42 protein-coding genes, 1 tRNA gene and 1 pseudogene are annotated in these 54,576 nt (G+C 44.6%); 21 read left to right on the top strand and 23 right to left on the bottom strand.

Going from position 1 to position 54,576, the window contains the following annotated elements; genetic code table 11:
• The 4 genes from folK to mazG all read right to left on the bottom strand — a co-directional run.
• On the bottom strand, positions 1-477 hold a 477-nt coding region (folK, locus tag RTR63_RS04395), incomplete at its 3' end, for a 2-amino-4-hydroxy-6-hydroxymethyldihydropteridine diphosphokinase (protein WP_312522874.1).
• Entirely contained in the window at positions 474-2,675 is a 2,202-nt protein-coding gene (gene pcnB / locus RTR63_RS04400) for a polynucleotide adenylyltransferase PcnB (protein WP_312522875.1), read from the bottom strand. The genes pcnB and folK, both read right to left, overlap by 4 nt.
• Positions 2,676-2,911: 236 nt before the next feature.
• Positions 2,912-3,295, bottom strand: a complete 384-nt coding sequence (locus RTR63_RS04405) for a ComEA family DNA-binding protein (RefSeq protein ID WP_138019421.1) — start codon at positions 3,293-3,295, stop codon at positions 2,912-2,914.
• 200 nt (positions 3,296-3,495) lie between these two features.
• Complete coding sequence (gene mazG / locus RTR63_RS04410) at positions 3,496-4,320, bottom strand: nucleoside triphosphate pyrophosphohydrolase (RefSeq protein ID WP_312522877.1); 825 nt, start codon at positions 4,318-4,320, stop codon at positions 3,496-3,498.
• Between the two features lie 329 nt (positions 4,321-4,649).
• Here mazG and RTR63_RS04415 point away from each other — a divergent pair, with 329 nt between their 5' ends.
• Together RTR63_RS04415 and RTR63_RS04420 are read left to right on the top strand one after the other, a co-directional pair.
• Positions 4,650-5,849, top strand: coding sequence for a nucleotide sugar dehydrogenase (locus tag RTR63_RS04415; protein WP_312522878.1), 1,200 nt, complete (start codon positions 4,650-4,652; stop codon positions 5,847-5,849).
• A gap of 83 nt (positions 5,850-5,932) precedes the next feature.
• Positions 5,933-7,387 (top strand): phosphohexomutase domain-containing protein, encoded by a 1,455-nt coding sequence (locus tag RTR63_RS04420; protein WP_312522879.1) that lies wholly within the window; start codon positions 5,933-5,935, stop codon positions 7,385-7,387.
• Positions 7,388-7,505: 118 nt separating this feature from the next.
• On the opposite strand, the gene RTR63_RS04425 is transcribed toward RTR63_RS04420, so the two are convergent.
• On the bottom strand, positions 7,506-8,129 hold the full coding sequence (locus RTR63_RS04425) for a thiol:disulfide interchange protein DsbA/DsbL (RefSeq protein WP_040403627.1): 624 nt from the start codon (positions 8,127-8,129) through the stop codon (positions 7,506-7,508).
• Between the two features lie 509 nt (positions 8,130-8,638).
• Between RTR63_RS04425 and ubiG the strand changes: the two genes are divergently transcribed.
• From ubiG to RTR63_RS04445, 4 genes are all read left to right on the top strand, one after another.
• Complete coding sequence (gene ubiG / locus RTR63_RS04430) at positions 8,639-9,373, top strand: bifunctional 2-polyprenyl-6-hydroxyphenol methylase/3-demethylubiquinol 3-O-methyltransferase UbiG (RefSeq protein ID WP_007116237.1); 735 nt, start codon at positions 8,639-8,641, stop codon at positions 9,371-9,373.
• A 40-nt stretch (positions 9,374-9,413) separates the two neighbouring features.
• Positions 9,414-10,136 carry an HAD family hydrolase gene (locus RTR63_RS04435; protein ID WP_100274291.1) on the top strand — a complete coding sequence of 241 codons (723 nt, stop codon included), beginning with the start codon at positions 9,414-9,416 and terminating at the stop codon, positions 10,134-10,136.
• A 100-nt stretch (positions 10,137-10,236) separates the two neighbouring features.
• Entirely contained in the window at positions 10,237-11,007 is a 771-nt protein-coding gene (locus RTR63_RS04440) for a YciK family oxidoreductase (protein WP_062333231.1), read from the top strand.
• Positions 11,008-11,099: 92 nt separating this feature from the next.
• Positions 11,100-11,366, top strand: a complete 267-nt coding sequence (locus RTR63_RS04445; protein WP_050325275.1) for a DksA/TraR family C4-type zinc finger protein — start codon at positions 11,100-11,102, stop codon at positions 11,364-11,366.
• Between the two features lie 38 nt (positions 11,367-11,404).
• Here RTR63_RS04445 and RTR63_RS04450 read toward each other — a convergent pair whose 3' ends face one another.
• The 3 genes from RTR63_RS04450 to RTR63_RS04460 all read right to left on the bottom strand — a co-directional run bounded on the left by RTR63_RS04450 (position 11,405) and on the right by RTR63_RS04460 (position 17,534).
• Positions 11,405-13,063: a phospholipase D family protein gene (locus tag RTR63_RS04450; protein WP_312522882.1), complete on the bottom strand. Its 1,659-nt coding sequence runs from the start codon at positions 13,061-13,063 to the stop codon at positions 11,405-11,407.
• Positions 13,064-13,101: 38 nt separating this feature from the next.
• The gene (locus RTR63_RS04455) at positions 13,102-14,007 is read right to left on the bottom strand and encodes a crotonase/enoyl-CoA hydratase family protein (protein ID WP_312522884.1); all 906 of its coding nucleotides are present in this window, start codon (positions 14,005-14,007) and stop codon (positions 13,102-13,104) included.
• A gap of 191 nt (positions 14,008-14,198) precedes the next feature.
• Complete coding sequence (locus RTR63_RS04460; protein ID WP_312522886.1) at positions 14,199-17,534, bottom strand: ATP-binding protein; 3,336 nt, start codon at positions 17,532-17,534, stop codon at positions 14,199-14,201.
• A gap of 378 nt (positions 17,535-17,912) precedes the next feature.
• On the opposite strand from RTR63_RS04460, the gene cysM reads away from it, so the two are divergent.
• From cysM to RTR63_RS04475, 3 genes are read left to right on the top strand one after another with little or no spacing between them, the layout of a single operon-like run.
• A complete protein-coding gene (gene cysM, locus RTR63_RS04465) occupies positions 17,913-18,836 on the top strand; it encodes a cysteine synthase CysM (RefSeq protein WP_282850222.1) in 924 nt (307 codons plus the stop codon).
• A 39-nt stretch (positions 18,837-18,875) separates the two neighbouring features.
• The gene (locus tag RTR63_RS04470) at positions 18,876-19,754 is read left to right on the top strand and encodes a 3'-5' exonuclease (protein WP_312522889.1); all 879 of its coding nucleotides are present in this window, start codon (positions 18,876-18,878) and stop codon (positions 19,752-19,754) included.
• Positions 19,751-20,455, top strand: a complete 705-nt coding sequence (locus RTR63_RS04475; RefSeq protein WP_312522891.1) for a fumarylacetoacetate hydrolase family protein — start codon at positions 19,751-19,753, stop codon at positions 20,453-20,455. The genes RTR63_RS04470 and RTR63_RS04475 overlap by 4 nt, the downstream gene beginning before the upstream one ends.
• Before the next feature lie 81 nt (positions 20,456-20,536).
• Here RTR63_RS04475 and RTR63_RS04480 read toward each other — a convergent pair whose 3' ends face one another.
• Positions 20,537-23,503 (bottom strand): insulinase family protein, encoded by a 2,967-nt coding sequence (locus tag RTR63_RS04480; RefSeq protein WP_312522893.1) that lies wholly within the window; start codon positions 23,501-23,503, stop codon positions 20,537-20,539.
• Between the two features lie 246 nt (positions 23,504-23,749).
• Here RTR63_RS04480 and RTR63_RS04485 point away from each other — a divergent pair, with 246 nt between their 5' ends.
• Together RTR63_RS04485 and RTR63_RS04490 are read left to right on the top strand one after the other, a co-directional pair.
• Positions 23,750-24,289: a DinB family protein gene (locus tag RTR63_RS04485; protein WP_096489519.1), complete on the top strand. Its 540-nt coding sequence runs from the start codon at positions 23,750-23,752 to the stop codon at positions 24,287-24,289.
• A 38-nt stretch (positions 24,290-24,327) separates the two neighbouring features.
• Positions 24,328-25,341 (top strand): adenosine kinase, encoded by a 1,014-nt coding sequence (locus RTR63_RS04490; protein WP_312522896.1) that lies wholly within the window; start codon positions 24,328-24,330, stop codon positions 25,339-25,341.
• Between the two features lie 96 nt (positions 25,342-25,437).
• Here RTR63_RS04490 and RTR63_RS04495 read toward each other — a convergent pair whose 3' ends face one another.
• From RTR63_RS04495 to RTR63_RS04550, 12 genes are all read right to left on the bottom strand, one after another.
• Positions 25,438-26,613 (bottom strand): isovaleryl-CoA dehydrogenase, encoded by a 1,176-nt coding sequence (locus tag RTR63_RS04495; RefSeq protein WP_312522897.1) that lies wholly within the window; start codon positions 26,611-26,613, stop codon positions 25,438-25,440.
• A 16-nt stretch (positions 26,614-26,629) separates the two neighbouring features.
• The gene (locus RTR63_RS04500) at positions 26,630-27,562 is read right to left on the bottom strand and encodes a hydroxymethylglutaryl-CoA lyase (RefSeq protein WP_312522898.1); all 933 of its coding nucleotides are present in this window, start codon (positions 27,560-27,562) and stop codon (positions 26,630-26,632) included.
• Positions 27,559-29,643: an acetyl/propionyl/methylcrotonyl-CoA carboxylase subunit alpha gene (locus RTR63_RS04505; protein WP_312522918.1), complete on the bottom strand. Its 2,085-nt coding sequence runs from the start codon at positions 29,641-29,643 to the stop codon at positions 27,559-27,561. Before RTR63_RS04505 ends, RTR63_RS04500 begins: the two co-directional genes overlap by 4 nt.
• Positions 29,644-29,693: 50 nt before the next feature.
• The gene (locus tag RTR63_RS04510) at positions 29,694-30,455 is read right to left on the bottom strand and encodes a hypothetical protein (RefSeq protein WP_312115970.1); all 762 of its coding nucleotides are present in this window, start codon (positions 30,453-30,455) and stop codon (positions 29,694-29,696) included.
• A 31-nt stretch (positions 30,456-30,486) separates the two neighbouring features.
• Complete coding sequence (locus RTR63_RS04515) at positions 30,487-31,284, bottom strand: enoyl-CoA hydratase/isomerase family protein (RefSeq protein WP_312522899.1); 798 nt, start codon at positions 31,282-31,284, stop codon at positions 30,487-30,489.
• Between the two features lie 102 nt (positions 31,285-31,386).
• Positions 31,387-33,003, bottom strand: coding sequence for a carboxyl transferase domain-containing protein (locus tag RTR63_RS04520; protein ID WP_312522901.1), 1,617 nt, complete (start codon positions 33,001-33,003; stop codon positions 31,387-31,389).
• Between the two features lie 88 nt (positions 33,004-33,091).
• Entirely contained in the window at positions 33,092-34,828 is a 1,737-nt protein-coding gene (locus RTR63_RS04525) for an AMP-binding protein (protein ID WP_312522902.1), read from the bottom strand.
• A gap of 442 nt (positions 34,829-35,270) precedes the next feature.
• Positions 35,271-35,663: a hypothetical protein gene (locus RTR63_RS04530; RefSeq protein WP_309575698.1), complete on the bottom strand. Its 393-nt coding sequence runs from the start codon at positions 35,661-35,663 to the stop codon at positions 35,271-35,273.
• 32 nt (positions 35,664-35,695) lie between these two features.
• Entirely contained in the window at positions 35,696-36,061 is a 366-nt protein-coding gene (locus RTR63_RS04535; protein WP_076775523.1) for a SirB2 family protein, read from the bottom strand.
• 89 nt (positions 36,062-36,150) lie between these two features.
• Positions 36,151-36,486 (bottom strand): BolA family protein, encoded by a 336-nt coding sequence (locus RTR63_RS04540; RefSeq protein WP_284034896.1) that lies wholly within the window; start codon positions 36,484-36,486, stop codon positions 36,151-36,153.
• Between the two features lie 203 nt (positions 36,487-36,689).
• Positions 36,690-37,145: a DUF441 domain-containing protein gene (locus tag RTR63_RS04545; protein WP_007116215.1), complete on the bottom strand. Its 456-nt coding sequence runs from the start codon at positions 37,143-37,145 to the stop codon at positions 36,690-36,692.
• Positions 37,146-37,422: 277 nt separating this feature from the next.
• Positions 37,423-38,247: a M48 family metallopeptidase gene (locus RTR63_RS04550; protein ID WP_312522905.1), complete on the bottom strand. Its 825-nt coding sequence runs from the start codon at positions 38,245-38,247 to the stop codon at positions 37,423-37,425.
• 367 nt (positions 38,248-38,614) lie between these two features.
• Here RTR63_RS04550 and RTR63_RS04555 point away from each other — a divergent pair.
• Positions 38,615-38,690: transfer RNA gene (locus RTR63_RS04555), tRNA-Gly, on the top strand.
• A 276-nt stretch (positions 38,691-38,966) separates the two neighbouring features.
• On the opposite strand, the pseudogene RTR63_RS11795 reads toward RTR63_RS04555, so the two are convergent.
• Both RTR63_RS11795 and RTR63_RS11800 read right to left on the bottom strand, forming a co-directional pair.
• Positions 38,967-39,176, bottom strand: a pseudogene (locus RTR63_RS11795) (transposase); the annotation flags it as partial.
• Positions 39,169-39,333, bottom strand: coding sequence for a hypothetical protein (locus RTR63_RS11800; RefSeq protein ID WP_409034785.1), 165 nt, complete (start codon positions 39,331-39,333; stop codon positions 39,169-39,171). The pseudogene RTR63_RS11795 and the gene RTR63_RS11800, both read right to left, overlap by 8 nt.
• Positions 39,334-39,795: 462 nt before the next feature.
• Here RTR63_RS11800 and RTR63_RS04565 point away from each other — a divergent pair, with 462 nt between their 5' ends.
• From RTR63_RS04565 to RTR63_RS04605, 9 genes are all read left to right on the top strand, one after another.
• Positions 39,796-43,071: a helicase-related protein gene (locus RTR63_RS04565; RefSeq protein WP_312522906.1), complete on the top strand. Its 3,276-nt coding sequence runs from the start codon at positions 39,796-39,798 to the stop codon at positions 43,069-43,071.
• 131 nt (positions 43,072-43,202) lie between these two features.
• Positions 43,203-43,928 carry a DUF4391 domain-containing protein gene (locus tag RTR63_RS04570; protein WP_312522907.1) on the top strand — a complete coding sequence of 242 codons (726 nt, stop codon included), beginning with the start codon at positions 43,203-43,205 and terminating at the stop codon, positions 43,926-43,928.
• Between the two features lie 11 nt (positions 43,929-43,939).
• Positions 43,940-44,749, top strand: a complete 810-nt coding sequence (locus tag RTR63_RS04575) for a hypothetical protein (protein ID WP_312522909.1) — start codon at positions 43,940-43,942, stop codon at positions 44,747-44,749.
• Between the two features lie 33 nt (positions 44,750-44,782).
• On the top strand, positions 44,783-46,807 hold the full coding sequence (locus RTR63_RS04580; protein ID WP_312522910.1) for a site-specific DNA-methyltransferase: 2,025 nt from the start codon (positions 44,783-44,785) through the stop codon (positions 46,805-46,807).
• Positions 46,808-46,825: 18 nt separating this feature from the next.
• Entirely contained in the window at positions 46,826-50,122 is a 3,297-nt protein-coding gene (locus RTR63_RS04585) for a type III restriction-modification system endonuclease (protein ID WP_312522911.1), read from the top strand.
• A 53-nt stretch (positions 50,123-50,175) separates the two neighbouring features.
• Positions 50,176-51,648: a DUF3375 domain-containing protein gene (locus RTR63_RS04590; RefSeq protein ID WP_076775510.1), complete on the top strand. Its 1,473-nt coding sequence runs from the start codon at positions 50,176-50,178 to the stop codon at positions 51,646-51,648.
• A gap of 33 nt (positions 51,649-51,681) precedes the next feature.
• On the top strand, positions 51,682-52,674 hold the full coding sequence (locus RTR63_RS04595; RefSeq protein ID WP_312522912.1) for a DUF4194 domain-containing protein: 993 nt from the start codon (positions 51,682-51,684) through the stop codon (positions 52,672-52,674).
• A 225-nt stretch (positions 52,675-52,899) separates the two neighbouring features.
• Positions 52,900-54,312, top strand: a complete 1,413-nt coding sequence (locus RTR63_RS04600; protein ID WP_312522914.1) for an SbcC/MukB-like Walker B domain-containing protein — start codon at positions 52,900-52,902, stop codon at positions 54,310-54,312.
• 9 nt (positions 54,313-54,321) lie between these two features.
• The coding region (locus RTR63_RS04605) for a DUF3322 domain-containing protein (protein ID WP_312522916.1) at positions 54,322-54,576 on the top strand (255 nt) is incomplete at its 3' end.

Genomic DNA, 54,576 nt, shown 5'->3' on the forward strand with positions numbered 1-54,576 from the left:
TTCCAAGCCCTGCCACTGTTGACTGGTCGGTAAGTCTGCCAATTTTTGCCCATTGACCATAAGGGTCGGGTCAAGCTCCAACATCGGAATCAGCACAAAATTACGCGCAAATAAGCCCTCATGTGGCACTGTTAAACGCGCATTGTTGATGGTGTCATCACCATACAACAATACATCCACATCCAAACTACGCTCACCCCAGTGGCGCAAACGCGTGCGCTTGGCAGCGCTCTCCAAACTTTGGCAAAAATCCAACAGGGCTAAGGGTGCCAAATCGGTATCAACTTTTACCACTGCATTAAAAAAATCGGGCTGGTCGGTGACTCCAAAGGCTTTGGATTGATACAGTGATGATGCTGTAACATTGGCAAAGTGCGGTGATGCGTAAAACGCCACAATAGCATTGGCAATATGCTGCTTTGGCGTACCAAGCGCGTTTGCGATATTGCCACCCAAACCGATATAGCACGTAATCATGGTTGATGACCGTCGATTTTGACCGCGCGTTTGCGGGTGCGTTTTGGCGCTGCCGGTGCCTCGTCCTTAGTCACCGCTTCTGCTAAGACTTTGCTATCAGCAACCGCTTTTTTACGCGTCCGTGGCGCTCGCTTTGGCTTTGGCTGTACCACGCCATTGTCAATCATTGATTCATTGGGTGCCGAACGCTTGACGGTGTCAGTGCCAATGCTAATATCAGTATCGTTATCGGTATGAGTCACCGCCTGATTATCAATGCTTTGTTTGACGGGTGTTGGGCTGACAGATTCGCCAAGCAAATCATTAGCGGATGTTGTGATATCCGCTTGCTGGCGTTGCTCCAAAATCGACCAGTTTGAGCTGGGGGTGCGTCGCGCACGTTTGGCAGGTACACTCGCTGCCGATAAATAGGCTTTGTCGCGTTTGCGTGAGCGACTTAGTTGTGAACTATTTGGGCGTGCACTTGTCTCAGTATAAGCTGATGCTAAAGCAGAAACTGGCGGCTGATAAGGGTGGTCATCGTCTTTTTGCGCTGTGATTGGCGCTACGATAAGTGACTTAGCCGGTGCTGAGTTGGTGTGACTGGCAAGCGATAACTGCTGCAGTTGGGCTTTTTCAAGTTGCTGCTGCTGCGTTAGTTTGTGTGCTTTGGTAGATAGCGCCGTATCTTGTACCAGTTCACGTTCGATTTGGCTGCTTGCTGCAAACGGCAAACGACGTCGTTGGCGGCGGCGCTGTCCATGACTAAAATCGCTACCCATGTCTGCCTCATTATCACGCAACACATCGCTAGTTTGGTAAGCAACGCTGTCGTCCTCAAAACTGGTTTGATTGACAATATTCGCAAAGCGCAAACGTACCGATTCAAGGTCGAACTCATCAATCGCTTGTTGCTGCTGTTTGGCACCTAGGGTTTGAAACCACGCCCACCAATGTCCCATGCCATTGGTGCTTTCATCATCCAACGTAATCGCTGCGCCATGTTGTTTGGCAAGTGCTTGGTTTTTGGCTTCCACTTGCTCACGCATCATCAAAAAGTCATAGGCAGCCCGAAAACGCGGATTTTCAAACAGCTTTTGTAGATTTTTTTTGCGCGGCTGGGCAAGTCTTGGCTGCATGAGCCAAATATCTTTAATAAACTGCTCGGCAAACTTGGGCATGGCTGTGTGCTGGCGCTGCTTGTCCAACACTTTATTGGCGGCTTGGTTTTGCGCGTCGCTAAACGGTGTGTTCTTTTTAAACTTATCCAATAGATACAGATAGTTTTCCCACAAAATAGTCGCATAAAAGAACGCAGGGTTAATGCTTTTACCACTACCTATGCGCCTATCGGTATTTATGGTGACTTGGTTGAGTAGTGGTGTCACGCTTGTAGGTGGATAAAACAACAATTGAGAAAACGCACCATAATCAAATAGCAGTGGTAACATCGGCACCAAATAGCCGCCTGTGAACATTTTTTGCGTTTCATCGTATAAGCGGTGAGGGGATACTTGCGCCAATAATGCCCAGTTTTGCGCGTTGAATTGTTGGTTTAAGGCGTTATCAAAATCAAACTGCAATTTTGCTTTAAAACGCAGCGCTCGTAGCAGACGTACAGGGTCTTCTTCCACCCGTTTTTGGGTGTCGCCGAGCAGACGAATGGTGCGGTTTTCAACATCTTTTAGCCCACCACAAAAATCATAAACGATATCGTCAAATGGCTGATAGTACAGGGCATTGATACTAAAGTCGCGGCGCACCACATCTTGATAGATATCACCCCACACATTGTCACGCATAATCATGCCGTCTTCGGTGAGATGATTGTTGTCCTTAGGCGGCGCGCGAAAGGTGGCAACTTCAATCATATCGCGACCAGAATACACATGACACAGCTGAAAACGCCGTCCGATGATGCGGCAGCGTTTACCAAATACTTCTTTGATTTGGTTGGGGGTGGCGTTGGTCACAGCATCAAAGTCTTTGGGCTTTAAGCCTAACAAGGCATCACGCACCCCACCGCCGACGATGTAGGCTTCAAAACCCGCCTGCGTCAGTGTGCTAATCACTTCTTTGATGGAGTTGGGTAAATCAGCTTTGTTTAAGCCCAGTTTTTTGGCATCCCGGCGAGCCGACTTTCTATCTAAAACATAATCGGTTGCGGTATTGCCAGCAGCGGTTGCCGTGCTAGGTGATTTGCGAGTTTTTTTTGCCATGTATAGTAACCAAAATCCATGAAAACGGCAGAAATTTATTAGCGGTTAGTGTACCAAATTTCTGCCTAACTAGGGATATTAATTCACGGTTACAAAAAATCCAGTGAGCAAAAAGTATTGTTGAATGATTGATTATTGGTAGTGCGTTAGCGGTATAGGATGAGACGGTTTGCTTGCTAGTACAGCGTGTATAAAATAAGAATAGGCTTGTGATGATTGCCAATGCTTTGCTATCACTATTGGGTGGTGATGCGGTGGCGATTTTTATCGACAGTCGCTTTGCCGATACCTTTGACGTTGGCTAGGTCATCTGCCGTGGTAAACGGTGCCATCATTTGCCGGTATAAAATAATTTGCTGGGCTTTTTTGGCGCCGATACCATCAAGCTGTGTAAGCTGTGCTTCACTGGCGGTATTGATATTAATCACTTTGGGTGAATTGGCAAGGAGATTTGCAGAGGGTTTTGTGGTCCCACCGTTAGTACCAGTCAAATTTGTCACGGCCAAAAAAGCCTGCTCGGGCGTCAAGGTTGGGGTACATACTTGCGCCTGTGCGGGCACTGCCCATAGTGCTAGAAATAAAATGGCAAAAGTTGAGCCAACTAATAATCGAAAAATCATTGCTTTAACGGTCAAATCCCTGTTAACTCAGTATACCTTGCCCAGACTTTTGGAACAATCAATCTTGGGCAATAAAAAAGCCAAACTTAGTACAAACTTAGCTAAAAAGCTGTTTTAGCAAAAAAATGTACACGGCATGTAAACAGGGTATTAGCTGTCAATAATACTAGACCCTAAAACCTAGCCCGTGCTTAAACCCCTCATGCAAATTTTTCATGCTGTTTTGCCAAATCCCACAAGTTATCCATTTCCTCTAAGCTAGCAGTTTCAGGGGTTTTACCCATTTTGGCGAGCTCATCTTCAATAAAGCCAAAACGAGAGCGAAATTTATGCACGGTCGTCAAAGTCGCTTTTTCGCTATCAATGCCCAGTTTGCGGGCAATATTGACTAGGGCAAAAAAACAATCGCCCAGTTCTTTTTCTAGCAGCGCTTTTTGCTCAGGCGTCGGTTTTTGACCATCGATTGGTAAGATTTCTTTGAGTTCTGCCACTTCTTCATCCAATTTGTCCACCGCACCCGACACCACATCCCAATCAAAACCGACTTTATTGGCAGTTTTTTGTAGTTGTTGCGCTTGCATTAACGCTGAGCCTGCCTTGACCGCATCAAGGGTGCGGCGATGTTTTACCAGTTTACCCCGTTTGGCTTTTTCGGCATTTTCCAAGGCTTTGATTTCATCCCAGCGTTTTTTGACATCTTCATCGGTTTTTAGATTTTCTTTGTCAAACACATGCGGGTGACGGCGAATGAGTTTTTGTTGTAAGGTGAAAATCACCTCACTGATATCAAACTGCTGCTGCTCTTGGTATAGACAAGCGTGAAAAACCACTTGTAGCAGCACATCGCCAAGTTCACCCTTGATGTCGTCAATGTCGCCTGATTGAATGGCTTCGATAAGCTCATAGGTTTCTTCTAGGGCGTAGGGAATGAGGCTATCGTTGGTTTGTTTTTTATCCCAAGGGCAGTCTTGGCGCAGTCGTGCCATTAAGGCAATGAGGTCAGCAAAATTGGAAGTCGGTTGCATCGTTATCTCTGAAGGGTGATTGATAGTAAATGATGAAAAATTCACAATATAACATTGACCTAGCTATTTTAGCGCATTTGACATGGCAATCTAAGCCCATTGGTAAGTATTTGCCTTGACAGTCTAGATGCCTAAAATACAGAGCCTTCAAATACAGATACCTAAAACACAGATGCCCCGAAATAATCGTTGTCATTGCTATGCCATTTTGTCAAACTATAGTGATATTGGCAAAAACTTACCTAATTTAAAAATAAAAGAGATATCAAGGCTAAAAATACGCGACGGTTTCGCTAATTTTTGCTGCGATTTGTAAGGTTCCATCACCCATGATTACAACTATCTTTGTCATTGGGGCAGGCTATGTCGGTCTGTCCAATGCGGTACTTTTAGCCCAGCCTAAACTTGCTAACCAAGTCACCTTGGTTGATATCGACGCCCAAAAGATTGCCCAATTACAACAGCAAGAGTCGCCGATTGACGATGCGTTGATTGCGCAGTTCTTGGCAACCCAGTCACTGAATTTAGCGGCGCAGTTGGTAAGTGAGGCGGATTTTTCAACCGCAGATTTAGTGATTATTGCCACACCGACCAACTACGATGTCGCCACTGGCAAATTCGATACCTCATCGGTAGAGGCCAGTATCCAAACGGTACGCGCTCACAACGCACAAGTGCCGATTGTGATCAAATCGACTGTGCCGATTGGATTTACCCGTGACATGCAGGCAAAATTTGATACGCGTATTTTGTTTATGCCGGAGTTTTTGCGGGAAGGCAAAGCGTTATATGATAACCTGCATCCGTCACGTATTATCGTTGGCTGTGATATAAACCATGTGCCAGCGCTGCAAGATGTTTGCCACCAATTAATAACCCAATACCAAACTGCCAGCGAACAAACCCACACTCCAAGCCAAATCATGCCGCCCACCGAGGCGGAGGCGGTCAAACTATTTGCCAATAGCTACCTTGCCACACGTATTGCATTTTTTAACGAGTTAGATAGCTTTGCCGAAAGCATGGGGCTTGATAGTGAGTCGATTATCACCGGTGTGAGCTTAGACCCGCGGATTGGCATGCATTACAACAACCCATCATTTGGGTATGGTGGCTATTGTCTACCCAAAGATACTCAACAGCTCAAAGCCAATTATGAAGGGATTCCTGCCAATGTGATTCATGCGGTGGTGGATGCCAACAATACCCGCAAACGCTTTGTTGCCCGTCAAATTATCGCCAAGCAGCCTAATACCGTGGGTGTGTACCGCTTGAGCATGAAAAAAGATGCCGATAACTTTAGAGATTCTGCAATTTTGGACATTATTGAACTGCTCAAACAACATGCCATTGATGTAAAAATCTATGAGCCCAGTCTGTCGTCACCGCAGTTTATGGATTGTCCCGTAGTCAATGATTTAGCGAGTTTTTTGGAAACGAGCGATGTGATTGTCGCGAACCGATTACATCCCGAATTAGCGCACGTCAAGACAAAAGTGTATAGCCGCGATGTGTTTGGTGATAGTTGATCATTGCTAGTGAATAACTGATTGTGAATAATTAACAGTTAATTGAATGACATTCTTAATTCTTAATCCCATGAGCCACGTATATGAATGATTTTTCTCCCATCACAATTTCGTCTTTTAAAGCCTATGACATCCGCGGCGAACTCGGTAACAACCTTGACGAGAACATCGCCTACCGTATCGGACGTGCTTTCGCCCAATTTTTAAGTGAACCGCTATCAAATCAGCAAAAATCAGCGATTGTGATTGGCTGTGACATTCGGCCCAGTAGTGAAGCCCTTAAAAAAGCCACCATTCAAGGTATATTAGATGCAGGCATCGATGTGATTGATTTGGGCATGACAGGCACTGAAGAGGTGTATTTTGCCACCAGCCACTATGGCGCGATTGGTGGTATTGAAGTAACCGCCAGTCACAACCCCATCAATTATAACGGGCTAAAATTGGTGCGTGAACAGTCAAAACCCATTAGCGCGGATACCGGCTTGGCAGACATTCAACAAATCGCAGAAAAAGGCGCGTTCAAAGCGGCAGCCAGTAAAGGCGAGTATCAGTTAAAAGAAGACAAAACCGCCTATATCGACCACCTGATAAGCTATATTGACGTCAACGCGTTACGACCTTTGACAGTGGTTGTTAACTGTGGTAATGGTAGTGCTGCGCCAACGATTGATTTGCTTGAGCAGCGTCTACAAGCTGCCAACGCGCCTATTAATTTTATCAAAATCAATCATGCGCCTGACGGCAGTTTTCCCAATGGTATTCCCAACCCCATGATTATTGCCAACCGTAAAGTGACGGCAGACACGCTGTTGGCAGAGAAAGCGGACTTAGCGATTGCGTTTGATGGCGATTTTGACCGCTGTTTTTTCTTTGATGAAAACGCCCGATTTTTGGAGGGCACTTATGTAGTGGGGGTGCTTGCCAAAGCTTTCTTGGATAAAAATCCTGCCGAGGCGATTGTCTATGACCCGCGCAATATCTTAAATACCGAAAGCGTCATCGCGGCGGCCGGTGGCAAAGCGACCATCAGTAAGTCAGGGCATTCTTTTATCAAACAAGTCATGCGTGAAAACAACGCAGTGTATGGCGGTGAGATGTCTGCGCATCATTATTTTCGCGATTTTAACTACTGCGATAGTGGCATGATTCCTTGGTTATTGGTGATTGAGCTGCTATCAAAATCAGGTAAAACAGAGGCGCCAAAAAAACTGTCGCAACTGGTTGATGAGATGATTGCCGCTTTTCCTATCTCAGGTGAGATTAACTTTAAATTAGACGGTATCACTGCGCCTGCGGTGTTGGCAAAACTTGAAGAAATCTACCAACAATTTGATAGCCAAACGGCGACCCTTGATAAACTCGATGGCTTGTCGGTCAATTTTCCACGCTGGCGCTTTAATGTCCGCGCTTCCAACACTGAGCCACTGATTCGTCTCAATGTCGAAGCAAGCGGTGATAAAATGCTATTGGATGAAAAAACCAAACAGCTAGAAAATTGGATTGTGGCACAAGGCGGCACGCCAGCCGACCACTAGGTTTTATTAACTACCATAAAAAAGCCGTTTCAACGTTAATTCATTGAAACGGCTTTTTACTATTTAAGCTAAAACCATCTGGGCTAAAACTATTAATCTTCAGCAAATGGCTGTCGGATTATTTACCACCACGTTCCGCACGGGCTTTATTGATGAGATAGTTAACTACTTGTGGCACTTTACCATCCTCACCCTCCACAACGTATTTTCCATCAACGACAACCGCAGGCACCCCTGACAGTTGGAAGCGCTGCGCCGCATCTTTTGAACGCGCGATACGGGTATTCACCGCAAAAGAATTGTACATGCTGTTAAATTTATTGATATCCACGCCTTTTGATGCGTACCATTGACCGATAGAGGCTTGGTCAAACAATTTTTGGCGGTCTTTTTGAATGGCGTCAAACATCGCTTGGTGGGTTTTGCCTTGATAACCTAATAACTGTGCGGCATAAAAACCGCGCGCGTTTTGTTCCCACACAGGGTTCATCGCAGCTGGCGTCTGCATAAACACCACATCAGCTGGCAATTTTTTTGACCACTGTGCCATGTAAGGTTCTAATTTGTAGCAGTGTGGGCAACCATACCAAAAAAATTCACGAACAATGATTTTATTGCCTTCAATTTTCTCTGGGTTTGCAAGCACCTTATAGTCTTGACCCGCTACAAAATCTGCAGCTTGGGTTGATAAACTGGTCAAGCCGATTGCAGCGGCGATTGCGGTCATTGCTAATTTTTTCATGGTTGCCTCATTAACAGTCAAATCATAGGGTCTAGCACGGCTCATATCTTATAGTATGTTATAGAAAATCGCTTGCTAGCAGGGCTCAAAATACAAAAATATCTGCGCGTTATACTATCATAAATTAAGGATGTGCCTAAGTGTAATACTTTGTAAACTAAAAAAAACTACACTGGTGAAAAAAATAAGCAATATGTTAATTAAATTTTCTAAATAAAAAAGCATACTTTTTTAAGTTTAATTTATCAGTCATATTTAAAGTTGGAAGGTTATGAGATTATGCAGCAATAAGCTATTTTACCCCACAAATTTATCCTACAATTTTACGCTATCAGCCTGCCACATAAATTCTACAGCGAATGGGCTAAAAACTGTTAGAATAAGGCTATTTTTGATAGCCATTGTGGTTAGCAAGCAACCGCATTTCAAAAAACGCGATAACACGCTATTAAAGTAAAAAGTATCGAATTAAAAAAATAGCGAAGTAAAAATCAAACGGAACTATCATCATGACACAACCGAACCTACAGCAAAACGTCGACTTACAAGAAGTACAAAAATTCACCGACCTTGCCAATGAATGGTGGGACAAATCAGGCGCGTTTGCCACCTTGCACCAAATCAATCCGCTACGCTTAAACTGGATTGAACAGCAAACCATCGCCCGCCAGCAATCAGGCTTAACAGGCAAAAAAGTGTTAGATGTCGGCTGTGGTGGTGGTATTTTGTCGCATAGCATGGCAGTGCGAGGCGCCACGGTGACGGGTATTGATTTGGGAGAAGCCAACATCAAGGCAGCACAAATCCATGCCGAGCAAACTAGCCAAGCGATTGATTTTGCTTGTGTTGCTGTAGAAGATTTTGCCAAAGCGCACGCTGGTGAGTTTGATGTGGTGACTTGTATGGAAATGCTCGAGCACGTGCCAGACCCGCAGTCCATTATCAATGCTTGTTTTACTTTGCTCAAACCCAATGGCGTATTGGTACTATCGACCATCAATCGCAACCCAAAATCCTACCTGTTTGCGGTGATTGGCGCTGAATACTTATTACGCTTGTTGCCACGCGGCACACATGATTATGAAAAATTCATCACCCCAGCCGAGCTAGATCGATTTGCCCAGCGTGCAGGCTGCAAACGTCAAGATTTAATTGGTTTACATTACAATCCACTTATCAAGCACTATTGGCTGGCACAAAATGTTGACGTTAACTACATGATGGCGGTATATAAGCCTCAGTAGTTGGCTTTACTTAAATATTAATCGTTGATTTGAGCAAAAAATGACTGAAAAATGCCAAGCCGTATTGTTTGACCTTGATGGTACCTTGATTGATACGGCACCTGATTTTATCCGGATTATTAAGGTGATGTGCGCCAAACACCAGCACCCAGCGCCCAGTGATACCGCCATTCGCGAGCAAGTTTCTGCAGGCGCCAGAGCGATGGTCAAGCTAATGTTTGGCGAGCTTGCCGATGTGACTGAGGATGACCCAACCTTGTTGGCTTATCGGCAAGAGTTTTTGGACACCTATGAGGCCGATATCTGTGTCGATAGCCGCTTGTTTGATGGGCTTGATTCGCTGCTAAAAAACTTGGAATCACGTGGTATTGTATGGGGCATTGTCACCAATAAGCCGCGTTATTTGGCGGAAAATTTGTTAGAGAAACTTGAGCTAACTGAGCGCTGTGCGGTACTGGTATGCCCTGATGATGTCAAACATACCAAACCTGACCCAGAGCCCATGTATTTGGCAGTAGCGCGGTTGAACGAACAACTCGGGCGTCAGCTACAGCCTGAAAATTGTGTGTATGTCGGTGACCATATCCGTGACATTCAAGCGGGCAATGCGGCGAATATGCGCACGATTTTGGCAGCTTATGGCTACATTCCCCCTGAAGACCAAGCGGATTTGGGCAGTTGGGGTGCAGATAACATAATCCATAGCGTCGCTGAATTGACCGCTTTGCTGGGCGATTGGACGGATGCTTTAGCGGACACTTGAACAAGCGACTAGGCGCTTGATGCATAGACAAGGTGTTAACAATTTGCCCGATTTTTAGGGAATTTTTTAGCGAGCTTTTGAGAAAAATTTTGAGGAAACTATGACTTTAGCAACCCATGATGATATCCGTAACTTTATCCCACCTGCCGATTGTCTAAAAGGTAAAAATATTTTGGTCACAGGGGCAGGTGATGGCATCGGTAAAGCAGCAGCGCTAAGCTATGCAAAATATGGCGCGACCGTGCTACTACTCGGCAAAACCGCGAGCAAGCTTGAAGCTGTATATGACCTAATTGAAGCAGAAGGCGGTGCACAGCCTGCCATGTTACTGATGAATCTAGAGAGCGCAAGCTACACAGAAATGCAGCAATTGGCGATTTTGATTGAGCGTGAAGTCGGGCATTTAGACGGTGTTTTACACAATGCAGGGTTGCTCGGTGTATTGACCCCACTTGAAATGTATGACCCGATTATTTTTGAGCAAGTGATGAAAGTCAATTTTAATGCCACCTTTACCCTTACCCAAGCTTTGCTACCGCTACTCAAATCTGCGCAAAGTGGCTCAGTGGTGTTTACCTCTAGTAGTGTCGGCAGCCGTCCACGCGCGTTTTGGGGGGCGTATGCGCTGTCAAAATTGGCGGTAGAGGGGATGAGCGATATTTTCACCCAAGAAACCCAAAAAACCACCACCCTGCGCTTTAACTGCATCAATCCCGGTGCCACGCGTACCCAAATGCGGGCTGCTGCCTATCCGAGCGAAAACCCCAACACCTTGCTTGCGCCCGAAGACTTGATGAGTGCGTATGTTGCCTTGATGAGTGATGAAGCGGCAGGTATCAAAGGTCAGGTGATTGATTTACAGCCACAATAAAATGGCGCGATAACGGCTTTAATACGCTATTGAAATTTGACAAAACCACTACCATATTATTATGGTTAACTTATTAAAATCTAAGGAAAAATATGGCAAGTGGTTGGGCTGCGGATGGCGCAGAAAACGAGCAAATTGAAGCGACTATTAATGACGCGATTGAGCGAGCAAAACGGGCATTGCCACAGGGTGAGAGCCTAACTCATTGCGAGGAGTGCGATGCCCCAATCCCCGAAGCACGGCGTCTTGCGATGCCAGGGGTGCACTTGTGCGTGCGTTGTCAACAATCGCTAGAACAGCATCAGCAAAAAGTTGAGCTATTTAATCGCCGTGGGAGTAAGGATAGCCAATTGCGCTAAGCGTATTGGCGAATGCTGTAGTTCATAACAATGACAGCTTATAAAAATTTTTCAAGCGGCAGGTGCGATAGCATCCATACTAGCGTACGCTGCCAAGCCTTGGTTTGTGGCTCTTCATCATACGTGACGATTTGACCGTTTTCGAGCGTTGACCACTGAATATTGTCATCTTTGAGCGACAAGGTGTAGCTGGTTGTTGGCAAGGCCTGCAAAAATTCATTGCGGATTTTGTTGGCAAGTACAGGGTGGGCGATGGCAACGCCAAGTTCGGTATTGGTCAAGGCTGAACGCGGATCAAAGTTGAATGAGCCGATATACACCTTTTCACCATCGCTTTCAAACGTTTTGGCATGCAAGCTGGTTGCAGAGCTTCCCGTCAAGTAGGAATCACGCAGGTTGTCTTTGATGGCATTGGGCTTTAATTCATATAGCTTGACCCCAGCTTTGAGTAAGTCTTTGCGGTGTTTGGCATAGCCAGAATGTACGAGCTTGACATCGGTGGCGCTCATGGCATTGGTCAAAATATTCACCGCTACGCCTTTTTTTGCAAGGTTGATAAAATAGTCTTTGCCTTGCTCCGTGGGTACAAAATACGCAGAGATTAAATTGAGTTCACGGCTGATTTTACCTAAGCTTTGGTTGATGTCTAACCCTTGGGTATTGGCTTTGCTGCCCAGTTTGTCAGGATTGTCCGTCAATAGCTGGACGTTTGCCCAGTAGAGCGGCAGTTTTCGTTGTTTGATTTGGTTGACAAAGTCGATTGCCACCAAGCGCTTTAGATAGTCGTTTTTCAGCTTTAGCACAGGGTCGAGTTGTTGCGACGCAGGTTTATCGGCTTTTTGGGTTTTTGGGGTGAACACTTGGTTTAGGGCGGATGCCTCAGGTTTTTCGACCAAATCGGTGATAGGAAAAGCCAGTTTATGGTTCCAATATTGGTCAAATGCTTGTGACATTTGCGGCACAATATGCCCAACCATCAGCACATCTAGGTCAGAAAATACCATCTCTTGGTTTAAAGAAAAATACTCATCCCCGATATTACGCCCGCCTGTGATGGTGATTTGGCTATCAGCGGTGATAGATTTGTTGTGCATACGATGATTGAGCCGCTCAAAATCGCCCACAAACCCTAGCCAGCGCCACGAGCGAAAACGATTGGGGTTCATCAATCTCACTTCAATATTGGGGTGTTCATTGAGTACCCACAGCGTTGGGTCGAGACCACGGGTATTGTTGTCATCTATCAATAATCGCACGCGCACACCGCGCTCTGCCGCTTCTTTGATGGCTTGGAACATCAGATTGCCAGTGATGTCGTTATTCCAAATATAATACTGCACATCTAGCGTTTTCTCTGCGGTGCTAATGAGCAGCATACGTGCGGCAAACGCATCCATACCATCTGGCAAGGGATAAACGCCCGTTTTTTGTGGATTGCTTTTAACCAATTCTGCGATGCCATCGGCCATGCTTTGCGAGCCAAATTGGCGAAAACGGCTGGAGGGCTCATCAGGTGGCATATCGGTTGCCACCGTTTTTTGATTGTCTTTGGTAATGACAGCGGTTTGATACGTGCTGGATTTGCCCGAGTTGGCAGGCAGACGACCCCACCAGGCGATAAAAAACAAAATCGCCATAGCTACCAAAAATAGGCTGGCTAAAAAAATAAGACGACGTTTGAACAGGGGTCTTAGCATGATGGCACTCACCAAGGTCAATTAAGCCATGGGTTAAATTAGTTAAATTGACGCTCAATAAATTTGACGGTTTCATCCTTGGCTTTTTTGACGGCAAGCTTGCGGTTTTGTCCCAGCAGTAATTTGATTTGCCACAGTTTTTCTTGATACAAGGTTGTTGCAGGCGTGTGATACATGGCATTGATGATGCGTTTGCTCGCCAAGACGGCATCGGGGGAGCGATTACTTAATTCTGTGACCAAATTCTTCGCAACTGCCATTGGCGTGTCGCTTAGATGGCTGACCACACCGTAGTCAAAGGCCTGCTGCCCATCAAAAATCCGTGCCGTCATCGCTAACTCCTTTACGATGTCGGCGCGTAGCACCCCCATCGCAGACTGGGTCAGTCCCATATCCGCTACCAGTCCCCATTTGGCTTCCATAATGGCAAATTGGCAATCCGCTGTGGCGATACGAATATCGGTCGCCAGTGCCAACTGTAGTCCTGCGCCAAGGCAATGTCCATGCAATATACTGATGACAGGCATCGGCAGTTCTCGCCACACAAGGCACACTTTTTGAAATTTACTTTGAAACGGTTTGATAAGCTCCCAAGCGACTTGTTTTAGATTTTTTGGGTTGTTTAAATCCGCCAAATCAATGCCGGTAGAAAAGCTTTTACCTTCACCTGCCAAAATCACCGCCCGCACGTCCGTCCATGTGGTGAGCAGGTGGGCTAAATCAATGAGTTTATCCATCAACGCAAAACTTAACGCATTGCGCTTGTCAATCCGTGTCAGCCAAACAATGACGCTATCATCACCGCTAAGTTCCAAACGCACATCGGGCGCAAGGTTATCGTTTGCCGCTTTGATACGCTGCGCTAAAGATGAAGCAGTAGCACGCTGAAAAAATGGCAAAAACCCTACACCCGGCAATACTTTCGATACCGACAAAACTGACATACGCATCCTTAAAATTTGACCAACCCAATACACTTAAAAAATGTTGCGAAAACGCAATGATTTGCAATCATTAATCTCACTTTACTGATTTTGTTGGTTGGGCACAAGAGGCGATATCAGACGATACGTTTAAGAAAGGTAACGTGAAATGGCAAGTGTGCTAAACCTAGGCGGCATTGTGGTGATGGGTATCAAATCATCTTCCAAGTCATATCGTTTTCTTTGAGCTGGGCATATTTGAGTGCAGGGAATTGACTCAAATCAGCCTGTGCCAAGTTATCAAGCGCTTGTAGCATTTGCTCATAATAAGGTGCCAAAATGGCAAATTGCGCAGGTGAGCTATTGTTGATATTTAGCAAGCACTTGTCTTCAAGATTTTGACTGGCTTGACGTAGCTGTGGTACGCCGGTATAACGACTCGCCCCTAAAATGCGATGCGCCGCGTGGGACAAGGCTTGCCTGTCGTGGCGCTGCCAAGCTTGCTGCAAGTCACTTTTTTCCTGCTCAATCGATTCAATCAGCAGGGTAATTAAATTGGCTGCCAAATCAGGCTTACCTGCTACCCGCATCACCGCATCATCCCAATCAATGACCGCAAGACTTGCTAGTGACTCAGCGCTATGCTGACTGCTGACCGATGGTAGGCTTGGTAGATTAGCGTTGTCATCGGTGGTAGTCGCTGAGGCGGCTAATGGCGTATGAGCAAATACCGCACTCTCTTTGGGGGTTGCAGGTGCAGTACGCAGGTTATTTGCCCCAGACGCTATAGGCGCTATCGAGCGCGCCGAGATGGGTGAGTTGATAGCAGATTTGTCAGAAGCCACATCAGCGGTTGAGTCAAAAGTCACATCAGCGGACACGGACGTGCTGTGTTTACCCAACCAACGTTGCAGGATTTGCAATAACTGGGCTTGACTAATTGGTTTGCCCACATAGTCATCAATCCCAGATGCCAATAATGTATCGCGTTCATCGGATAGACTATGCGCGGTCAGGGCAATAATCGGAATATGTTGATGTCCTGCTTGCGTTTCAACCTTACGGATTTGGATGGCGGCTTCACTGCCTGACATTCTTGGCATTTGAATGTCCATAAAAATCAAATCCACGGCGGTATCGCTTTGTGACTGGTGCGTGGTGATGTATTCAATGGCGTCAAACCCACTATTAACCGTCACCACATTAATGCTCAGCTCAGCCAATAACGCTTCTAGTACCAACAAATTGGGCAGATGGTCATCCACGGCAAGCACAGTAAAACCATGCCACTGCGGCAGTGTAGGCTCTTGGCTGCTGGCAGAATTGCTATCAAGCAGCTGGTAAAGCTGGCGACGATCGAGCGGCTGATACAAGGCTTGTGCTTGATAACGCGACAACAATTCTGGCTCAAGATTGACTTGATAGCCAAATAGTAGCAATTTACCGGCATAATGTAAGCGTACTTGTTTGAGCAGCGACGTGGTATCCTCAGTGGTGCCATTGTCCACGATGACCCAATCCCAATGATTGCCTGTTTCTTTGAGCGATTCAAGTAGGCTTGCTAGCGTACTTGCGGTAGTAATGGCAATCGGTAATTCACGCAGCGAGCCTTTTAACACTTGTAAGCTTGCAGGATGGTCAATCCATACCAAGATATTTACCGCAGCAGTGGTATCAGCCGCCACATAACCGGCATCGGTTTTTGGCGGGACGATGGCAGGTAACTGCCAAATGGGGTCATGGATAAGCAGCCGCTGCTGCTCTTGGTTACTGATGGTCATCGGCAAGGTAAACCAAAACGTCGTGCCTTTGATTTTGTGCGATTGGCTCGCATCACCCGCTTGCTCAGTGGCGTTGTCATAAAAACCAATATTGCCGCCCATCAGATAGGTAAGCTGTTTTGAAATCACCAACCCCAACCCCGTACCGCCGTACTGGCGAGTAATCGAAGGATCGCCTTGCGAAAAACTTTGAAACAGCACTTTTTGATGCTCAGGCGAAATCCCTCGCCCTGTGTCTTGCACACTGATATGAATTAAATCATCGATGTCATCATCCAGACTGACCCGCACAATGACCTCGCCATCATCGGTAAATTTGATGGCGTTGTTAACAAGATTGGTCAAAACCTGCTTGGTGCGTAACGCATCCCCTACTAGATAATGCGGCACATCGTCATAGAAGAACACCGCCAGCCGTAAATCTTTCTCTGCCGCGAGTGGCGATAGCATATCCACCACATCGTAGATACTGGCATACAGGTCAAATTCATGACTATCCAGTACCAGTTTGCCGGCTTCAATCTTAGAAAAATCAAGCACGTCATTGACCAGTGCTAATAGGTGCGCTGAAGACTTACGAATCGTTTGCACGTACAAGTCTTGCTCGGCATTTAAGCCGCCATGACGGGATAATAGGTTGATAAAGCCGTCAATACTGTTAAGTGGGGTGCGTAATTCGTGACTGATATTGGCTAAAAATGCTGATTTGGTTTGACTGGCTGAAACCGCCGCATCACGCGCATTGCGAATTGAGATGTTTTGCATCTCCATCTCGTCAAAAGCCAATCGCAAATCATCTTCGGTCTGCTCGGCGTGATTTTTGAGTTCTTGGAAACTTTTATGCAGACGTCTTAAGGTCTTGACCAAATCCTGTTGCAGTTGGTTGATTTCACCACTGGCGTTAATGGTCATCGGTTTATACAGGTTGTTGGCGTTGGTGCGCTGCAAATGTAACCGCATCTCATAAATCGGCGCAATCCAGCGTCTAGCATATATGTGGGTGGTCAATAGCAGCAGTAAAATAGTAAAGAGTCCGGTAATCGCTAACGCCAACATCACTTGATAGCGAGCCACTTGTAGCGGCTCATTATCAATATTGACAATAAGCCACAACGTCGGTAGTGGGGCAGTCGCATTGGCGGGTGGGCTTAGTACCAATTTTCGACCAAATAAGCTACTACCCTTGCTATTAAACAGGCTATTGGATTGGGTGTTGAGCTGCGTCAGCAAATAAGTTTGCTGTGTATTGCTTTGCGCCTCAAGGTGGCGTCCCAAAAAAGGCAACAAGCGCGGATTGGGCTGTTGTGACAAATCACCAAAACTGACCAACACGTTGCTTTGTTCGTTGACAATCGCCACGCCTTGCAAGTGTTTGTCGTTGATGGCATTTTGTAGGGCAAATTTCACATTGGCTTGTAGTGTCGCCAATTCTTTGGGTGACAGCTCAGCTTTATTTGCGCTGTCTTTGTTTAAGTTATCTTTATTTAAGCCATCTTTACTTAAGCTATTATCGTTATTAGGCTGAGTGGTATTTGTAGATAGCGCTTGGTTGATTTTAATCAGATTCGTCTGCATAGAAGCGGCGACTGGCTGCAGAGTCACTAGCAAATTATCCGCGGTTGATTGCTGAATGGTACGCGCAGCACGGCTGGTATCCGATAACACCAAAAAACCACCCGTCAACGCGAGTGCGCTAATCGGCAAAAACACCAATAGTATCAACTGTCCATAAGCGGTGGAAAAATCCAAGTGAAATCGTTTGCTCACATTGCTAGCCTTGCATCAGCCTAATTTAGGCATCAGACTTTTTATCAGGGTTTTGGGGTATAGCGTTTCATTTTATAGGATTTTAGCCAATTTTGCTTGGGTAGCTGGGGTTTTTGTCGCAAGTAAATTTTTGACAAGTCTATACCCTAGCAAAAAATCGAGATAAAATCAGATGGGGTAGCGGTGGAAAAATGACTTGCACAATAATCATGATTCGCCACTGACGGGTGATACGAATTTTGCTAAACTACGCGCGCAATCCAAAAAAATTACTGTTAAAAAAACTAATTAACGCTAGCTAATCTATAAGATAGACTAAATGCGTCTGCTCAAAACTCGTCTTATCAAAAGTTCATCGCCAAAAACTAAGGTTGTCTTATGACCCATAATAATTTCATCACTGAAACCAGCACGCTCAATGACTGCATTGGACATACGCCACTGGTCAAGCTGGCGCGATTTGCACCGCAAACCGACCAAGGCACAGCCACCCTGCTTGCTAAACTTGAAGGCAACAATCCAGCGGGCTCAGTGAAAGACCGCCCTGCCTATAACATGTTTTATCAAGCGGAACTGCGTGGTACTATCAAGCCAGGCGACACCATCATTGAGGCCACCAGTGGCAATACAGGCATCGCCCTTGCGATGGTCGCGGCAATGCGCGGCTATGCCATGACGCTGATTATGCCTAGCAACTCTACCCAAGAGCGTAAAGACGCGATGGCAGCGTATGGGGCGACATTGATTGAAGTCGATAACATGGAGTCGGCACGTGACCTTGCCCAGCAAATGCAGGCAGAAGGTAAAGGCATCGTACTCGACCAGTTTAACAACCCTGACAACAAACAAGCGCATTATCTGACCACAGGTCCTGAGATTTGGCAGCAAACCAATGGCACGATTACCCACTTTATTAGCTCAATGGGGACCACAGGCACCATCATGGGCGTGTCCAAATACCTAAAAGAGCAAAACCCAAACGTGCAAATTATCGGTTTACAGCCCGCTGAAGGCGCTAATATCGCAGGGATTCGCCGATGGCCAGCCGCCTATTTGCCAAAGATTTTTGAGCCAAGTTTGGTGGATAGGGTGATGGACATCGAGCAGCACGATGCGGAAGTGTTTATGCGTAAGCTTGCCCGCGAAGAAGGGCTTTTTGCGGGGGTGTCATCAGGTGGGGCGGCGTGGGCAGCATACCAAATCGCTAAAGAACACCCGGATGCGGTGATTGCATTTATCGTCTGTGACCGTGGCGATCGTTATCTATCAACAGGGTTGTTTGGGATTAAAGATGACGCTTAATACCTGATAACCTAAAGCAGAAACTAACAAGGAAGTATTATGGCTACGCCAGCGCCGATTTTAGTATTTGATATCGAAACCATACCCGATGTTGCCACAGGCAAGCGGCTATACCCTGAGTTGGCTGGGTTATCGGATAACGATGCCATGACCAAGCTTATGGCACTGCGTGAGCAAGATGTTGGGCATCCTTTTATGCCCCTGCCTTTGCACCAAATCGCATGTCTTTCGGTGTTGTGGGTGGCGGGCGGCAAAATGACCCTAAAATCGCTGTCGCTGGCTGACCATAGCGAAGCGCAAATGATTCAAACCTTTTTTAATGCCATTGAAAAAAATCCGTTGTTGGTGAGCTGGAATGGCAAGGGCTTTGATATACCCGTCATGGTGTATCGGGCATTGCAGCATGGCTTGACTGCGCCCAAGCTGTTTAGCCAAACCGGTGAGATGAGATACAACAACTATATCAACCGCTATCATGACCGTCATACCGATTTGATGGTGAAACTTGCCATGAATAGCACGTCGCAAAAACTCGATGTCGTCGCATCTCTATGCGGCTTTGCAGGCAAGCAAGCGTTGGACGGCTATGATGTGGTGCCTATGGTGCAAGCAGAAGCATGGGATAAGCTCACCACTTATTGCGAGAGCGATGTGCTCAATACTTGGCTGATTTTTTTGCGCTACCAAAGACTGACGGGACAGTTTTCAGCTGAACAAAGTCAGCAATGGGAATCCACCACCCGAGACTATCTGCAATCGTTCACCAATCAAGACAATAGCCTGCGCCATGATAAGTTTTTGCAAGCGTGGCAACCTGCTAGCAATTTAGCAGCTGACCAGCATGTCACTCATGTCACTGATATTGCCATCACCCAGCCGCCATCTGATACTCCAACCAACCAAGTAGAATCACCATGAATACCATTTTTCCACCCAGGCCAGTGGTGGCACTGCCCATCCATCAATCCGAGCAAACCTTTCCTGTCCGCCGCGTGTATTGCGTGGGGCGCAACTATGCCGACCACGCCCGAGAAATGGGCAGTGACCCAGACCGTGAGCCGCCATTTTTCTTTTGTAAAGCCAGTGACAGCGAGTCGATTATTGCGGTTCGACCCGATAGCATTGCCCAATTGCCTTATCCGACTAAAACGCAAGCGCTACATTATGAAGTAGAATTGGTGGTTGCGATTGGCAAAGCGGGTGCCAATGTGAGTGTATCACAGGCTCATGAGCTGATTTTTGGCTATGCCGTGGGGCTCGACATGACGCGCCGCGACTTGCAAAACGAAATGAAAAAATCGGGTCGCCCGTGGGAGATTGGCAAGGCGTTTGACTATTCGGCACCCATTGGCGAAGTTTATCCCGTTGCTAGCGTTGTTGAGATACAACAAGCGAATATTTCACTGGCGGTCAATGGGGAGCCCAAACAACAAGGCAATATCAATCAGTTAATTTGGAATGTGGCAGAGACCATTGCCAATTTATCTGAGTTTTTTGAACTCAAAGCAGGGGATTTGATTTTTACAGGGACGCCAGCGGGCGTCGGTGCGGTGGTCAAAGGCGATACCATCCTCGCGCAAATTGACGGACTGGGTAAAATTGAGTTGCTGGTTGTGTAAAACTTCGAGTATAAAAGATGAAAAAAGGCGCTAATAACAGCGCCTTTTTTATTAAGATGATTAATTTTATTGTTACGTTTGTTATAGCACTTTTTCAATCTGAAAACCCATCTTTTGCATGAGTTCAGCTTTATCAAACGGCGCAAGGCTGGCACGAGTAAATGGCTTGTCTTTAAGATAAGTTCTTGTTACCCGCTGTAAATCATCAAGGCTGACCGCCAAGATTTTGGCACGCATCGCTTGTTGCCAGTCTTTGCCGCGACCATGTAACTCAGCAAACAGCGCCTTGACCGCTTCACCCGCCGGGCTTGCGGGCTTATCCATGCCTGCCATCAATCCTAAAATCGCTTCTTCAATCCAAGCATCGGTTTTTTCGCCTGTAGATTGCGCGAGTAACCAATCAATACTACCCAAGAAGTCATCAAACGTGGCTTGGTCACGCGGGTCACGGTAGCTATAAAACTTGAAAGAACAGGCATTGCTATCATAGCTCGCGCCGCCGCCATACGCCCCGCCTTGCTCACGAATGGTACGATGCAGATAGTTGTTGCGTAGCACGCTTGAGAGCACCATCAAGGCAGGGGCATCGGGATGGTCGGTCGGCACGGCAGCAAAGACAAGCGCATGATGAAATACATTGGTTTGCGCAAGCCACGCGATATCGCTACCGTCAGTGGTAATGGGCGATTCGATTAAGGTATCGGCAGGCTCGTCAACAGGCGCTTGCCAGCTCTCGCTAATCGCTTGTTGCAGCGTCGGTAATATCTCTGCTTCGGCGATGATAAGCACTTGCTTTGGCAGGGCTTTGATGTAGCTATGTAAAGTAGCTAATCGCTCTCCGAGCTTTTGCCATGCACTGCTATCTTGCTCCGCTTGCTGCAAAAATTCAGTTAAGCTATTTAATGCAGGCAAACCACCGCGTACATATTCAAGACGGGCGATTTTACTGGTGTTGCGGCTCGCTGTTTGCATGGCATACGCATGACCTGCATTGGCAAGGCGCGATTGCCAGCCCATTTGTTTTTGGGTCAGTAGCTCTTCCATCCGCGCATATTCGGTAAAAATAGTGTCGTTGAGCACTTCTTTAACCAGCTCAATCGCTTCAAATTTACGTGACAATGAGCGGGTAGCGACCACCAAGAAGCTATCCATTTTTTCGGGATTATCAGGTGACGTGCGCTGGCTGATTCTGACAGTCACACCGCTTGAATGGCGTGCTTGTCGCGCTTGAAATGCCAAGGCATCGTGTTTGCGCGTGCCCACTTCGCTGATCAAGCTCAGATAGGTTGGTAAATCTGGATGATTGATGAGCGCTTCATGACCTTCTAGGGGTATAATCACTTGATAATAGTACAGACCATTGGTGCCTGCTTCATATTCATACAACGTACTTGGCACACCACTTAAAGTGATATCGCGTTTTGTACCTGTTTTAAATTGAATTTGGGCAGGAATATCCGCCAATCCCACTTTGGGTAGCAAATCCACATCATCAGGCGTAGCTTGGCGTTCGGCAAGGGCTTTGGCTTGGCTGATGAGTGCATTACGGGTGTCATCGGTCAGTGCCGCTGCGATGGTGTCAAGTTTGGCTTGCTCATCCTTGGCTTGTTGCTCAGATTTGCTCGCATCAGGGATGAGTGTCAAGCGCACGCGATGCGGATTGTCGAGCAAAAAGCTGCGAATCAAATTGGCGATAAAATCAGGATTTTGTACTTGCTCACGTAGCCAGTTTAGGTTTTCATCGATGTCCCACACATGCATGGGGTCACCGTCGTGGATAGCAGTACTAAAGCCTTCAAGCATCAAATTTAGACCATATGGCATACTATCGCCACCGATATGACGTTGGTCGATTTCGATTTGGTGCAAAATGGTTTCAATCGCTTCACTGTCCACAGGCTGGTCCGCCACTTGTTTGAGTAAGTCCAAAATTCCTTGCTCAATGGCATCGCCATGCTCAGGCTCAGAGCCACGGACACCCGCATAAAACACCATCTGATAATGGCTGTCATCCAAGCCCAGTAGCGGCGTTGGGGCAGATGCCAGCGGATGGCTATCAAGATACGCCCGCAGCGGCGAACCTGCATGTTCAACCAATACGCCTTCAAGTAATCGCATAGCCAGGCGCTGTTTACCGTCTAAAATCGATGGTAATAACCATGCCATGACGTGATGGGTTTGTTTGGGTTTCACCGTATCGACACTGTAAGTGTCCGTCACGCTGATTGGCGCGGTCAATGATTTTTCAAGTCGTGAGGCGTGTTTTTGCCCTTTAGCAAACGCTTTGCCTGCCACCGCCAATGCATCCTCATGGATACGGGCTTGGGTCTCTGCCACAGGGATATTGCCAAAGCTCATCACCACCGCATTGCTTGGGTGATAGTGACTTTGATGAAACTTGACCAAATCGGCGTGGTTAAGCTCAGTAATAGCAGCAGGCTCACCGCCAGAATTGTAGTGATAAGTGGTTGTGGGGAATAAATGACGCGCCAGCGTATGATACAACTGGTCAATCTCGCCACTCATCGCGCCTTTCATTTCATTAAACACAATGCCCTTATACTGGGGTTTGCCGTCATCATCAAGCTCCACACGAATCCCTTCTTGGGCAAAATCGAGCGGATTTAAACTTGGGAAAAATGTCGCATCTAAATACACCGACAACAAGTTAAAATAATCTTGACGGTTTTGGGTGGCAAACGGATACGCCGTCCAATCTGCCGCGGTAAACGCATTCATAAACGTATTGAGCGAGCGCTTAATCATGCTAAAGAACGGGTCGCGCACGGGATATTTTTCAGAGCCACACAGACTGGTATGCTCCAAAATATGCGCCTCACCGCGGTCGGTCATCGGCTGGGTGCGAAAGCCAATCATAAAGGCATTTTCATCACTCGGGTGGGCGAGGTGATAATGAATCAATCCAGTGGCGTTATGTTCGCTCACCAGTACATCAAGCGATAACGCATCGATGCGCTCATGAGAGCGTAGGGTAAAAGAAGGGTGCAGGGTCAAATCTAAAGCAGAGTCGTGAGAAGTTGCGGGCATGAAGTTACCTGTGTGTCATCATAATATTTGTCAGAATTTATCAGCAAAACCAATTGTAAAAAACAGAAAGTATAGCAGTTTTGTCGGATTTATTTTTGAGAAATGGGGGTCAAAATCGTTTTATTAAAGAGAAAATGACTTATTGTTATCAAGTAAAGTTTCAATTTTTACAGTAAAATGCTGCTACGGATTTGGACAATAAAGTCTGCTATGATAAACCAGCCTTAGAATAAAAATGGAAAAATCATGCGAAAGCCCATGTTTCAACTATTTGCAAACTATAATCAAAACTTGAATCAAGCAATGATTCAAGCGATGAAACAACTTGATACCGATAGTTTACTTAAAAATCAGCACGCATTTTTTGGCTCAATTTTAGGTACCATGAATCATTTGATGGTAGGGGATTTAATTTGGTTAAATCGTTTCAACCAGTTTTTTAATTTTAAAAGTTTACAGATTTTAGCCAATTTTCCAAAGCCGACTGCTTTAGATACGTTATTGTTTGACAACTTAACAGCCTATGCAACTGCAAGAACTGAGCTTGACAATATCATTATAGCTTTGGTGGAAGATGTGACTGAAAGCCAATTGCAACAGCCGATGATTTATCACAATACCAAAGGACAGACATTTAACCGAGAATTTGGTTTGTTACTCAGTCACTTTTTTAATCACCAAACACACCATCGTGGACAGGCTACTACATTGTTATTTCAGCAAGGAGTAGATGTTGGCGTGACAGACTTTTTGCTAGTAATTCCCAATCAATTATCAGACATGTAAAAAAACTTAAAAGTATTATCCAAAGAAGGAAAATCAACATGGCAAAAATCGTCGCCATCGGCAATGCGTTAGTCGACAGTGAATTTGTCGTCACCGATGCACAGCTTCACGCCACAGGCCTGACCAAAGGCAATATGACCCTAGCCAGTCACAGTGAGCAAGCTGACCTCATCGCCTCGCTCACCACGCAAAACATCACCGCAACCAAACAAGCCGGCGGTGGCTCGGCTGCCAACAGTATCTATGCCGCCGCAAGCCTTGGTAGCGATACTTTTTATGCTTGCCGAGTCGGTGAAGACGAGGCAGGGCGTTTTTATTTGGCGGATTTAAATGCCGCAGGTATCAAGACATCTACCAAGTCATTTGCTGATGGTACTACAGGCAGTTGTATGGTGATGGTGACCCCAGATGGCGAGCGCACCATGCAAACGCATTTGGGCACTTCAGCAGAAATCAGTGAAACCGATATTGAGTTTGATGCGCTCAATGATGCTGATTGGTTGTATCTTGAAGGTTATCTCGCTATGTCACCCTCGGTACAACAGGCGATTGCCCAGCTAAAACAACAAGCTAAAGACAAAGGGGCTAAAATCGCGGTCAGTTTTGCCGACCCTGCCGTGGTCAAGTTTGGTCGCGAAGGACTTGATGCCATGCTAGAGGGTGGCGTGGATGCGGTGTTTTGTAACTTTGATGAAGCGCAGCTATTTACCCACCAAACCAGTCACTCGCAAGCGGCAGCAGCGTTATTGTCAGTTGCCAATATGGCAGTGATGACCAATGGTGCAGCAGGGTCAATCATTGCAGTACGAGACGATGTTTCACGTGAAACAAAATTGATTGACGTGGCATCGTTACCCGTTGACCAAGTGCTAGATACCAATGGCGCAGGGGATAATTTTGCGGGCAGTTTTTTATATGCGCTATCGCACGGTCATGCGTTGGCAGATTGTGGCAAATTAGCCAGTAGCGTCGCAAGCCAAATTATTCAGCAGTTCGGACCACGTCTCAAACCGGCGCAATACCAAGCCATTTTCCAATCAACCTTAACATAGCACGTTGCTAATAAGGCGGATTTTGACAACCTATTTTGACAATCTAATAAAAAAGCCCTAGTTTTAGCTAGGGCTTGTGCTGACAAATCTAATCAATTAAGCGGTTTCGTTGAACAGCTCACGACCAATCAGCATACGCCGTACTTCGCTGGTACCTGCGCCAATCTCATATAGTTTGGCATCACGCCAAATACGCCCCAGTGGGTACTCATTGGTATAGCCATTGCCGCCAAAGATTTGAATACCTTCTCCTGCCATCCAAGTAGCTTTTTCCGCTGTCCACAAAATCACGCTGGCGCAGTCTTTGCGCACTTGGCGCACATGGTCTGAGCCTAGCATATCCAAGTTTTTGCCCACGGTGTAAAGAAAGCTGCGCCCTGCCTGTAAGGTGGTGTACATGTCCGCCACTTTACCTTGAATCAACTGGAATTCACCGATGGCTTGACCAAATTGCTTGCGGTCGTGGATGTAGGGAATGACGTTGTCCATCACCGCTTGCATCAGCCCAATGGGACCTGCGGCGAGTACCGCACGCTCGTAGTCCAAGCCACTCATCAATACTTTAACGCCGTTGTTAAGACCACCCAGAATGTTGTCGCTTGGCACTTCGACATTGTCAAATACCATCTCGCCTGTGTGGCTACCGCGCATACCGAGTTTGTCGAGTTTTTGCGCAGTATAAAAGCCTTTCATGCCTTTTTCTACCAAAAACGCGGTGATGCCTTTTGCTCCAAGCTCTGGGTTGGTTTTGGCGTACACCACCATCACATCGGCATCCGGTCCATTGGTAATCCACATTTTTGAGCCGTTTAATACATATACGCCACCTTTGTCTTCGGCACGTAGTTTCATGCTGGTGACATCTGAGCCGGCACCGGGCTCACTCATGGCTAAGGCGCCGATGAATTCACCGCTGATGAGTTTTGGCAAGTATTTTTGTTTTTGGGCGTCTGTACCGTTGCGTTTGATTTGGTTGATACATAAGTTGGAGTGCGCGCCATAGCTTAGCGCCACTGAGCCTGATGCGCGGCTGATTTCTTCCATGGCGACCATATGCGCCACATAGCCCATGTCCACGCCGCCGTAAGTTTCGGGTACGGTAATGCCATGCAGCCCAAGCTCGCCCATTTTTTGCCACAAGTCCATCGGGAATTGGTCGGTGCGGTCAAGCTCGGCAGCACGTGGGACGATTTCGGCATCGGCAAAGGCTTTGACGGTTTCGCGTAGGGCGTTGATGTCATCGCCAAGTTGGTAATCGAGTCCTAGGTTCATAGTCATTCCTTGTTTATTAACTGACTGTTAAAGATTTACGTTTATTTAAAATCGCTGTTGCCACCTTTGAGCCATTTTGCCTGCCCAAAAACGCGCTAATTTTTTGTCCGACATCAACCAGTTTGTCGAGGTCAATGCCCGTTTCAATACCCATGCCATGTAGCAGATATACCACATCTTCAGTGGCAACATTGCCGGTTGCGCCTTTGGCATACGGACAGCCGCCAAGCCCTGCCACCGAGGTATCAAACTGCCATACACCCATTTGTAATGCCGCTAAGGTATTGCTAAGCGCTTGACCATAGGTGTCGTGAAAATGCCCAGAGATATTGTCAATATCAATATAACGCAAGGCAGCATCCAACGCTTTTTGCACCTTGATAGGTGTGCCCACGCCGATGGTGTCTGCAATGCCAATATGTTCAGCGCCAATGGCAACGAGTTTTTCTGTCACATAGGCGACTTTATCGGGGTGAATCTTGCCTTCATACGGGCAGCCTACGGTACAAGAGATGACACCGCGCACCTTGATACCATGCGCTTTGGCGGCGTCAGCCACCGGGGCAAATCGCTCGATACTCTCAGCGATGCTACAGTTGATATTTTTTTGGCTAAAAGCTTCACTCGCTGAGCCAAAAATCACCACTTCATAATTGGCAAATTGGTCACGGTGGGCAAGGGCGGCATCAAAGCCTTTCATATTGGGTGTGAGCACCGAATATACCACGTCATCACGTTTGCTAATGCCATCTAATACGGCATCATTGTCTGCCATTTGTGGTACCCACTTTGGCGACACAAAACTGGTAGCTTCAAACTTGCGCACGCCTGCATCAATCAAGCCGTTAATCAAATCGATTTTGACGTCGCTTGGCACGGTTTGTTTTTCGTTTTGTAGTCCGTCTCTTGCGCCCACGTCGATGATTTTGACAAAATTTGGATAGTTCATGATTGGCTGCCCGTATCAAGTTTTAATAGCTCATCGCCATCGGATACCAAATCCCCTGCTTTAAACAGCAGCTCTGCCACCGTACCATCAGTAGGGGCATTAATGGTATGCTCAATTTTCATCGCTTCAATCACTGCCAAGGCTTGACCTTTTTTCACTTCATCGCCCACATTGACCCGAAACGCCACCACTTGACCTGGCATGGGCGATTTGAGGCTACCGCCATCTTGGGGCTCGATGCCCACATGCGCCATGCTATCCACCAAGGTGATGGTATCGCTGGCATGATTTGAGAACACATATACTTGCTCATTGTGTCGCCATGCCTGCATCTGTTGGCGCTTGCCGGCTGTTTCTCCGTCACTTAGCCATAGGGTAAAAGTATCATCAGCCGTGGCTAAATAACGAACATCGCCTTGATAGATGGGCGTGACAACGTCCGCGCCTTGTTTTTCCGCTTTGGCAATGGCGTTAATCGTTAGATGAAATGCTTGCCCCTGAATTTGGCTGATAACAGCCCGCAATGCCTTATCGTGATACACCAAATCAAACGGACGCTCATAATGGCTATATGCGCGCCATGCATCGGTTTTGCTAAAGGGGTCGTGGTTTTGGGTTTGCGCTTCTTGGGCAAGCTCGTTAACAATCGCGGTGGCTACCAGCCAAGGTAGCTCACCACGCTGCTGACCAAACAGTACGTCTTTTTCACGTTCAATCAATGCCGTATCAAGATTGGCATATTTGAACGAATCTGATTGCACCACGTGACGCAAAAACGCCACGTTGTTAGGCAGACCGACAATACGGGTTTCTGCCAAGGCTTGGTCTAGTTTGGCAAGCGCTTGCTCACGGGTTGGCGCATGGACGATGAGTTTGGCAATCATTGAGTCATAGTAAGGACTGATGACATCGCCTTCGCGTACCCCATCATCCACGCGCACATCTGCCACCCTAAACTCGCTGTGAGTTGGCGTGCGGTAAACGTTTAGCGTACCTGTGGCGGGCAAGAAGTTGTTGTCTGGGTTTTCAGCATTGATACGTGCTTCAATCGCATGACCGTTGATGGTCAATTCTGCTTGTTGTTTGGGTAACGGCTCGCCGCTAGCAACACGCAGTTGCCACTCGACAAGGTCAGTACCGGTAATGGCTTCGGTGACAGGGTGTTCTACTTGTAGGCGGGTGTTCATTTCCATAAAGTAGAAATTCATACCACCAAATTTATCTTCGGGTGAACACTCACGTTGCTCTACGATAAATTCAACCGTACCCGCCCCCACATAATTGACCGCTTTTGCCGCCGCGATCGCCGCCGCGCCCATCGCCTCCCGCATTGCCACGCTGACATTTGGGGCAGGGGCTTCTTCGAGCACTTTTTGGTGGCGGCGCTGTACCGAGCAATCACGCTCAAATAAATACACATAGTTGCCGTGACTGTCGCCAAAGACTTGAATTTCAATATGGCGGGGACGCAGGGCATATTTTTCAATCAATACGCTGTCATTGCCAAAGCTGCTAATGGCTTCACGTTGACATGAGCCTAAGGCGTCAATAAAGTCTTCGGTTTTTTCAACTAACCGCATGCCTTTGCCGCCGCCACCAGAGCTGGCTTTGATTAGCACAGGGTAACCAATTTTGTCGGCCTCGCTATGTAAAAATTCGGGGTCTTGGTTGGTGCCATGATACCCTGGAATGAGCGGTACATTGGCAGCTTCCATCAAGCGTTTGGACTCAGCTTTAAGCCCCATGGCAGTGATGGCAGAGGCAGGGGGGCCGATAAACACCAAACCCGCATCCACGCAAGCTTGGGCAAATTCGTCGTTTTCACTCAAAAACCCATAGCCAGGGTGAATCGCTTGTGCGCCTGTCTGCTTGGCAGCCTCCAAGATGCGCTCCCAACGCAGGTAGCTGTCTTTGGGCGCAGAACCGCCTATATAAATGGCTTCATCACACACGGCTACGTGCTTGGCAAAGCGGTCAGCGTCTGAATATACCGCAACGGTACGCACACCCAATTTTTTGGCGGTGGCTGCCACGCGGCAAGCAATCTCACCCCGATTGGCTATTAAGATTTTTGAAAACATAGTCATAATTCCCTTATTTGTAAAATCCGTTGGCAAATTCTTTTTACCGATTATCGAATATATTTTTGCGCACTAGGTTTATAAGTCATTTGGTAATTTGATTTTTTGACCTTACCCTTTTTGACGTTATGATTATCGGGATAATCATGCTCAATAGCGTTGATTTGTATGGGGTAAAAACCGTTGCTTGCCGATTTTTGGCTTAAAATTGTAAGCTTACTTTCATAAGAATCCCAACCATCACCGTTGCCTGAACAGTCGCTATCAATGGGGTCAGCCATGAAAATGGCTTTGATTTGATTGCCGACTTGGGCATAAATATGCTTATTCACTTCGGTACAACCTGTTGAAGTATAGCCATATTCGCCATACCAGCCGAATTTGTCGGGTGCAATTTGTACCAATTTAAAATTACCTAGTTGCGAACTTCCGTAAGCCCCATTCGTAATATAGGGCTGGGTTGCGGCTAATTGCCACTGGTTATTGACTTGATTAAAAATGAATAACCCGCCAATACCTTCGGTTACATGCCCTGCATCTAACCCTGGTTCTGCATAATCACCATTGACCAATACATACAGTTGGGATTTGCCATTCAATGTTTTGATTTCTGCGTTCGTTACTTTGGCACAATAATGAGTTTCATCATGAGAAAAAAATAAACAGTCATTTTGATATTGATTGCCATAGTATTTGGTTAAGGTTTGTTCAATGGCATTAACTGCATTAGTTGGCAATTTGTCTTTGGCAAAGGCAGGTGTTGCTAAAGTTGAAATAACAATCATTGTAAGTGGGAAAAATAGTTCTTTCATGGTATGCCTTTAGCTTTTTTTATCACATCAATTAATTATTTAACCAGCTTGGTTTACGTTTTTGCAAGAATGACTGTACGCCTTCTTTACCTTCGGCAGATGCGCGGATATCGGCAATGCCTGCAACAGTATCTTTGATTAACTGCTCATTAATCTCGGCATACGCCACATCTTGCACCAGTTTTTTACACACCTTGACAGCATTTGGGCTAGCGTTGACCAAGTGTTTGACCAAATTATCAAGGCTTTGTGTAAACTCTTCTTCATCCACCCGCTCATGGATAAAGCCGATTTTTTTGGCTTCTTTGGCATCAAATACTTCAGCACTTAAGAAGTACCGATGCGCGGCTCGCGCACCCATCGCGCGAATCACATACGGGCTAATGGTCGCAGGAATCAAGCCAAGTTTGACTTCGCTTAAGCAAAAATTGGCGTTTTTTACGCTAATGGCGATATCACAAGCCGCCACCAGACCCATACCACCGGCATACACATCGCCTTGAATGGCAGCGACGGTGGGTTTTGGGCAGTGGTAGATGGTGGCTAGCATTTGTGCAAGTTTGCCAGCGTCTGCCAAGTTTTCATCGTGGCTATAATCCGCCATCGCGCGCATCCAGTTCAGGTCTGCCCCGGCACAGAAGGCTTTGCCATTGGCAGTCAATACCACCGCACGCACTTCGTCTTGCTCAGCGCAAAATTGAAACACATCGGTCAGTTCTTGGATGACCTCGTCATTAAAGGCATTGCGTTTGTCTGGGCGATTGAGGGTAATGGTTGCTACGTGCTGGTCAATGTCTAACAGTAGGCTGTCATAAGTCGGTAATTTCATCGTGTTTTTCCTTTTTTTGTTGGGTAAAGTTGAAGCGTTTTTGATGCTTGCTCAAGGGTGATAGAACAAACAACCAAGACTTCTGATTTTACACGCTGAAAATTACATTCTAAATACACCGAAGGTGGTGTCTTCAATCGGTGCGTTGTAAGCGGCACTTAAGCCGAGTGCCAATACTTGACGGGTATCGGCTGGGTCAATCACGCCATCATCCCACAGTCTAGCCGAGGCATAATACGGATGACCTTGCTCATCAAATTGCTGACGCACTGGCGCTTTGAACGCTTCCTCGTCCTCGCTTGACCAGTGCTCCCCTTTGGCCTGGTATTGGCTGCGTTTGACCGTTGCTAATACCGACGCCGCTTGCTCGCCACCCATCACCGAGATACGCGCATTTGGCCACATCCACAAGAAACGTGGACTGTACGCACGACCACACATACCGTAGTTACCCGCGCCGAATGAGCCGCCGACAATCACGGTAAACTTCGGCACTTTGGCATTGGCAACCGCCATCACCATTTTGGCACCATGACGGGCAATCCCTTCATTTTCGTATTTGCGCCCCACCATAAAGCCTGTGATATTTTGCAGAAACACGAGCGGAATTTTACGTTTGCAACATAGCTCGATAAAATGGGTGGCTTTTTGCGCTGATTCGCTAAATAAAATACCGTTGTTCGCGATAATACCCACTGGCATACCTTCAATATGCGCAAAACCACACACCAGCGTCGTACCAAAGCGTGCTTTAAACTCATCAAACTCACTGCCATCGACAATGCGAGCGATAATTTCGCGGATATCAAATGGCTTACGGGTGTCAGTTGGGATGATGCCGTACAATTCTTTGGCGTCGTATTTGGGTGGACGCGGGGTTTTTTGTGCGGTAGCGTGGTGGATAGGTGTTTTTTGTTGGTTTAAATTGCCGATGATGTTGCGCGCCAGTGATAAAGCATGTAAATCGTTTTGCGCAAGGTGGTCAACCACGCCTGACAGACGGGTATGCACATCGCCACCGCCTAAATCTTCTGCGGTGACTTCCTCACCTGTGGCGGCTTTGACCAGTGGCGGTCCACCCAAAAAAATCGTCCCTTGATCTTTGACGATAATCGACTCGTCACTCATGGCGGGCACATAGGCACCACCTGCAGTACAGCTACCCATGACGACGGCGATTTGGGGTATACCTTCGGCGCTCATATTGGCTTGGTTAAAGAAAATACGACCAAAGTGGTCTTTATCTGGAAATACTTCATCTTGGTTGGGTAAGTTCGCGCCACCAGAGTCGACCAAATAGATACATGGCAAGCGGTTTTCTCGCGCGATTTCTTGCGCCCGTAAATGTTTTTTGACCGTCATCGGGTAGTAAGTGCCGCCTTTGACGGTGGCATCGTTACACACAATCATACAGTCAATACCAGCAACACGACCAATGCCAGCAATCACGCCTGCGGCAGGGATATCGGCATCATACATGCCATACGCTGCCATCGGTGAGACTTCCAAAAATGGCGTACCGGCATCTAGCAAGCGCTCGACACGCTCACGCGGCAATAGCTTACCCCGAGCCACATGTTTGGCGCGAGCAGACGCTGAACCGCCCTGAGCAATGACCGCAAGTTTGGCTTTGAGGTCATCAACGATAGTTTGCATGGCAGCGGCATTGGCTTGAAATTCCGCGCCATTTGGGCTTAATTTACTTTGGATAACCGTCATTGTAAATCCTAATTCTGTCAAAGGGTGCAGCTAAATTGCTATTAGATGCCCTCTGTATTTATGTTAAGTTTTTGCTGAAGTTGAAAATTTAGAGTCCCAATTCTTGTGTCATCGCTTCCACGATTTTGAATTTTTGAATTTTACCCGTGACGGTCATTGGGAACTCGTCGACAAACTTCATGTAAGTCGGTACTTTATAGTGTGCAATGTGATCTTTACAGAAATCACGGATGTCTTGTTCGGTTAAGTCGCTGTCTTTTTTGGGGATAATCCAAGCGGCGAGGACTTCACCAAATTTTTTGTCGGGTACGCCCACGATTTGGACGTCACGGATTTTTGGGTGGCGATATAGGTAGTTTTCGATTTCAACAGGGTAAATGTTTTCACCACCACGAATCACCATGTCTTTACTACGTCCGACGATTTTGACATAGCCTTCTTCGTCCATGGTTGCCAAGTCACCGGTATACATCCAGCCATCGACAATGGCTTCCGCCGTTTTATTGGTGTCATTCCAATAGCCGAGCATGATTGAGTAACCTTTGGTACACAGCTCACCTGTCTCACCGATGTCAAGCGTTTCACCCGTTTCTGGGTTGACGATTTTGACTTCTAGGTTAGGCTGTACCAGACCTACGGTTGAGACTTGTTTTTCAAGTGGCGTGTGCTGGTTGGTTTGACAAGATACCGGCGATGTTTCGGTCATGCCATAGGCAATGGTGAGTTCTTTCATGTGCATTTGGTCAATCACGCGGCGCATGACCTCAATCGGACAGCTTGAGCCTGCCATGATGCCGGTACGCAAAGTCGATAAGTCATAATTGGCAAAGTCTGGGTGGTCAAGCTCGGCGATAAACATGGTCGGTACCCCATGCAGACCTGTACATTGTTCTTTTTGCACGGTTTCAAGTACGGTGATGGGGTCAAAGCCATCATTGGGATACACAATCGTGCCACCGTGGGTCAAAATGGCAAGGTTGCCCAGTACCATGCCAAAGCAGTGGTAGAGCGGGACAGGGATACACAAACGGTCATCGGCAGTTAAGTTCATGGCTTCACCGATGAAATAACCGTTGTTTAAAATGTTGCGGTGGGTAAGCGTCGCGCCTTTGGGCGTGCCTGTGGTACCACTGGTAAATTGGATATTGATGGGGTTATTGGGGTTAAGTTTTTTGGCACGTTCCGCCACTGCCGGATCATCGGCATCGCCTTTGGCAATCCACGCTGAGAATTTTTGCATATAGCTAAAATCCTCAGTGGACTCTGGGCTGTCAATCCAGATGACCCGTTTGAGATTGGGTAATTGCACGAGCTCTAAATTTTGGTAGCTTTGGTGACGCGCTTCAGGTGCAAGCTCTTGAAGCATCACCGCATAGTCGCTAGATCTGAAGTGGCGCATCAAGACCAGCACTTGGCAGTCGACTTTGTTGATGGCGTATTCAAGCTCAAAGATACGATAAGCGGGGTTAATGTTGACCAGTATAATACCGGCTTTGGCAGTCGCCAATTGCATGATGACCCATTCAACGTTGTTGTGTGACCAAATACCCACGCGATCGCCTTTTTGCAGACCCATACGAATCATGCTGCTGGCTAGCTGATTGACTTTACGCTGTAGTTCGCGGTAGGTGAGACGAATGTTTTGGTGCGCGGAAATTAAGGCGTCTTTATCGGGGTTTTGTTCCACCATCTGATCAAAAAAATCACCAATGGTCAATTCTATCAGTGGCGTGACCGGTCCTTTATCATAGCTTTGGGTGAGCGGGGCGTTGGCAGATTTCGCACCCATTACGATGCGTGGCAGGGTTAGCACGTCTTTGGTCATGGTAGCATCCTTACTATCGTGTTTTTTAGCGTGTTTTTCTATCGTTTTTTTGGGGGGTTTACTAAAGGTATTGACGAAAGCTAGTGAAAACTTCGTGTTTACCTGAGTAAAAATTTTTACCCACTGATTAATACCCAAGTATTCCTTGACTTAAAGTATTGTTCTCACACGCATTTTAATTCATTTTTTTAAAATTTTTACCGTGTTTAACCATCAATATGTGTCATATTAATCAATAAATTATGGACTTGTCAATCTAAAACGAGACAATCTTTATCGAAATAAAAATTATCTTTAAGCTAAAAAAATATTCGATACATATTCAATAGGTATTCAATGACACTTACTACCCCTAAGCCAGCCACTGATTTGGTTGACCATAAAAAAACCCATCTCACTATGAAAGATGGGTTCTACACTCAACAGGATAAAATGGGATAAATTATTTTTCGCTATAGAGTTTGATGCCGGTAGCAAAGGGGCATTGTTTCAACCGAGCGGCTTGTAGCATCGCATCACGTTGTCCCATAGCAATCGATAGATTATGACGGTTGCCGCCATTGATTGAGCCTAAGCCGACACTCACGGTAGGATAAATACCATGGCGATTGCCCGATACACCAATCCCGATACCTGAAGCTTGCAAGCCCGTGCGCTGATTGGCATTGGCATCAATGTATTGATTGACGCGCGTGTATTCATTGGCAAGCGCAACACAGTCATAGCTTTGGTAATTGTTGGCGGATACGTATTCAGGGGTAGGCGTGGTCATACACCCTGTCAAACCTGCCGTGGCGGCCGTCGCTAAAAGTATTGAGCTAGCTAATTTTTTCATTATCCTACTCCCTTATGTTCACTGCTTTAGCCTTAAAATAGGTTGAGCGGTTTAACAAACGCCAGCGTCAAAATACCCATATAGGCAATAAAAGCAATCAACATACCTATTTTGGCTTGATTGGGCGTAGTCGTCTGGCGCGTGGCTTTGACAGTCGCCGAAATGGCAACAATGAGTAATACCATCTTGGCAATCAACCAGTGCGGCACTATACCTGCGCCAAACAATGGCATCGCCGTCACCGCGCCTGTTAAAATCACCAAGGCATACATCAGGTGTGCGCCGATTTTGGCAGATTTTGGCAAGCCTTGTCCTTTTGGTGCGGTAAATACCAACACGGCTTGCCACAAGAATAAGGCAATTAAAATCAATGCCATCAGCATATGTGCGTGTTTCATACATCAACCTTTTTTATAATAATATAGCGTAAATTAACTCAAGAGGTCTGTGGTTTTAGCTTATGTTGACACTCTTTTTTATCTGTATATTACCCTGCGTTTTGTCCTGCGCAATTGGGACTTTCGGGAGATTGTCCAACCGCTTGCCATTCTGCTTGTGTATAAGCATGAATTGAAAACGCGTGAATTTGCCCACCGCCTTGTGACAGTAACGCATGGATAAGTCCATATACCAACTGATGACGCTGTAACAAGCGTTTGCCTGCAAATGCCTCACTGACAATGGTCAGTTTAAAATGGGTTTCTTTGCCTTCAAAATAGCCAGCATGGCGCATCGACTCGTTTTCTAGCTGATAGACACTGGGCTGTAACGTTTGCAAACGCGCTGTCACGGCATCGGCAATCGGGGTAGCAAGTTGACTCATGTCGTCCTCGGTTCACTGATTTTATTCATCAAAAATGGGTAGTCAATGACAAACCTAACTGGTCACCACTTACCGCATTTTAGCCATTTTAGCATAGTTTTAAGGTAGCCTAATCTATCAAATTGGCTCGACTGGCAAAAATAATCTTGTGTCAATACCGCTCAAATTTTCTCTATCTTTGATGGCTCACTAGCTTCTATGGCTCACTTGGACCAATATAGCAAGGATAAAATACCCGCGGCAATTAACGGACCCACCGCCACCCCGCGAAACAATACCACCCCTGCTACTGTGCCAATCATCAGCCCCGTGACCACGTTGGGGTCAACTTTCATTAAATTCACCCCTCTTGCGCCCAGCCAAGTCACCAGCAATCCCACGGCGATGGCCAATAATGAGCGCCAACTGGCAAAAGAGGTCATCAAGGCTTTGCTACTGACTTGCTCGGAGGCGATAGGCGCAATGACCGCAATGGTGAGCAGCAAAATACCCAAGTTGAGTCCATATTGTTGAATATAAGAAAAGATAGGTTGGTTGTTGGGTAAAAATTTGATGATAATTAGCGCAGTCGCACTGACCCAAATCGTGGGATTGTGCACAAAAATACCGCAGCCCAAAATGACGAACAAGACTAGCAAATTAATATCAAGCTGATTCATGGATTTACCCTATAGCTGTGACCAAACGCTTATTATGCCACTGACAATGCCGCTGTGCTGTTGAGATAGTTAAAAAACTTCAATCAATCGGTTTTTTGACAACTTGTTAGGCTTGCTAGATAAATTGATGGGTAGGTAAATTGTTGAGTAAATTGATGGGCAATGGATTATTGTGGATAAGCAAATTTTTAATCAACCCAATATTTGTCTTACTAAATTTGCTCACTAAAAAAGCCAATATCAGCTAGATATTGGCTTATGACTTACGAAGTTAAAATTAACGGTAACGGCTTTGTTGGTACAACGGCATCACACGTGGCAATAATGATTGAATAGTGGCAATACGTGTTGAGCTCACCGGGTGGGTACTTAAAAACTGAGGTGGCTCGCCGCGACCGCCCGCACTCTGCATTTTACGCCATAGGCTAACTGCTGCATTAGGGTCGTAACCTGCCCGTGCCATCAACTCTAGCCCCATCAAATCAGCTTCCGTTTCTTGAGTACGGCTATTGGGACGGGAAATACCCAAATCCCCAGCTAAGCCTGCTAACTGCGCCTGACCTTGAGATAAACCTAATACACTTGCGGCAATACCAATCCCTGTTTGGGTCGCCACGTCACGCGATAGACGCTCACGGGTATGCTCACGCAATGCATGCGCCATCTCATGACCCATAATCGCAGCAATCTCAGCATCGGTTAGATTCAAGCGATCGATAATACCTGAGTAAAAGACAATTTTACCGCCGGGTAATACGTGTGCATTGAGCTCATTACTTTTAATGACATGCACTTCCCAAGACCATTGTCTTGCATCGCTGCGATAGGCACCTGTCTGCGCAATCAGACGCTGAGAAATTTTCTGTAAACGTGCCAACTGTGCCGGATTAGTATCAAGCAGACCTTTGGCACGGGCGGCGGCAATTTCTTGTTGAAAAGCTTGATTTGAAAGTTGTTGCACCTGCTGATCGGATACTACCAACAACTGATTACGGTCGACGCCAATCGCCCCAGTATCAGTGGTGGTCGAGCAACCGGTGACAGCTACTGCAATGACGGATGCCGCCAAACTTGGCATCATAAGTTTTTTTGAAATTTTCATCTTATCGTTATCTCCAAATACAGCAAAAAGGACCAAGAGAAATAGCAAGTTTAAACGCATTATAGCGAAGTCATTAAAAAACAATCTGCTGAGATTTGCAGTAATTGCGTAACGATAGATACATGGTGTGTTTCAGAGTGTGATAAAAAAAACTAATAATTATGGTTAGAAAGGGAAAAGGTCATACGAGAATAGACATTTAAAAAAGCTATTTCTCAATAAAACCCAGTAAAAACAGTTAAATTTAAAAAAAACGTATTTTTTTGAATTTTTTTTGCAAAAATGCTTGACGCCGTATTAAAAATCCTTATAATACGCATCCACAACGACGCAACAAACATTCAAAATTGCTAGTTGACCACCTAATGCGGGAATAGCTCAGTTGGTAGAGCACGACCTTGCCAAGGTCGGGGTCGCGAGTTCGAATCTCGTTTCCCGCTCCACTTAATCTTAAGTGATTAGCAAAAAAGCCACTTTATAGCAAAGTGGCTTTTTTATTGCTTTAAAATCAGCAAATTAGATAATCTATTTTATTTAATTAGTACTCATTTGCTGTGACCCCGTTTTGTCACTAAGGCACATAAAAAAATCTTTGTGCCATAATTGTGCCTTAAATGTGCCATGGTTATTTCTCGACCAATCCGAAATCTGACTACAACCTTGATTTTTTTATTTAGATTGGCTTAACAGGGTTGCTTTCTGATAAATAAACTATGAGCTCATTGGTCATGCTTTTCAAACTTATCTCGAAGATAAATTAAGGCATGTCCCTCATTCACTTGAGCTTGGATTATTAAGCAAGCAAGGTAAATCATCGACTTAAAATTACGAGCTAATTTCTCATATTTCGTGGCCATACTACGAAACTGCTTTAACCTTGTAAACGTATTTTCTACTAAATGTCTGAGCTTGTATAAATAACTATCCAAATTGGGATTTGGCTGTTTGGCATTCTTGCATGTTGGTACGACAGTTGTCATAAATGGATTTTTGTAGTTCGTCCACCATGGCCTTGTCCAATTGGTTTATCAAAGCCCGCCCTAGCTCCACTTGCATGCTGATGACACCGTATGTAGCTTCCGTCACGGTACGAGTGTTTGTAGTGATGTAACACCCATTCTACGTCAAGGTATGCTCTACCTGCTCCCATAGTTCATCTGTCAGTGCGATTCATGCCATTTTTTCCTATACTAAATCCTATGAATCTAGGTGTATTTGGCACTTTTTATTTGCTTTTTGAAGTGAGGATATAGCCTAGTGAAAAATAAAATTATTTACCGTAAAGCTTTAAATCAGCGTTTTAGCTACATTGGAAAGAATAATTACCTGTCGTATGTGTTTCAATTGGCTCGTATTCATGATTCGGTTGAGGAGAAAAGGCAAGTGAGTGGGAATTGGAATAATATGAGTAATTATCTAAATGAGCGCCAGTTATAAACTTATATAATTTAGAAACACGACATTAAATTTGTTTGAATTTTATATTGACTTACACCCTAAAACCTTAATAAGCTCAATAAAATCCAATTAAATAAACTCAGATTATTTATGAAACTTATCGATAACATCAATAGCACTTTGGGAATAGATATTGGCAAGAATCTTAATAATCAATCTAAACTCAAAATTGCTGCTTCCTATTTTTCAATTTACGCTTATGCGGCCTTAAAACAAGAATTAGAAAAAGTTGATTCCTTTCAATTTGTATTTACATCACCCACATTTATTACTGAAGATGTAACCGAAAAACTCAAAAAGGAAAAACGAGAGTTTATTATTCCAAAAATTGATCGTGAAAGTAGCCTATATGGTACCGAGTTTGAAATTCATCTAAAAAACCAATTATCACAAAAGGCAATCGCTAAAGAATGTGCTGATTGGATAAGACGAAAAGCGATATTTAAATCAAACACTAGTAGTGCACCTATGCAGGAATTTATTAGTATTCAACAACCCGAGACATCTCTGACATACATGCCAATTCAAGGTTTTACCCCAACAGGTTTGGGCTTTGAAAAGGGCAATGCCATATCTAACATGGTTAATTGCTTTGATGAGCAATCTACGACACAAACTTTTATCCAGCTTTTCAATCGGATTTGGCATGATCCGACCAAAGTAGAAGACGTTACTAGCCAAATCGTGCAGCATATCGAGTCTGTATATCAGGAGAATCCACCTGAACGGATTTATTTTTTAATGCTCTATAATATCTTCAAGGATTTTTTGGAGGATATCAGCACGGATGTCATACCCAATGACTTAACTGGCTACCAAGATACGGTAGTATGGAATAAGTTATTCAATTTTCAAAAAGATGCCGCTTTTGGAATTATCAATAAATTAGAAACTTATAATGGCTGTATTTTGGCAGACAGTGTCGGTCTGGGTAAAACATTCACCGCATTGGCTGTGATTAAATATTATGAGCTACGTAATAAAAGCGTATTGGTACTTTGCCCTAAGAAATTGGGGGCAAACTGGACCAACTATAATGCCAACTTAGTCACCAATATTTTTGCCAACGATCGCTTTAGTTATGATGTCCTTTATCATACTGACCTATCTCGAAACAATGGTGAAACGTTAGGGATTGATTTGGCGAAAATTAATTGGTGTAACTACGACTTAATCGTTATCGATGAATCGCATAATTTTCGTAACCGTGGTGCGTATAAGGAACGAGAATCGCGTTATGATCGTTTAATGAACAAGGTCATTCGTCAAGGAGTAAAAACCAAGGTGTTGATGTTATCAGCGACGCCTGTAAATAATCATTTTACGGATCTCAAAAATCAGCTAGCCCTGGCATACGAAGGCAATGCAGACTTTATAGAAAGTAAACTTGACACTGAGCGCGATATTGAGACTATCTTTCGTAGGGCACAAGCAAGTTTCAATACTTGGGCAAAGCTAGAACCTGAAGAACGTACAACCCAAGCAATCCTAAACTTGCTTGATTTTGACTTTTTTAAACTGCTTGATAGTGTGACAATTGCTAGATCGCGCAAACATATCCAGACATTCTATGACACTACAGCTATTGGACAGTTTCCTACGCGTCTTAAACCCCTATCATATCGCACTCCCTTATCCAATGATAAACAGGCTGTAACGCTCAACCGAATTTATGCAGAGCTGTCATTAATTAAAATGGCGGTCTATGCGCCTGTCACGTATATTTTCCCTAGCGCCTTGCGTAAATATGAGGAGATTTTTGATACTTTGGTTGAAGGAAAAGGGCGACTGAAGCAGGTTGATCGTGAGCGTAGTCTGCAAGCATTAATGACGGTCAATCTGCTTAAGCGTCTTGAAAGCTCAATCCATGCATTTAGATTAACGCTAACTTTTCTAGAGAAAAACATCAGCAATGTGATTGCGAAAATTGATGATTTTGACGCACGTGCGGCAGATGACGAAGTAAGTATTGCGCCTTTGATGGGCTATGATCAAGATGAGAACGGCGAACTGCTTAATCCAGAAGACTTAATTGGCAATAAGTTGAAAATTCATTTGGCGGATATGGATCGCTTATCTTGGCGAATGGATCTTGATGGTGATCGAGAAATCATCAAAGGGTTGTTACGGATGATTGCTACGATTGACACTAAGAATGATGCTAAGCTACAACACGTTAAAAGTCATATCATTAAGAAGCTACAGCATCCCATTAATCCCGGTAATCACAAAGTAATTATATTTACCGCCTTTGCGGATACCGCTAATTATCTATATGAAAACATTGCTCCTTTTTTATTGGAGAACTATGGATTGCATAGTGCCAAAATTACAGGCAACGATAATACGTCTACCATCAAAACCCGCGTTAAGCGTCGACAGAGCTATGATATGCAGGGCTTATTAACTTTGTTCTCACCAAAATCGAAACAAAAACAAGATATTTTTCCAGAAGAATCTCGGGAGATTGATATTCTGATTGCGACTGACTGTATTTCAGAAGGTCAGAACTTACAAGATTGTGATTATCTCATTAACTTTGATATTCACTGGAACCCGGTACGTATTATCCAGCGTTTTGGACGGGTAGACCGCATTGGTTCATCAAACAGTGTGATTCAATTGGTAAATTATTGGCCAGATATCAGTCTTGACGATTATATCAATCTAAGAGAGCGGGTGGAAAATCGCATGGTTATTGTCGATATGACCAGTACAGGGGATGATAATGTCTTAAGTGCCCAAGCTAACGATATGGCATATCGACGTGAGCAGCTGCAAAAGCTACAAAATGAGGTGCTAGACCTAGAAGACGCCAATACAGGTGTGTCTATTACAGACTTGGGGCTTAATGATTTTCGTATGGATTTATTAGGGTATTTAGAAGTGCATGAGGAACTAAAACGTCTACCGAATGGGCTGCATACCGTAGTACCCGCACAGCCAGAAATTGGCTTAGAAGCAGGCGTTATATTTACATTAAGAGCAAGAAACCCCCAGATGGCAGGTAATCAAGCCAATCGTTTGTATCCGTATTACTTGGTGTATATCAATCAAAGTGGCGATGTGGTATATGATTACACCCAAGCCAAATATCTGCTGGATGTCGCTCGTAAAGCCTGTCGTGGCATAGACCAACCCATACCAAAAGCGTATGAGTCTTTTAACCGCAAAACCGATGATGGACGAAACATGGGACAGTATTCGGCATTATTGGATATTGTGATTCATTCGATTCGGCTGCTAAAAGATGAGAAAGATATTGATAGCTTATTTTCAGGACTGTCGACGACTGCCTTGGTGGATATGGTATCTGGGCTTAATGACTTTGAACTGATTAGCTTTATTGTGATTGAAGACAATTAGACAACGATGGTTTCTTACTTACGACATTAGTGGTAGGGAATAGTTGGCTATTTGAGTATAAGAAGTCGTACTGAATGAATTTCTTTATAGGGTATTTGCACAAGTTTTCTATATAACTAAGGAAGTTACCCATGCTATATCACTATCCGTCAACCGCTAAAGTGGATAAAATTATTCCAAAAAATAAGTTCTACCAACGAGGCAGTGCCAATCACCGTATCGAACGCTTGTTTGTGGAGCAAGTGGAAAGTATCCGATGGGCGTATAAGCTCTCACCGCATACAATTAATCTAAACGATAGCGAGACAATTAAAGAAATCCAAATTTTTAGTATCGTCAGTCGTGTTGAAAGGCTAGATACGGAAGTTTTGCAGTTTATCGATAAATTGATACCATCACCGATTATCTTTGAGATTGTCTTTGAAGATAAAATCAAAGTCATCGCAAACTATAAACGTCAAAGCCAAGCAGACAGCCAAAAATTCGTCCTAGGCAAATACTATGCGACGGATTGGCAAGATCCTGCACAACGTGAAGATTTACCGATTGTATTTGGAATCGCGGATTTGTATGAGTATTTTATTGAGCAGTTACTTATTCATACCAACAAAACGACAAATAAAACGTCTTCGAATGTCTTTTTGTCGCCAAACGTCGGAGCTAACCTATCTACAACGCATCAAAAGATTGCTAGTATTGAAGAAAAGATTGCCCATACCGAAAAAATGGCACTGCTTACCAAACAAATCTATGAGTTGCAAAAACGCATGTATAAAGAAAAGCAGTTTAATCGGCAAGTGGAGATGAATTTGCAATTACAAACGCTACAAAAGCAGCTCAAAGATTTAACCCGTTAAAAGGTCAATGAATGATTTCAAATAATGATTGTGAAACGGTACTACGTCTTCAACAATTAATTGCTGAAGAAGAAATGTTATGGTTAAAGCATTTTGATAGCTTGACAGATAAAGAAGCCGAAGTGTTAATCCTTGCCAAGAAAATGGGGCAAATTACTAATAAAGATATTCGAGAGAATATTGGATTAGATACACTTCAAGCGAGTAGCATTTTACGAAAATTTTGTAAAAACAACTATTTACTAAAACATGGTAAAAGTAGTAACAGCTATTACCTTTTAAATAGTTGTTATACTGATAACTGCGACAGCCTAGCAGGTAATGACCAAGCCTTGACAGGTGCAAGCACTGGTAATAACGTTTCTAGCTACCCTAATAATGACCTAAGCACTAGTATTAACGAGCCGAGCACTGGGATTAACGAGCCGAGCACTGGGATTAACGAGCCGAGCACTGGGATTAATGATGTCATTATCATCAAGGAAGTGGCGGATTTAAGTAATGATATGCTACTAAATCTACAATCCATTGTAGCGTCCGCAAGGGCTAAAGGCAGATTCACCCCTGAGCAATCGAAAAGCATCGTATTACAAATTTGTCAAAAGCAATTTATGAGCAGTAGTATTTTAAAACATTTTCTCAATCGAGAGATTGATACGATACGCAGAAAGTATTTATCACCCTTGCTTAAGGAAGGGTTACTTGAACTTGCTTATCCTAAAACATTACAGCATCCAAGCCAAGCCTATCGCACAACCGACAAAGGGCTAGCGTATCTACAAACGCTAGACGACAGTCCACAACAAGGCTGTCTCATCTAATCCGCTTAAACCAATTAAAAATAAGGACTATTCATGACCACACTAAAAATGCACACCCCAAACCTAGTCGATAGCAATATTGAGCGTCTTGCCGCGCTGTTCCCCAACTGTGTCACCGAGAAGCCAAAAACCGATGAGCAAGGCAAGGTTATCCGTGATATGAACGGTGAAGTAGTGCTTGAGCGGGGCATTGATTTTGAATTACTTAAGCAAGAATTATCGCATTCGGTCATTGATGGGTCGCAAGAGCGTTATCGCCTTGACTGGGTGGGCAAGCGTGAGGCGATTGTGACGGCGAACAGTCCGATAGCCAAGACGTTACGCCCGTGCCGTGATGAGAGTGTGGATTTTGAGACGACGGGCAATTTGTTTATTGAGGGGGATAATCTTGAGGCGTTGAAGCTATTGCAGGAGAGTTATCTTGGCAAGGTGAAGATGATTTATATTGACCCGCCGTACAATACGGGCAATGATTTTATTTATAACGATGATTTTGCGGCGGATACGGCTGAGTTTTTTGAGCGGTCGGGGCAGGTGGATGCGGATGGTAATCGGTTGGTGGCGAATACGGAGAGCAATGGGCGGTTTCATAGTGATTGGTTGTCGATGATGTATAGTCGGTTGAAATTGGCTCGTAATCTGTTATCTGATGATGGCGTGATTTTTATTTCGATTGATGATAATGAGCAGGCTAATTTAAAAAAAATCTGTGATGAAGTTTTAGGCGAGAGAAATTTTATAGCTCAATTAGTTTGGGAAAAGAAAAAGAAAGGTGCATTTTTATCAGGTAGCATTACAAATGTTAAAGAGTATATTTTTGTATTTGCAAAGTCCTTGAGTTCGTTCACTGGCTTAATTGGTGAAATAGCAAGAAATACAGAAACATATCCAGTTATAAAGACAACAAATTCGAGAGCAGAACGCATAATAAAAAAAGGAATATCTAGCAAATTTAAAGAAAGTAACTATTTCTTACCCAAAGGTACAAGAATCAGTTCCGGAAATATGGAAATGATTTTACTTTCTGATTTGAAAATTGAAAATGAGGTGTTAGTTGAAGATGTTAAAGTAGATAGTAATTGGATTTACTCGCAAAAATTACTTGATAAATTTGCTGAAGAAAAAAGTTTATATATAACGCAAGATTTATATTTTAGAAGAATAGTCGATGAACCTAGAACAAAAATGCTTAAAGATATTTTACCTATGAAAGGAGTTGAAAAAAGTGGCCTAGAGTTTGAGTATTCAGATAATTTGTTTAATGATGGATGGGGTACGAATGAAGATGGGTTTGATGAAATACATAATTTGCTAGGTGAACAGTCGTTAATGAGCTTTCCAAAACCTTCAAAATTGATAGCAAAACTGGTTTTATCTGTAACAAGAGAAAATAAAGATTCAATCATTTTAGATTTTTTTGCAGGCAGTTCAACAACCGCTCATGCGGTTATGCAACTGAACGCCGAAGACGGTGGCAACCGCCAATTTATCATGGTACAAATCCCAGAGGCAACAGATTCAAAATCCGAAGCGTTTAAAGCAGGCTATCCCACCATCGCCGAAATATCCAAAGAACGCATCCGCCGAGCAGGGGCAAAAATCAAAACCGACAATGCCGATAAAGATGGTATCAACGAGCTTGACACAGGCTTTCGAGTGCTAAAAATCGACACCAGCAACATGAACGACATCTACTACCGCCCCCAAGACTACAACCAAGACCTACTCGCCACACTCGAAAACAACATCAAAGAAGACCGCAGCGACGAAGATTTACTATTCCAATTCATGCTAGACACCGGCGTGCCGTTATCCTTGCCCATTGAACGCACCGAGCTTTCTAGCAAATCAGGCGGACACACCATCTACCAAGTGGGCGGTAACTCACTGATTGCCAGCCTAGACTACATCGACGCAAATATGGTCAATGACATCGCCGCACTCAATCCACTCAAATTCATCACCAGCGAACGCGCCATCGCCACCGACAGCGACAAAACCAACATCAAAGAACGCTTTAAACAACTATCACCGCATACCGATGTACGCTTTATCTAAGGGAAAAAGGAAAAAAACATGAAAATCACCTTTAAACCCTTAGCCTACCAAAAAGATGCCGTGCAAGCCGTCGTCGATGTGTTCCGTGGACAACAGCAGCTTATCGGGCAAACCCGCTATACACTCGATAGGGGTATACAGCCAACCCCCAAACGCGTGACACAACAGGCAGGGCTAGATTTTGGCGAAACTGATATATTGCAAAATTCTGCCTTACAAACCTATGATATATTAGACGATGAAAATATCGGCTTTGCCAATACGCCGTTATTTGACTTGAATGAAATTCTTAAAAACATCCAAACGGTGCAAGCCAATAGACAATTACCAAAATCCACCGAGCTTGTCACAGCTGACAACAAAAAAGGCGACAGCCTGACCCAAAGCCCGCTCAATCTCAACATCGAAATGGAAACAGGCACAGGCAAAACTTACACCTATTTACGCACCATGTTTGAAATGAACAAACAATACGGCTGGTCAAAATTTATTATCGTCGTGCCCAGTATCGCCATTCGGGAAGGCGTGAACAAAAGCATTAGCATGATGGCGGATGACCTACTGGCAGAATATGGCAAAAAACCAAGAGCCTTTATCTACGACTCCAAAGCCTTGCACCACCTAGAGAGCTTTAGCTCAGATGGCGGTATCAATATCATGATTATTAATGTGCAAGCCTTTAACACCATCAAAGAAGGGGCGAACAACGAAGCATCACGCAAAATCTACGCCAGCCTAGACGAATTCGGCTCTCGCCGTCCCATTGACGTGATACGCCGTAACCGTCCTATTATCATCCTAGATGAACCGCAAAAAATGGGCGCGGACAAGACCTTACAAAGCCTTGCCAATTTTAACCCGTTATTTATCCTACGCTATTCCGCCACCCACAAGCGTGACTATAACCTAGTGTATCGCCTTGACGCACTGGATGCCTATAACCAAAAACTGGTCAAAAAAATCACCGTCAAAGGCATTGAAGTCAAAGGCTTGACGGGCACAAATGGCTATCTGTACTTACAAGACGTGGTTGTCTCAAGCAAAGCGCCCGTTGCACGGCTAGAGCTAGAAATCAAATCAACCAAAGGCGAGTTTCGACGTGAAATCCGGAATATTGCAAAAGGCGATGACTTGTTTGTAGTATCCAAAGAAGCCGAGCAATACAAAGACCGCTACACCGTCACCAATATCAAAGCGGACAGTATCGAATTTGCCAATGGTATTGTGCTACACATCGGGCAAGGTAGCAGTAATAAAGGCGATGGCGACGATAAAGACTTACGCCGTATTCAGATTCGTGAAACCATCCGCTCGCATTTAGATATTGAACAGCGATTGTTTCATAAGGGGATTAAAGTCTTAAGTTTATTTTTTATCGATGAAGTCGCCAAATACCGCCAGTACGACAGCGACGGCAATGCCGTCAATGGTGAGTATGCCGATATCTTTGAACAAGCTTATACCGAAGAAGTGGGTAAACGCATTGATTTAAACCTAACAAATGACCCATACCAGGACTATCTTAAAGCCATCACTGCTCAAGGTACGCATAACGGCTATTTTAGCCTTGATAAAAAACGCCACATGGTCGATCCCAATGTCAAAAGCGTTAAAGACGAAGAACTGGGCGAAAAAGTGCTGGTCGCTGATGATATCGATGCCTATGATTTGATTTTGAAGGATAAAGAATCCTTGCTTGCCTTCCCCGAACGGCTCGATAGTGACGAACAAATCGCTCGTAAAAATGTGCGTTTTATCTTTTCGCATTCTGCCTTGCGTGAAGGCTGGGACAATCCCAATGTCTTTGTCATCTGTACGCTCAAGCACTCGGACAACGTCATCTCTCGCCGTCAAGAAGTGGGACGTGGCTTGCGACTTGCAGTCGATAGACATGGCACACGCATGGACAGTGGCTATCTGCCACTTGGTGAAGTACATCGGCTGAATAACCTAACCGTGATTACCAACGAAAGCTATGCTGAATTTGTCGGTAATCTACAAAAAGAAATGCTCGAAAATCTTGCAACTCGCCCGAGCAAAGCAAATCCACAGTACTTTACGGGTAAAACCTTGGTGAGTGAACTGGGTGGGCAAATGGTCGTTGATGCAGATACAGCTAATGAAATTTTCTTCTATTTACGTTCGCATGGTTACACGGATAAAGCAGGTAATCTGTCAGAAAGCTATCATCAAGATAAAGAAAACGGCAAATTGCCAGAATTACCAGAAGAATTAAAACCATTTGAAAATTCCGTTCATAAGTTAATTGGCAGCGTTGTTAATCCCAACGCCTTTGATAGCATGTTTAACAACGGTAATAAACCCAAAAATACCATCAACCCAGACAATCTAAACCGTAAAGAATTCCAAGCCCTATGGCGACGCATCAACCAAAAATCGATTTATCAAATCCAGCTTGATAGCGAAAAATTAATTGCTGAGAGTATCAGCGAAATTGATAAAGTTAGCCGTGAGCGTAACAACAACTTTGTCCAGTCACTCACCTATACCGTCAAAACATCTGAGCAAAAAGATAGTCTAGATTACGACACACTCAGACAAGGTGACAGCTTTGGGCAAGTGCAGTCTAATCGTGAGCAGTACAGTGTCAATGTACAAACGCCGATTCGCTATGACCTTATCGGGCAAGTGGCAAGCCGTACCAATCTGACCCGTGGCACCGTCGTTGCTGTATTGAGTAAAATAAACTCAGCGGTCTTTTCACAGTTTAAACACAACCCCGAAGCCTTTATCAGCGAAGTCAGCCGTCTCATCAATGAGCAACAGGCCAAACTGATCGTGCAAAATATCGCGTATGAATTGACATCTGAGCGGTATGATAGCAACGATATCTTTGTGAGTAATATTCCGTTGTCAGATACCGCAATTAAAGCCAACCGTCATGTCTGGGAGTATGTGGAAACAGACTCGGATGTTGAACGCAAATTCTTGGCAGAGCTAGAGCAGCACATCAATGAAGTCGTAGTGTATGCCAAACTGCCCAAAAACTTTGTCATCCCCACGCCATTTGGCGGTTATAACCCTGACTGGGCGATTGCCTTTAATCAAGACAAGGTGCGTCATGTCTATTTTGTCGCAGAGACCAAAGGCTCTACCAGCGAAATAGACTTGAGAGAGACCGAAAAACAAAAAATCGCCAGTGCCAAAGCGTTTTTTGCCAAACTGCAACAGACACAAGGGAACAATAGCGAGCTTGAACAAGTGGATACCTTGGCGGCAGTTGAAAAAATGCCAGTTAGCTATGAAGTAGTTAATAGCTTTGACAGCTTAATGCAAATCGTAGGGATGAAATAGACAGAGGGCGTATCGCATAAGCCCAAACAACATAGACTAAAAAAGGCATCATCATGAGCTTTATGGCAAAATCGGCAAATTACCAACGTCACTTTCGAGAGTCGGCTGCATGGCGACTACTGCGAGCCGATAATGCCCCATTTATTTTAGCTTTTATTGCTACTGCTTTTGAGACCGACAATGAAATTAGTTATGGGCAAGCTAGAATATTGCTCGATAATGCTTTGGATGAAGCACGGCTTGATGGCAGTTGGCAAACCGAATCTAACGCAATGACCTATCTGAATGATTGGATAAAAAAAGGTTGGCTTAGAGAAATGGATAACCGCCTGACAGTCACTGACGCTACTGATAGGGTATTACGGTTTTGCCAAAGTTTTGATGAGCGGATTATCAGTACATCTGCATCGCATCTGCGGATTGTCCAAGAGTCGGTTCGAGATTTGGCGGTGATGATGAGTGAAAATACGGCCGAGCGTATCGCTATTTTAGAGAAACAAAAAGCCCAGTTAGAAAGCCAAATCAATGACTTAAATGTAGGTAAAATGGTCTATCTCAATGACTATGAGAAAAAGGAACGAATTCGAGAAATTTATAACCTTGCGTACAGTTTAACAGGGGATTTTCGGCTACTTGAAGAAGAAATCCGCAAAATGGATAAGACCTTACGCGTACAAATGATTGATGATAACTTGAGTAAAGGCGAGTTACTGCAAAAAGTATTTGAACAAGAAGACTTACTTGCCAAAACTGATGCGGGTAGTGCATTTGATGGATTTTTTCATTTGTTATCCGATGACAATCGCTTAACCGAGTTTACCGAGCAGATGCGAAGTGTGCTCAAAACCACTGATAAAAACCAACTTGCCCCACATCACCACCAGTTTTTGAGCACCATTATTTCAGAGCTAACACGAGAAAGTGATAGAGTATTTCGTATCAGACGACGTACTGAAGAACAGTTAAAGTCTTACATTGAAAGTGGCGCAATGAGCGAGAATCATGCAGTTGATAGGCTAATTAGTCAACTTGAAAAACGGGCAATTGCCTTTAAAGACACGCCAAAAATTATTGATAAAGACCTGAATCTAACAATTAAAGTCGGCAAAATGCCGTATTCATCGCCTGATAGTATACGGCTCAGAATTGCTGAAGAAAAACTTGATTTAAGCGACATTCAAGAGCATGAAAACAATCACACCCTAAGCCAAAAAACGTTAGAAAATTTAGAAACCGTCCAGGTCGTTGAAGTCGCCAAAAAAATCTATTACACCTTAGATCAATACGGTGCGATGAGCATAGCGAGTATCAATAACTATATGCCAATTCAAGCAGGACTTGAGGAATTGGTCGCGTTCATCCGTATTGCAAAAGCTGTCAAAGCCACCGACATCGGACAAACAGAGTTGATTTTGGTCAATGATAAATTTGGTAATCAGCTACAAGCAACTATACCTAAGCTAATTTTGACAACTGAGCATTTCCCTCAAGATTTTATCGATAATCCGATGGCGTTAGCGTTATAAAAATCTCTTACAGCGAATAAATCTGGAAAAATAATGACAAACAGCTTTTTTAACATGGTAACTAGCACCGATAATTCGACCTGTTTTGACACCCAACAGCAAAATGATTCAAAGGCTTCGAGAGTATTAAGCCAAAATATTGATCATGGTAGCGATAGGCAAAAACTGAACACACAAAAGATGGATGAAAATGGGTCATTCGATGCGCGATCAGATGCTCAATCGACCGCTATTACTGAGAGTGACATGCCAGCTGACGCACGCCGAGCGTTGATTTATTTATCTCAGCAAGGCGTGATACTGCACAGTGCCAAACCGCAATTATTTGACAATATTGTGCGTCATCAAACCAGTATTCGCCGTCATTTATCCGAGATCTATTGTAGCTTAATTATTGATGAACATAGCGGGGTTGCTTTCGTAGCGAGAGCGGATTTTGTCGCAGAAAACCATGAACAGCTTACAGGGCTAGATAATTTCGAAAATGACACCGAGCAAGCTGAACTGGATGGCGAAGATATTACGTCCATGATTCAAAAACGTACGCTCAACGTATATGACACGCTTTTATTGCTCAATTTGCGTAAGTACTATCAAGAACGCCAAAACTTGGGCGAGACTGAAATCATCATCGATATCGAAAAACTAGAAAGTTTAATGTCGCCATTTTTGCCACTCACCGACCACGGTTCAAAAGATAAGAAAAAACTCTCAGCGAGACTGGAGCATTTTGCTAAAAATCATAAATTGGTTACTCTCAAACGGGGCAACGTTGAACGCTATGAGATCACACCTATGATACGTTATGTCGTCAATGCAAGCCTATTACAAGCCATGCTCAATGAATACATCGCATTGCTTGGTGAGATGCCAGACAAGTATGACGATAAAGAACACAATCTAGAACAGTCGAGCAATGCTGTCACTAATCAAGTGAAAAATGACACAGTAGTAGAACTTAACTTGCCAACAAAAAATACAGCAGGGGACACGCAACTATTCGGACAGCAGGACAGCCTATTTTAATATTAACACAGCACTAGAAATAAATCTTATAAGTAAAAAGAGATATGTCATGGAAGCCACGCTACTTAATCAATCTGATAACGGACAAATAAAACTACGAGAAATTTCGCTATTTAATTGGGCTTTAATAACCAATCCTTATTAAACTCACTGCTTTCTCAACAACAAACGTTCAAAACTCAACTTGTCGAACAAGGAAAAATACTCGCACAAGCTCGCCAAGCCATGACCAACATAGAAATATTAAAAAATCGTTGGCACAAATTACTTGAAACCAACTGGGATGATATCAATGCACCGTTTTGGCAAACCCAACTCGATTACCAACAGCAAGAACTTGCCACGCTTGAAAATGCCCAAGGCGATATTGCCAAAGCAAAACAACTATATCAACAAGCTGAACAAAATCTTAACGAGTTACAAAGCCAGCTAATTAAACTTAATCGCAAAGAAGGGGCGAAATCTCAAGAATTAAAAAGCCATCAGCTTAAAATCACCCAAAACGATATCTTAGCCAACCACCCGATGAGCGAAGCCATCATAGAGCAACTGGATAAAAAATTTAAACAACTCGCTCACAATGCCGATGTATTAAAAACTCGCCTTAATGAAGACATTGAAAGTGCTAGTAATCGTATCAGTCGAGACAGTAAGTCAGCGATTGGTATTATGGGTAATTTTAAAGGCAATGAAAAATGGCAACCTATCACGTCAGATTGGTCAGCAACTGAGCAAGGTATGCCAGATTTTCTGGCCCATTATGACCATCTAATACAAGAAGGGCTTGCAAAACTTACGACAAAATTTAAAAGCCGTATGAATAATAATCTCACCCAATCGTTGGCGAACTTTAAGACCAAAATGAATAGTGAGTTAGAACAAATCAAACAAGGTATTGAGCAAGTCAATCTGGTACTTCAAAAAACCGAATTTCGCCAAGGTACATTTTTACGCCTAAAAATCAAGCCAGAACGCATTGTCAATGTAGTCGAATTTAATAAACAGCTTGCCATGCTCATGGAACTCATGACCACAGAAGAACATGAAAAACGCTTTAAGCTGCTTAGTGATATCAACGCGGTACTTGATAAAGCCGCTAATGGCACTACAGCAAGTAACCTTGAAAGCTTAAGACTGCTTGACCCACGTTACCAAATGAGTTTTAATGCTGAAGAGTTTAAAATAGATTCTGAAACAGGTGATGATATCGTGATAGATATATTAAGCTCATCAAGCGGTAAATCAGGGGGAGAAAAAGAATCGTTCGCAGGTATTATTGTTGCTGCAAGTCTTGCCTATGTACTTACGCCAACAGGAGGCGATAAGCCGATTTACAGTACTGTATTTTTAGATGAAGCTTTCTCCAACACCCAGGAATCGGTCAGTCGCCGTGTGCTGAAAGTATTTAAAGAACTCAATATCCATATCAACTTAATAACCCCTTACAAAAACCTTAACCTAGCCCGTGAAGCTGCCAATAGCCTGATTATCTGTGAGCGCAACATCAATGACCATGAAAACAGGCTTACCGAAGTGACTTGGCAAGACTACGATAAACAAAAAGCGCAACAGCAAACAAGTCATCTGAATGAACAGCTAGCTGAAATGAACATTCAAATTACCCATGTTAAAACATAGGAACATGGTATGAATCAAATTCAAACTACGTGGGGCAAGCTGCCTAATGATGTTCTCAAAGAACTTAATCAGCGTTACTGGCAAAATTTAGGCAGATTTAAACAACTGCTAAACCATGAGATCTCCCAAGAAAATGCTATTGAAATAACACTTAAACCCCCAAGTTCTGGTAAAGTAGCCGCTCAAAACACGCTACATTTTCAAGCTTTTGTTAAAGCGTGGCAGATTTTCGAAACTCAGCATCCAAATAGCCATATCCAATTA

It is taken from the genome of Moraxella sp. CTOTU47724, from assembly GCF_032014955.1.
Classification (GTDB): Bacteria; Pseudomonadota; Gammaproteobacteria; order Pseudomonadales; family Moraxellaceae; genus Faucicola; species Faucicola tetraodonis.

Bases quoted from the DNA above. Each gene is read 5' to 3' on its own strand.
- RTR63_RS04450 (WP_312522882.1), bottom strand. From the start codon at position 13,063: ATGCTAAGACCCCTGTTCAAACGTCGTCTTATTTTTTTAGCCAGCCTA.
- RTR63_RS04455 (WP_312522884.1), bottom strand. From the start codon at position 14,007: ATGTCAGTTTTGTCGGTATCGAAAGTATTGCCGGGTGTAGGGTTTTTG.
- RTR63_RS04505 (WP_312522918.1), bottom strand. From the start codon at position 29,643: ATGTTTTCAAAAATCTTAATAGCCAATCGGGGTGAGATTGCTTGCCGC.
- RTR63_RS04445 (WP_050325275.1), top strand. From the start codon at position 11,100: ATGGCAAGTGGTTGGGCTGCGGATGGCGCAGAAAACGAGCAAATTGAA.
- RTR63_RS04540 (WP_284034896.1), bottom strand. From the start codon at position 36,486: ATGAGTCAACTTGCTACCCCGATTGCCGATGCCGTGACAGCGCGTTTG.
- RTR63_RS04500 (WP_312522898.1), bottom strand. From the start codon at position 27,562: ATGAACTATCCAAATTTTGTCAAAATCATCGACGTGGGCGCAAGAGAC.
- RTR63_RS04580 (WP_312522910.1), top strand. From the start codon at position 44,783: ATGACCACACTAAAAATGCACACCCCAAACCTAGTCGATAGCAATATT.
- RTR63_RS04510 (WP_312115970.1), bottom strand. From the start codon at position 30,455: ATGAAAGAACTATTTTTCCCACTTACAATGATTGTTATTTCAACTTTA.
- RTR63_RS04480 (WP_312522893.1), bottom strand. From the start codon at position 23,503: ATGCCCGCAACTTCTCACGACTCTGCTTTAGATTTGACCCTGCACCCT.
- RTR63_RS04565 (WP_312522906.1), top strand. From the start codon at position 39,796: ATGAAACTTATCGATAACATCAATAGCACTTTGGGAATAGATATTGGC.
- RTR63_RS04490 (WP_312522896.1), top strand. From the start codon at position 24,328: ATGGCAAAAATCGTCGCCATCGGCAATGCGTTAGTCGACAGTGAATTT.
- RTR63_RS04495 (WP_312522897.1), bottom strand. From the start codon at position 26,613: ATGAACCTAGGACTCGATTACCAACTTGGCGATGACATCAACGCCCTA.
- RTR63_RS04585 (WP_312522911.1), top strand. From the start codon at position 46,826: ATGAAAATCACCTTTAAACCCTTAGCCTACCAAAAAGATGCCGTGCAA.
- RTR63_RS04600 (WP_312522914.1), top strand. From the start codon at position 52,900: ATGACCAACATAGAAATATTAAAAAATCGTTGGCACAAATTACTTGAA.
- RTR63_RS04595 (WP_312522912.1), top strand. From the start codon at position 51,682: ATGACAAACAGCTTTTTTAACATGGTAACTAGCACCGATAATTCGACC.
- RTR63_RS04575 (WP_312522909.1), top strand. From the start codon at position 43,940: ATGATTTCAAATAATGATTGTGAAACGGTACTACGTCTTCAACAATTA.
- ubiG (WP_007116237.1), top strand. From the start codon at position 8,639: ATGACACAACCGAACCTACAGCAAAACGTCGACTTACAAGAAGTACAA.
- RTR63_RS04440 (WP_062333231.1), top strand. From the start codon at position 10,237: ATGACTTTAGCAACCCATGATGATATCCGTAACTTTATCCCACCTGCC.
- RTR63_RS04415 (WP_312522878.1), top strand. From the start codon at position 4,650: ATGATTACAACTATCTTTGTCATTGGGGCAGGCTATGTCGGTCTGTCC.
- RTR63_RS04485 (WP_096489519.1), top strand. From the start codon at position 23,750: ATGCGAAAGCCCATGTTTCAACTATTTGCAAACTATAATCAAAACTTG.
- pcnB (WP_312522875.1), bottom strand. From the start codon at position 2,675: ATGGCAAAAAAAACTCGCAAATCACCTAGCACGGCAACCGCTGCTGGC.
- mazG (WP_312522877.1), bottom strand. From the start codon at position 4,320: ATGCAACCGACTTCCAATTTTGCTGACCTCATTGCCTTAATGGCACGA.
- RTR63_RS04435 (WP_100274291.1), top strand. From the start codon at position 9,414: ATGACTGAAAAATGCCAAGCCGTATTGTTTGACCTTGATGGTACCTTG.
- RTR63_RS04590 (WP_076775510.1), top strand. From the start codon at position 50,176: ATGAGCTTTATGGCAAAATCGGCAAATTACCAACGTCACTTTCGAGAG.
- RTR63_RS04515 (WP_312522899.1), bottom strand. From the start codon at position 31,284: ATGAAATTACCGACTTATGACAGCCTACTGTTAGACATTGACCAGCAC.
- RTR63_RS04425 (WP_040403627.1), bottom strand. From the start codon at position 8,129: ATGAAAAAATTAGCAATGACCGCAATCGCCGCTGCAATCGGCTTGACC.
- RTR63_RS04475 (WP_312522891.1), top strand. From the start codon at position 19,751: ATGAATACCATTTTTCCACCCAGGCCAGTGGTGGCACTGCCCATCCAT.
- RTR63_RS04470 (WP_312522889.1), top strand. From the start codon at position 18,876: ATGGCTACGCCAGCGCCGATTTTAGTATTTGATATCGAAACCATACCC.
- RTR63_RS04570 (WP_312522907.1), top strand. From the start codon at position 43,203: ATGCTATATCACTATCCGTCAACCGCTAAAGTGGATAAAATTATTCCA.
- RTR63_RS04530 (WP_309575698.1), bottom strand. From the start codon at position 35,663: ATGAAAAAATTAGCTAGCTCAATACTTTTAGCGACGGCCGCCACGGCA.
- cysM (WP_282850222.1), top strand. From the start codon at position 17,913: ATGACCCATAATAATTTCATCACTGAAACCAGCACGCTCAATGACTGC.
- RTR63_RS04525 (WP_312522902.1), bottom strand. From the start codon at position 34,828: ATGACCAAAGACGTGCTAACCCTGCCACGCATCGTAATGGGTGCGAAA.
- RTR63_RS04545 (WP_007116215.1), bottom strand. From the start codon at position 37,145: ATGAATCAGCTTGATATTAATTTGCTAGTCTTGTTCGTCATTTTGGGC.
- RTR63_RS04550 (WP_312522905.1), bottom strand. From the start codon at position 38,247: ATGAAAATTTCAAAAAAACTTATGATGCCAAGTTTGGCGGCATCCGTC.
- RTR63_RS04420 (WP_312522879.1), top strand. From the start codon at position 5,933: ATGAATGATTTTTCTCCCATCACAATTTCGTCTTTTAAAGCCTATGAC.
- RTR63_RS04520 (WP_312522901.1), bottom strand. From the start codon at position 33,003: ATGACGGTTATCCAAAGTAAATTAAGCCCAAATGGCGCGGAATTTCAA.
- RTR63_RS04535 (WP_076775523.1), bottom strand. From the start codon at position 36,061: ATGAAACACGCACATATGCTGATGGCATTGATTTTAATTGCCTTATTC.
- RTR63_RS04405 (WP_138019421.1), bottom strand. From the start codon at position 3,295: ATGATTTTTCGATTATTAGTTGGCTCAACTTTTGCCATTTTATTTCTA.